We start from the raw sequence: 49206 nt of genomic DNA on the forward strand, positions 1-49206 counted from the left end.
CGCCTGGCGAGGGCCGGGGCTGGGGGCCGGGGCAATAGCGTCCGGGGCTTGGGCGGCTCGGGGGGGGCGGGCCGGGGGGTGGGTGCCGGCACGCAGCCCACGGCCCGGACCCACGGTTTCGACGGCGGGTGCCGCCGCGGGTGCTGCGTTACATGCCCGGGATGTCGAGCGCTTCGTAGACGGTGATCGAGGCTTCGGGTGCCATGAGGAAATGGGGGTGGCCTTCGAGGAGCTTCAGGGCTCCGTCCATGTCCTCGGCCTGCAGGACGCTGTAACCGCCCACTCCGGTCTCTGCATCGGATACTCCGGAGTTCCCGACCACCTTGCCGCCGCCGAGTGGCGTGCCAAGATCGGCAATCCCGTCGCCGGCTTTCGCGGCCCAGTCCATCCACAGCTTCATGCCTTCGGCTGCTGCTTCGGGGGTGCTGTCAGCCATGGCCGATTCTGCCGATTGCGGTGCATTGTAGAGAACGACGAACTTCTTCATTGCGTGTCCTTTTTCTCATGCTCGCCAGGGGGTGTTCCGCCCGGTCACACCTGATCCTAGGGCTACGAGTCGGAAACAGCGAGGGCTTTTCAACGTAAGCGGTGAAGGCTATGGACAGCGGTTTCGCCGTCGGCAAACATGGAGCAGGAGGGATGATTCGTCAAAGTTGAGCATAGTAGACTCAACTTTGAGAAACAGTCGTCTTCCCGAGAGGAGCTCTTCCATGGACGTCAAATTCACCACCAAGAGCCAAGAGGCTCTTTCCGCAGCGGCCATGAACGCTTCGACCGCCGGAAATCCGCAGCTGGAGCCGGCTCACCTGCTCAAAGCGCTCATGGACCAGCGCGAGGGCGTCGCCGTTGCGCTGTTGCGCGCCACTGGAGCGGACCCGGATGCCGTGAGCGTCCAGGCGAGTTCGGCCATCAAGGCCCTGCCGTCGTCGTCGGGCAGTTCCGTGCAGCAAGCGCAGCTTTCCCGTCCTTCCATGCAGGCCATCCAGGCCGCCCAGAACGAGGCTGAGAAGCTCGGCGACTCCTTCGTGTCCACTGAGCACCTCCTCTTGGGGCTCTCTGCCGGTAGCGACGCCGTAGGGAAGCTACTGCGCGACGCCGGCGCCTCCCACCAAGCGCTCCTCGCCGCCCTGCCGGGTGTCCGTGGCGACCGGAAAGTCACCTCACAAGACCCGGAAAACACCTTCCAGGCCCTCGAGAAATACGGTATGGACCTCACAGCCGTCGCGCGCTCCGGCAAGCTGGATCCCGTGATCGGGCGGGACAGCGAAATCCGACGGGTCGTCCAGGTCCTGAGCCGCCGCACCAAGAACAACCCCGTGCTGATCGGTGAACCCGGCGTCGGCAAGACCGCCGTCGTCGAAGGGCTCGCCCAACGCATGGTGGCCGGCGACGTCCCGGAAAGCCTGCGGGGCAAGACCTTGATCGCGTTGGACCTCGCGTCCATGGTGGCCGGAGCGAAGTACCGCGGCGAATTCGAGGAACGGCTCAAGGCGGTGCTGGAGGAGATCAAGAACTCCAACGGGCAGATCGTCACGTTCATCGACGAAATCCATACGGTGGTGGGCGCCGGTGCTACCGGCGAAAGCGCCATGGACGCAGGCAACATGCTCAAGCCAATGCTGGCCCGCGGCGAGCTGCGGCTCATCGGTGCCACCACCCTGGATGAGTACCGCGAGAATGTCGAGAAGGACCCTGCCCTGGAACGCCGCTTCCAGCAGGTCTACGTGGGTGAGCCGAGCGTGGAGGACACCATCGGGATTCTCCGCGGCCTCAAGGAACGGTACGAGGCCCACCACAAGGTGGCCATCGCCGACTCCGCCTTGGTAGCCGCCGCCACGCTCTCCAACCGCTACATCTCGGGCCGGCAGTTGCCTGACAAGGCCATCGACCTCGTGGACGAGGCCGCGTCCCGGCTGCGCATGGAAATCGACTCGGCTCCCGAGGAGATCGACCAGCTTCGCCGTGCCGTGGACCGTCTCACCATGGAGGAATTGGCCCTCGCCCGCGAGACTGACGCGGCCTCCATCGAACGACTCGCTGCGCTGCGCGCGGACAAGGCGGACAAGAAGGAAGCCCTGGCGGAATTGAACGCCCGTTGGGAATCCGAGAAGGCCGGGCTCAACCGTGTCGGTGACCTCAAGGCAAGAATCGATGAATTGCGTTCGGCCGCCGAAAAGTACCAGCGCGAGGGCGACCTAGAAGCTGCCTCGCGCATTCTCTATGGCGAACTGCCCGCGTTGGAGCGCGAGCTCAGCGCAGCAGCCGAGGAAGAGTCAGCCCGGGAAGCGCGCGGTGAAGCGAAGCCCGCCCTGATGGTCGCGGACGAAGTCACGGCGGACGATATCGCCGAGGTCATTTCGGCCTGGACGGGCATCCCCGCCGGCCGCATGCTGCAGGGAGAATCCCAGAAGCTGCTGCACATGGAAGAGGAGATCGGAAAGCGGCTGATCGGCCAGTCCAAGGCTGTGGCTGCTGTCTCCGACGCCGTCCGACGCGCCCGTGCGGGCATCAGCGACCCCAACCGCCCGACGGGTTCGTTCCTGTTCCTGGGCCCCACCGGCGTCGGCAAAACCGAGCTCGCCAAGGCACTCGCGGACTTCCTGTTCGACGACGAACGCGCCATGGTGCGGATCGACATGTCCGAGTACGGGGAGAAGCACTCCGTGGCCCGGCTGGTCGGCGCCCCTCCCGGATACGTGGGCTACGAGGAAGGCGGGCAATTGACTGAGGCGGTCCGCCGCCGCCCATACTCCGTGATCCTGCTCGACGAGGTGGAGAAGGCCCACCCGGAGGTGTTCGACATCCTCCTGCAAGTGCTCGACGACGGTCGCCTCACCGACGGGCAGGGCCGCACCGTGGACTTCCGGAACACCATCCTGGTGTTGACCTCCAACTCGGGCAGCCAATTCCTTGTGGATCCAACGCTGGACGCCACGGCGAAGCGGAATGCGGTCATGGCCGTGGTCAACGCGTCCTTCAAGCCGGAGTTCCTCAACCGGCTCGACGAGATTGTCCTGTTCGATCCGCTCAGCGTGGACGAGCTCGCCAGGATCGTCGAGCTGCACGTGGACGAGCTGACCAAGCGGCTGCACGACCGCCGGCTCACCCTTGAGGTCAGTGACGGCGCCCGTGCCTGGCTCGCGATGTCCGGTTACGATCCCGCGTACGGCGCCCGTCCGTTGCGACGGCTGGTCCAACGCGAGATCGGCGACCGCTTGGCCAAGGAGATCCTCGCCGGAGAGATCGCGGACGGCGACACGGTACTGGTGGACACCGCGGCCGACGTCGACGAACTCACCATCGAGGGGCTCGAAGCTTTGACAGGTCCCGACGGCGGGGCCCCGGCGGGTAGCGGCCTGACGGTGAGGCGGAAGGACTAACTGCGGCCGACTGGCCTGGCCGCCGGGACGGCCGGCTGGACTACTTTTGCAGCACGGATTCCTTGAGTGTGTTCCCCGAGTTCACCACGATGAAGCAGTCCACGCGGCGGTCGCCGTTGTCCCAGCTGGTGGCGCTCGGGTACACGTTCTGCTGCAGGAGTGCGTACTTCGTGGAGGCCTCGTTGAGCATCACATCACGGCAGATTTCGCGGCCTTTGTCACGCAAGGCAGTGGCGCCGGGGAAGGTGTCGTCAGCCTTGTACCGGAAGATGGCGCCCAGCTGGGCCGAGTGATCGGTGGTGCAGTCCACCACTTTGGACTTGGTGGCGTTGGAGTCGAAATCGGCGAAGCAATCGCCCAGCTGGTAGTCCTTTGCCTCGACGTCCGCGGGGAGGGGGCCGCGGCTGGTGGACGTGGCCGGTACGGGGGTGGGCGCGGCCACCGGATGGTTGGCCAGGGCTCCAACGAGGACCCAGATCACTACCCCGATGAGGATCAATACAGCCAGCACAATGCCGCCAATGATGAGCCGATACCGCGTTATGGCGTCCAGGGCAGTCCGCAGGGACGAGCCTTTTTCGGAGGGAAAGCCGTCCTCGGGCTCGGTTTCGCCAGGCATGCCATTTTCCGGGTACATGCCCGAAGTCCCCGGATACCCGGTCCCTGAACCAGGGTCTACCGGCGACTCGTTGTCGCCTGTACCGTTGTTGCCCGGGATCGTGTTGTCCTGGCCCATGTCTGAGTTTGCTGCCTTTCATGCGTGCGGCCCGATATTAGGGCGACTCTACCCAAGTTTTTCATGCCAATGAATGGAGATACTGCCAAGTGGAACTGTGACGCCGCTTTCGCGAAGGTCGTGGCACGCAGTTGCTCCGGAAAGCATGTAATCTAGACATACGACAAATTGACCAAACATTCCGGGGCCTCACCGATCGCCAAGGTGACCACCTCCGGTCCAAGTACAAAAGGGGGTCACGCCATGGGGCGCGGCCGTCAAAAGGCAAAAGCTACCAAGCAGGCTCGGGACATCAAGTACTACTCCCCGAACACTGACTATTCGGCCCTTCAGCGGGAGCTGACTGGGCCATCAAGTCGTGCGACGAGCCGATTCGCGGACGATCCGCCGGAGCCGGACTACTCGGCTTACGAGGACAAGTACGCACAGGACTTGGAAGACGATGACGACGAGGTAGACACCCGCCGTATCGGATAGCTGTAGCAACAATCAGGTGCCTTTCGGCATCGAGTTGCGTACCGCCGTCGTACACGAAGTCATTAAGCATCCCCAGATGCCTCCCGAAACACAGAGCCCGTAGGGCGCGCCATGATTGACGCGCGCTACGGGCCTTTTTCGTCCCCTTTTGCCGGACCAAGGCGTTTTCTAGGACAAAACGGTGTAAATCCCGGGCGGGTGATGTCCGTCCCGGGATCGTCTTCGCTCGGATGGCGGATTCTGCTCAATCATTCGAATGGATAAATTCCGGGCCCGCGGAATCAAGGGACCGGCAACTTCGGCGAAGAGAATGATCCAGCAGAATCCGACGGTGTCCATAGATCCTCGAACTAGCTTCGCTTAGCGGAAGCCATTGCCAGGCGGCAACGGCGATCAGGCAGCAACACGAACCGACGCAGATCCCTATAACCCCAAGGCGTTTTTGTCGGCAGTTCTGTAGGTGTTGATAGTGCGCTCTCGAAAGTTGTTGACAGAATGCGTTAGTGGCGGCTAACGTATTAATCATGCTCGACCCACTGGAAGTTGCCGCGGAGCCGAATAGGCGGCGTCTGTTGCACCTGCTTGCGGCGGGAGAGCGCACCGTGACGGAGCTGGCACTCGAATTCACGGTGAGCAGATCCGCCATCTCGCAGCACTTGTTGCTGCTGGAGCAGGTAGGCCTCGTTGCTGCCCGCAAAGAAGGACGCAACCGCTTCTACCGCTTGGACAACGCCGGCATGAGAGAACTCCGGAGGCTTTTCGAGCAGTTCTGGACCGCGGAGCTGGACATGCTCGTCGCTGATGCACAAAACTTCACCACCGACCGCCTTCAAACAACAGAGGAATCATCATGATTTACGACAAGACCGTTCTTCTTCCCCTCAACGTCGACCAGGCGTTCGAACTCATCACGCAGCCTGCACGCCTCCGCCGCTGGCAGACCGTTGCCGCACGAGTCGACCTGAAGGTCGGCGGCGAGTACCGCTGGACCGTCACTCCGGGCCATCACGCAGCCGGAACCTTCATCGAAATCGAACCGGGCAAGCGCGTGGTCTTCACGTGGGCCTGGGAGCAGCCTGAGGCCCCGGCCGACAACGTCTCCACCGTAGCCATCACCCTTGAGCCGGCCGACGGCGGGACCACCGTGCGCTTCGTGCACGAAGGCCTTCCGACGCCGGAAGCCGTCGCAGCCCACTCCGAGGGCTGGAACCACTACCTCGACCGTCTCCTCGCCGAGGCCTCCACGGGCGACGCAGGTGCCGACGAATGGGCCGCGGCCCCTGCCGATCTCAACGAGCTCACTTCTGCGGACGCCACGCTTGCCATCCTGCAGCGCGTGCTGGCGCACGTCACCGAAGCCGACGCGCAGACCCAGACTCCGTGCGCCGATTTCAACGTGTCGCAGTTGCTTGACCACCTTGCCGGCTCGATTGCTAGCATCGCCAAGGCCCTGGGTGCCGAAGTAGCCGACGACGCCGGAAAGTCGCCTGAAGTGCGCATCGCCGACCTTGCCCAGCCCACGCTGGAAGCTTTCTACCGCCGCGGCCTCGAAGGCACTATCGACATGGGCTTCGCCGAATTGCCGGCCACGATAGTCGCCTCCATCCTCAACCTCGAGTTCCTCGTCCACGCTTGGGACTTCTCCAAGGCCCTGGGCCTCGAGGTGCCGGTTGCGGATGAGCTCAGCGATTACGTCGAGGTCCTCGCGCAGAACACCATCAGCGAGCAGGTCCGCGCGAGCGGCAGCTTCGCCCCGGCCCAGGAAGTCGCAGAGACGGTATCCAGCCTGGAGCGCTTGGTCGCTTTCACGGGCCGGGCAGTTCACGCATAAGGCCTTCGACGCCGCTGGCTGTTGTCAGTGTCGGACCCCAGTACTACGTTGAACGTGGTATCCGCTGGCGTAAGCCGGCTACTCAACGAAGGGATAGCAATGCCGCAGGTTGATAGCTACAAGCAGGGAACTCCGTGTTGGGTGGACCTGTCGTCGTCGGACGTCGAGGCTTCCAAGGCCTTCTATGGTGATCTGTTCGGCTGGGAATTGGACGCGATGGATGCCGGTAACGGCATGACCTACTACATGGCCAAGCTGCAGGACCGCTACGTTGCGGGCATGATGCAGCAGATGCCGGACATGGCTGCGGCTGGTGCACCGTCCTACTGGGCCAACTACCTCGCCGTCGATTCGGTCGACGAGGCTGCTGAGCGCGCGGCGGTGGCGGGTGGCAACATCCTCTTTCCGCCGGACAGCGTCCCCAACGGGAGTGGCCAGATGTTCTTCGCCGCCGATCCGACGGGTGCGCAGATTGGTTTCTGGGAGGCCGGAAGCCACCACGGCGCCGGGTTGGTCAATGAACCGGGCACGGTGGTCTGGAGCGAGCTGCAGACAAACGACGTCCCCAAGGCCGTGGCCTTTTACGAATCCGTGACGGGATGCTCCAGCGAGACGGCCGCGGCCGGCGATCTGCAGGAATACACCCAGTTCGTGGTGGACGGGAAGTCCGTGGCCGGCGCCATGAAGCAGCCTATGGAGGGCGTGCCGCCGTTCTGGATGACCTACTTCAATGTTGCGGACGTGAACGAATCCGTGGCTAAGGCCGTGGAACTCGGGGCCCAGGTCTTCGCGCCTGCCTTCGATGTCCCCGGTGTCGGCCGCATGGCAGTCCTCGGCGATCCCGCCGGAGCAGCCTTTAGCGTGATGGCCGGCGAAAGCGCTTAAATAAATCGAGTGCCCACCCAACTGCCGGATCGGCAATTGGGTGGGCACTCTTTTGCGTTAAGAACGCTTAAGCGTAGGCGTTCACGAGGCGCACGGCGCCGCCGTCGACACCCTTGGCGCCCTGGACGTAGTCCGGGCCGCTCTTGATGATCGAGTCGGAGTCCGCGGCCACGGTACCCATGACCCATGACGGCAGGCCGCGTTCGTTGAGGCGGGCTACAGCGGCGTCGGCGATTTCGGGCGACACGATGGCCACCATGCCGACGCCGAGGTTGAGCGTGCGCTCAAGGTCGGCCAGCGGCACATTCCCGAGCTCGGAAACAAGCTTGAAGATGGCGGGCAGTTCCCACGTGGCGCGGTCAACCGTGGCCACGAGGCCCTGCGGCAGGACGCGGGCCAGGTTGGCCGCGAGGCCGCCGCCGGTGACATGGCTGAAGCCGTGCACGGCTCCGGGCGCAGCACTCAGGCCGCTCACCGGGAAGGCGCGGGCCAGATCCAGGCAGTCGGCGGCGTAGACCCGGGTGGGCTCGAGCAGTTCTTCGCCCAGGGTGCGGCCGAGTTCGGAGACCTGGCGGTCCAGGGCCCAGCCGGCGTGGTTGATCACGCGGCGAACCAGGGAGTAGCCGTTGGAGTGCAGGCCCGAGGAGGCCATGCCGATCACGACGTCGCCGGCGCGGACGCGGTCCGGGCCAAGCAGGGCGTCGGCTTCGACAACGCCGGTAGCTGCACCGGCGACGTCGTACTCGTGCTCACCGAGCAGGCCCGGGTGCTCAGCGGTTTCGCCGCCCACCAGGGCAGTGCCCGCCACGGAACACGCTGCCGCGATGCCGCGGACGATGTCCGCGATGCGCTCGGGGACAACCTTGCCGCACGCGATGTAGTCGGTCATGAAGAGCGGCTCCGCGCCGACTACAACGATGTCGTCCACCACCATCCCGACCAGGTCGAAACCGATGGTGTCGTGGATGTCCATGGCCTGGGCGATGGCGACCTTGGTGCCGACGCCGTCCGTGGACGTGGCCAGCAGGGGCCTCTTGTACGTGAGCAGCTTGGAGACGTCGTACAGGCCGGCGAATCCGCCGACGCCGCCGAGTACCGAGCTGTTGTGGGTCGCCTTGACGGCGTCCTTCATGAGTTCGACGGCGCGGTCGCCCGCTTCGACGTCGACGCCGGCGGACGCATAGGTGATGCCGGTGGTGTTCTCAGCGGCGGAGGATGCGGAGGTCATACAGACTCTTTCTTATCGGCGTCGGTCAGCAGGTTCTCAAACTCGGCGTCGGGTCCGGGATCGCAGCCCGTGGCGCCGGGTTTGTTGGCCGGGTCGTCCGAGTCCGCGGTCACGGCTTCGGCGGAGATGCCCGACGTCGGCAGCCCGCCGAGGTCGGTGCGCTCCAGGAGGTTCTTGCCCAGTTTGTCCGAACCCGGAAGTGCGATGGGGTACTGGCCCGTGAAGCAGGCGGTACAGAGGCGTTCCCGCGGCTGCTGGGTAGCGCCGATCATGCCGTCTTCGGAAATGTAGGCCAGCGAATCCGCTCCAATGGCCTGGGAGATTTCCTCGATCGTGGCACCGTTGGCGATCAGTTCAGCGCGGGACGCGAAGTCGATGCCGTAGAAGCAGGGCCACTGGACGGGTGGGGAGGAGATCTTGATGTGGACGGCTGCGGCGCCGGCCTCGCGGAGCATCCGGACGATGGCGCGCTGGGTGTTTCCGCGGACGATCGAGTCATCGACCACCACCACGCGCTTGCCGCGGATTACGGATTCGAGGGCGTTTAACTTGAGCCGGATGCCGAGCTGGCGCAGGGTCTGCGAGGGCTGGATGAACGTGCGGCCCACGTAGGAATTCTTGACGAAGCCGTGCGCGAACGGGATGCCGGATTCCTCGGCGTAGCCCACCGCGGCCGGAGTTCCGGACTCGGGGACCGGTATGACGATGTCCGCTACCTGGGTGTTTTCGCGGGCCAACTGGCGGCCCATCTCCACGCGGGACTCATACACCGAGCGCCCGGCAATCGAAGCGTCGGGACGCGCAAGGTACACGTACTCGAAGACGCAACCGGCCGGCGTCGCTTCCGCAAAGCGCTGGGAACGGACGCCGTTCTCGTCAATGGCGATGAATTCGCCGGGCTCGATCTCGCGGATGAAGCTCGCGCCGACGGTTGCCAGGGCGGACTGCTCGGAGGCGACAACCCAGCCGCGTTCGAGGCGGCCAAGGCACAGGGGGCGGATGCCGAAGGTATCGCGGGCGGCGTAGAGGGTGCCTTCGTCCATGAACACGAAGCAGAAGCCGCCTCGGATCTTGGGGAGCAGCTCAAGCGCGGTCTGTTCGAGGGTCTTGCCCTCTTCGCCTTCGAGGAGGGCGGTGACCATGGCGGTATCCGAGGTGTTGCCCTGCTTCATTTCACCGGTCAACTGACCGCCGTTGAGCTCGAGGATCATTTCCCGGAGCTCAGCAGTGTTAGTCAGGTTGCCGTTGTGCGCGAGGGCAACGGTGCCGGTGGCCGTTGCGCCCAGGGTGGGCTGTGCGTTTGCCCAGTGGCTTGCTCCGGTGGTGGAGTAGCGGCAGTGGCCGACGGCAAGGTGCCCGGTGAGGGTGTTCAGGGTTGTCTCGTCGAAGACCTGGGACACGAGGCCCATGTCCTTGTAGACATTGATGCGCTTGCCGTCACTGGTAGCAATACCAGCCGATTCTTGTCCGCGGTGCTGCAACGCATACAGCCCGTAATAGGTGAGTTTTGCTACTTCTTCGCCCGGCGCCCAGACCCCGAAGACGCCACAAGCGTCCTGAGGTCCTTTTTCGTCGGGGAGAAGATCATGAGAAAGTTTTCCGTCGCCACGTGCCACTGGTCAATTGTCGCATGATGTTGGCATGGTACTTTCCCTCACGCGACATTGTGACCGGGATCCTATGCCTCGGCATCGTCCTCTGTCGGGCTGGGTACGGACTCGACGACGGCTCGCCGGGAGCGCCGCACGCTGACCTTGTCCAGGACGAGGGCCGCGATGGCACCGAGCAGCACGCCGCCCGCGGCAAAGGTCACAAGGAAGAAGCCGAAGACCGCCCCGGTGTCGAAACTCTCGTCCCCGGGGATCCCGTAGGCCACGAACGCGGCAACGATGATGCCGAGCACCCCGCCCAGGCCCATGAATGGAACGAACTTCGGCGCACGGCGGACCGAGATCCCGCGGCGTTCGGGGGTGCCGCCCTCTGACGTGGCGTCGCGTGCCGTGCTGTTGTGTGACGTGCCGCTTTGTGACGTGCCGTCGACGTTCGAGTCCTCAGAAACCATGCCTTCCAGCCTACCGTTTCGAGGAGGTTGGTTTGTGGTCTGAAGTCAGACCATTGACAGAACGGTGTGAAGTGGGTCACTATCGATGCGAGCGGTGTCGGCCCGTTCCCCCCTTCCGTTTAGAAAGAGAATAATCATGAGTGATCGTTCTACGGCAGCGAAGGTGCAGGCTGTGCAAGACGCAGATGCTGCGGCCCTCGCCGAGCTTGGCTACAAGCAAGAGCTACATCGCGGCATGTCCGGCTTCTCCAACTTCGCAGTCTCGTTTTCCATCATTTCGATCTTGGCTGGCTGCATTACCTCCTTCAGCATTGCGCTCAAGTCCGGTGGCCCGGCTGCCATCAACCTGGGTTGGCCAATCGTTGGCCTCTTGGTCCTGTGCGTGGCCCTCTCCATGGCCGAGGTTTGTTCGCGGTACCCCACAGCCGGTGGCCTCTATTTCTGGGCCGGCAGGCTCGCCAAACGCAACAAGAGGGCCTGGGCCTGGTACGTCGGCTGGTTCAATTTCCTCGGTGAAGTGGCCGTCACGGCCGCAATCGACTTTGGCTGTGCCACAACAATGATGGCTTTTGCGGCGCTGACTTTCGGCGTCGAGCCCACCGCCGGCGCGACGTTTGCCCTGTTCGTCGTCCTGATGATCATCCACGCCCTGCTCAACAGCTTCGGCGTCAAGATTGTCAGTTTCCTGTCCAATGTCTCCGCCTGGTGGCACATCGTGGGCGTCGCGATTATCGTGGCGGCGCTGTGGATCATGCCCACGAGCCACCAGTCCTTCGACTGGACAATGACGGCGTGGCACAACGAAACCGGCTTCACCTTCGGACCGTACGTCTTCCTCATGGGCCTGCTCATGTCGCAGTACACCTACACCGGCTACGATGCTTCGGCCCACGTTGCCGAAGAGACCAAGAACGCAGCCATCGCGGCTCCCAAGGGGATTGTCATGAGCGTGGTCATCTCCATCATTGGTGGCTGGATTCTGCTCTACTCACTCGTCGCTGCCATCCCGAACGGTTCAGAGGACGGTCTGACCACCCTTGGTGCCACGCCAACCGGCTTGCCGCCGGCACAGATTTTCCTGGATGCACTGGGTAACCCAGGGGTAGCGAAGTTCCTGCTCGCCATCGTGGTGGGCGCACAGTTCTTCTGCGGCATGGCGTCAGTGACTGCCAACTCACGCATGACCTACGCCTTCTCCCGCGACAATGCCCTGCCGGGTTCCCGCATCTGGGCCAAAGTCAACACCCGGAGCGGCACCCCCACAAATTCCATCTGGCTCTGCGTTGGCTGCGCGATTGTGCTCGCTTCACCCGCCCTGTTCAACACAACCGCGTATTTTGCGGTGACGAGCGTTGCCGTCATCGGCCTCTACATCGCGTACATCACCCCGGTGTTGCTCCGCAGGCTCAACAAGAATTTCACCCCTGGCCCGTGGCACCTGGGCAAGTGGAGTCCCATCATCAACTGGGTAGCGATTGTGTGGGTCGCCATCATCGTGATTCTCTTCGTCCTCCCGCCCGTCGCAGACATCACCATCGACACCTTCAACTACGCGCCGATCGCCGTCGTGGTCGTCTTCCTTCTCGCCACAGTGCTTTGGTACACCACGGGGCGTCGGACGTTCATGACGAGTGCCGAACAGGAGCATCTGACGATCGACGCGGATAAGCTGCTCAACTAGCACAACCATGGGCCGCCGGCGGTTCTTCGCCGGCGGCCTCCCAGCCAGGAAGGTCGCCATGTTCCTCGTTGAACCGATTGAATCCCCCCTACTGGAGACGGTCTTGCTCCCCGTGCGTGGACACATGGCCTTCGAGTCATGCGTCGAGCACTTGGGATCGGCAATTCAGCTGGGGATCTTCAAAACCGGCGAACGCCTCCCACCCGAGCGCGACCTGGCCGAGCGCATGCAGGTCTCCCGGGCCACGCTGCGCGAAGCGATCAGCGCGTTGCGCGCAGCCGGCTTCGTCACGACCGTCCGGGGGAGGGGCGGCGGAACCATCGTCGAACCGGTCGGCAACGCGCGTCCGCCGGAGCGTCTAGGCAACAAGGACCGGCAGGAGGAAATCAGCGACATCCTCATCTTCCGTTCGGTGATTGAACCCGGGGCCTGCCAGCGGGCGGCCTCGATGCGGCTCAGCGAGGATCAGCGTCGGCTTCTGATTGACTCGTTGGCCGAGGTCGAAAACGCGGGTTCACCGGTGGAATACAGGCAAGCGGACGCCCGCCTTCACTTGGCTTTCTCCGCTGTTGCGGGATCATCTGAACTCAACAAAGCCAGCACTACCATCCAGACAAAGATCCACGAATTCCTGGCAGAGATCCCCTTTCTGCAGCGGAATATCGAACATTCAAACCAAGAACATCGATTGATAGTGCAGGCCATCCTCGACGGCGAGCCTGCAGCGGCCCGAAGCGTCATGGAATTGCACTGCGAGTCCACTGCCGCACTACTCAAGGGACTACTGAAATGAGCAGCACCATGAACGACATTTCGAACACCGTTCACCCTCGCAATGACCGTATGCTCACCGTTGAGCAACTCAAGGCGCAGATTGGCGAGGGCGCCATAGACACCGTGATTCTCGGCTTCACCGACATGCAGGGCAGGCTTCAGGGCAAGCTCCTTCACGCGCAATTCTTCCTGGATTCCGTCCTGGAGCATGGCACTGAAGGCTGCAATTACCTCCTCGCCGTTGACACCGAAATGAATACTGTAGATGGCTATGACATTTCCTCGTGGGAAAAGGGCTATGGAGACATGCTCTTCGACATGGATTTGGACACCATCCGCGTCCTTCCCTACCGCGAGGGGAGTGCGCTGATCCAATGCGATTTGTCCATGACCGACGGCACTCCGGTCTCCGTTTCACCCCGCGCCATGCTCAAGCGCCAGACGGCCAAGGCGGCCGAGCACGGTTGGAAGGCGCTTGCCGGAACCGAGCTCGAGTTTGTGGTCTACAACGACTCCTACGAGCAGGCATGGGACCTGGACTACAAGCACCTCACTCCTGCCAATCAATACAACGTGGACTACTCGCTCCTGGGATCCGGTCGTGTGGAACCCCTGCTTCGCAGGATCCGGAACGAGATGTACGCAGCCGGGATGACCGTGGAATCCGCCAAAGGTGAATGCAACTTCGGCCAACACGAGATCGCGTTCAAGTACGACGAAGTGGTCACCACGGCGGACAACCATTCCGTCTACAAGACCGCGGCCAAGGACATCGCCCATGACATGGGCCAGTCCATTACCTTCATGGCCAAGCCCAACGAGCGCGAGGGCAATTCCTGCCACATCCACCTATCCCTTCGCGGACTGGACGATGAGCTGGTCTTCTGGGACAAGGCAAGCGGCGCCCGCACTAAAACCTACGATCACTTCATTGCCGGAGTCCTCGCCACGATGCGGGAATTCACGCTCTTTTACGCTCCCAACATCAACTCCTACAAGCGGTTCGTCAAAGGCTCGTTCGCTCCGACGGCGGTGGCCTGGGGCCTCGACAACCGCACCTGCTCGGTGCGCCTCGTGGGGCATGGCCAGAGCGCCCGGCTGGAAAACCGGCTGCCGGGTGGCGACGTCAACCCGTACTTGGCGCTGTCGGCCATGCTTGCCGGCGGGCTTTACGGAATCGAAAATGAGCTCGAACTCGAACCGGTAACCATTGGCAGCGCCTACACCTCGGGCGCTCCCACCGTGCCGACGACAATGCGGGAAGCGCGGGATCTGTTCGCCAACTCCGTGATCGCCAAGGAAGTCTTCGGTGAGGAAGTGGTTAGGCATTACGTGAACTATGCCGACGTCGAACTGGCAGCTTTTGAGTCCGCCATCACGGACTGGGAGCTCCGCCGCGGGTTCGAAAGGCTGTAGGGGCCATGACTCGGACCCAGACGCCGGCTCCAGATCCAGTCCGACGGCCGCGGATCGCCCTGACCACCTACCTGCAGGACGCGAAATGGGGGGATTGGGACGCGCAGGCAGCGGTGCTGCCGGCAACATATTTGGAGGCCGTGGTGGCGGCGGGCGGCACACCCCTTCTTCTGCCGCCTATCGGCACGGATACCTCCGTACTTGACCTCGTGGATGGCCTGATTGTGGTGGGAGGCAGCGACGTCGACCCCGGAAATTACGACGCCGAGCCTCATCCGAGAACCCGCAGCCAGCCCGCGCGGGACGAGCATGACCTCGCCTTGACGCTGGCCGCGTTGGAGAAGGGGGTTCCGCTTTTCGCCATCTGCCGCGGGGCGCAAATCCTGAACGTGGCCCTGGGCGGAAACCTTATCCAGCACGTGCCGGACGTGCTGCCCGAGGCCAACTACCAACCCGCTTCGGGGGTTTTTGGCGAAGTGGAGTTCTGTACCAGGCCGGGGAGCATCATCGCGGATCAACTAGGCGTGAGGGCATCGGCGCCCGTTTATCACCATCAGATTCTGGACCGGGTTGCCGAGGGTCTTTGCGTCACGGCGTACGCGGCGGACGGCACGATCGAGGCCGTCGAGACGACCCAAGCAGGCTGGGTGTTGGGCGTTCAGTTCCACCCGGAACAAAATGGTTCCGACTTGCGCCTCTTCGAAGGATTCGTCGAGGCCGCCGGAAGGTACCGGGACGGCGAACTTTACGCTGAGCGCTTCGACCCATCGACGGAATTCAAACCGACAGAAAAGAGCTGGGCGTGAGTGCCACAACTTTTGACATCATCAATCCGGCTACCGAGGAATTCCTTCAAACTGTTGAACTGGCGTCCCTGGCCGAGACCGACGCCCTGATTGCACGCGCGGCTGGCGCGTTTGAAACCTGGCGGAAGGTGTCGCCGTCGGACCGGGCACTGCTCTTGCGCCGGTTCGCGGCCGCCGTCGACGCCGATCTGGAGAACCTCGCACAACTGGAAGTCCGCAATGCGGGACACACGGTCGGCAACGCCCGCTGGGAAGCGGGCAATGCGCGCGACGTCATTAGTTACTACTCGGCGGCTCCCGAGCGGCACTTCGGTCGGCAGATCCCGGTTGCCGGAGGCCTCGATGTGACGTTCCACGAGCCATTGGGCGTTGTCGGCATTATTGTGCCGTGGAACTTTCCGATGCCGATCGCGGCGTGGGGCTTCGCTCCTGCGCTCGCGGCTGGCAACACGGTTGTGCTCAAGCCTGCGGAACTTACGCCGCTCACCGCGATGAGGCTGGGTGAGCTGGCGCGCGAGGCCGGCTTGCCCGACGGCGTGCTGACCATCATCCCGGGGAAGGGATCCGTGGTGGGGGCGCGCTTCGTGACCCACCCCGCTGTGCGAAAGGTCGTCTTTACCGGGTCTACCGGGGTCGGCAAGCAGATCATGGCCGGTTGTGCTGATCAAGTGAAGCGAGTGACGCTCGAATTGGGTGGCAAGAGCGCGAACATTGTGTTCGCCGACGCCGACCTTCAGGCCGCTGCCGCCGCAGCTCCCGGTGGTGCGTTCGATAACGCCGGCCAGGACTGCTGTGCCAGGTCCCGGATTCTGGTGGAAAAATCGGCCTACGACGCCTTCCTTGAGCTCTTGGAACCCGCCGTTCGGGCTGTCAAAGTTGGCGACCCGGCGGACGAAAGTACCGTCATGGGGCCCTTGATTTCCGCCCGGCAAAGGGAAACCGTCGCGGGCTTCGTGCCCTCAGGAGCGCCCATAGCCTTCCAAGGCGAGGTGCCCGAAGGGCCGGGATTCTGGTTCCCGCCCACTGTCCTGGCTCCCGACTCCTTTGACGACCCGGCGGTGCGTGAGGAGATCTTTGGACCGGTCGTCGTCGTCGTTCCCTTCAACGACGAGGCGGACGCTGTGCGGATTGCCAATGACACCGAATACGGCCTCTCCGGATCCATCTGGACCCAAGACATTGGCCGGGCCTTGCGCGTAGCCCGCGGAGTGGATGCCGGAAACCTCTCGGTGAACTCGCACTCTTCAGTCCGGTATTCGACGCCGTTCGGCGGCTTTAAGCAATCGGGCCTGGGCCGCGAACTGGGTCCTGACGCGCTCGATTCCTTCAGCGAAGTAAAGAACGTCTTCATCGCGCACTGAACCCACCAACTTTGGAAGCCCCATCATTCAAGGAGAGATCACCATGACCGAATTCATTTCAAACCGACTCAAGGACCGCACAGCCGTCATCACCGGCGGCGGCAGCGGGATCGGCTTGGCCACGGCAAAGCGTTTCGCGTCGGAGGGTGCCAATGTGGTCATCGCCGACATCGATCCGGCAGCTGGAGAAGCGGCCGCGGCCGCCGTCGATGGCATCTTCGTGAAGGTCAACGTCACAGACGAGCAGGAAGTCATCGACCTCTTCGCGGCCGCCAAGAGCCACTATGGCAGCGTGGATATAGCGTTCAACAACGCGGGTATTTCGCCGCCGGATGATGCCTCGATCCTCGACACCGGAATTGAAGCCTGGCGCCGGGTCCAGGAGGTAAACCTGACGAGCGTCTATTACTGCTGCAAATACGCGCTGCCGTACATGTTGGAGCAGGGCAAGGGATCGATCATCAACACTGCGTCCTTCGTGGCCGTGATGGGTGCGGCAACTTCGCAGATCTCCTACAGCGCCTCCAAGGGCGGTGTGCTGGCAATGACGCGCGAACTCGGCGTCGAATTCGCGCGTAAGGGCGTGCGAATCAACGCGCTGTGCCCCGGACCGGTCAACACCCCGTTGCTGAAGGAACTCTTCGCCTCCGATCCGGAGCGGGCAGCGCGCCGCTTGGTCCACGTGCCCTTGGGACGCTTCGCCGAGCCCGAAGAACTGGCCGCTGCGGTCGCCTTCCTGGCGAGCGACGACGCTTCCTTCATTACCGCTTCGACCTTCATGGTTGACGGCGGAATCTCCGGAGCCTACGTCACCCCGATCGACTAGCTGCCTTTTCAGGTCCATCGATTGCCCCACCGGGCTCCTGGCCGGCGGGGCAATCGGCGGGTTAGCTTCCTCGGTACGTGGAGAACGCGAAGGGGCTGAGCAGGAGCGGCACGTGGTAGTGCTCGCCGGCGTCGGACACCGTGAAGCTCAAGTCCACCTCCGGAAAAAAGGTGTCCACGCCTTGTGCCTTGTAATACGGGCCGGTCGCGAAGTTGAGGCGGTAACTGCCGCTGTCGACCCTTTCAGGGCCCAGATCCTTGATTCGGCCGTCCGCATCGGTGGTGCCGCTCGCCACGTGCTTCCAGTTGTCGCCGTCGCGCACGGAGAGAACGACGGCGACGCCGGCCGCCGGGCGTCCGGAGCCGGTGTCCAGGATGTGGGTGGTTATGTGGGAAACGCTCATTTGTTGGACACTCCTTCATTGCTCGCGCTGGTTTCGCTGATGACGCCGGCAAGGCGCAGCAGTGCGATTTCGCGCAACTGGCCCGCCACGATGACGTCTTCTTCTTCCGCGGTGTGGCTCAGGCGCTCTTGGAGGGAGGCCAGGATTTCCTTAGCTGTCCGGCCCGCGGCGCGGATGAGGAACACGCGGTCGAACTTGGCCTCGTACTCGCGGTTGCCTTCGGCCAAAGCGGTGACGACGCCGTTATCGCCGGGGTCGACGCCGGCCTGTTCGGAGCGGGACATCGCGGCTTCGGTGGTCTGGGCCTTGGGCCGTTCGCCGATCCGAGGGTGATGGGCCATCGCGGCCGCCACTTCGTCCGAGGTGAAGGGCTCGGCGGTTTTCCGGGCGAAGTCGAGCAAGGAGTCCAAGCCGCTGAAGGGGCGCGCATCTGCGATGTGCTCCACCCAACGCTGGATGTCGAGGCATGGGCGGAGGACGTCGATGGCGTCCGCACGGTCCACGCTGTTGAATACTTCAAGCTGCATGCTTGTTCATTCCTCGTGCGAGTGCTGGCATCCATGGTGTTGGCTATGCGGAACTCCGGCGATTCCTGCCGGATGGACCTGCGCGCCTCCGCACCTCAGGCCTTCCACATCATGGAACTGTTATTTCAGCATACGTAATAGTGAATCCAATGACTGCCGTGGTGTCAAGAGAATACCGCACCCCGGTCCTCCCGCACCGCACTGGGACGCTCGCTCACCTTTGCCGTCTGATACCGAAACGCTCGTCACCTTTGGTGGCTTCTACCGAAACGCTCGCTCACCTTTGCCGTCTGATACCGAGACGCTCGCTCACCTTTGCCGTCTGGTGGACAATGTCAGCAACGAGGCAAAGGAGTTCCGCCATGCCAGAGGTCCTGACCTCCCGGTATCTCTTCGGACCGGGTCCCAGTAATTGCTATCCGGAAGTGACCGCCGCGTTGGCGTACCCGGTGATCGGGCATCTGGATCCGGTGTTCATAGGGCGCTGGACCGGACATGCGCCGGGCTCCGGACGGTGTGGGGGACCCGGAATGCCCGCACCCTGCCGTTGAGTGCCACTGGTTCTGGCGGCATGGAGGCTGCCTTCGTTAATACAGTGTCCGACGGCGAGGTGGCGGTAATTGCCGTCAACGGGCTTTTCGGGGAGCGCATGTGCGAGGTCGCCCGGCGCTGCGGCGCCACGGTGGTCCGCGTCGATCATGAATGGGGCCAGCCCGTGGACGCGGAGCGGGTCCTCGCCGCGCACCCGCATCCCAAGGTGATTGCCGCCGTCCATGCCGAAACCTCCACAGGTGTCCTGTCCGACGTCGCGCCCCTTGGTGCTGGCAAAGGCGATGCTCTCCTGATCGTGGACGCCGTGACCTCCATCGGCGGGCTGGAACTCCGGGCTGACGACTGGGGGATCGACGTCGGCTACGCCTGCACGCAGAAGTGCCTGGGAGCGCCCCCTGGCTTGTCCCCCTTCACGGTGTCCGAGCGCGCGTTCGAGCGGCGCATCAAGGAGCCGCGTTCGTGGTACCTCGATATCGGCCTTCTGGGTGGGTATGTTGGCGCGGCGAGCGGCAGCCGGACGTATCACCATACGGCGCCGGTGACCATGATCGCCGGGCTAGAGGCCGGACTGGACCGCATCTTGGCCGAGGGGCTCGCCGCTGTTCAAGCGCGACACCATGCAGCCGGGGCCGAGTTGCGGGATGGCCTTGAAGCGATGGGGCTTGAGCTGTTTGCCGCGGAGGGCTCGCGATTGCCGAGCCTCACCACGGTCAAAGTGCCCGACGGCGTGGACTCGGCTGCCGTCCGTGCTTACCTTCTGGAGAACTTCAGTATGGAAATCGGCTCCGGGGCGGGTGCGTTTACGTCGACCGTCTGGCGGATCGGCATGATGGGTCCGAATGCCAACAGGGCATCGGTGAAGCTCGTCCTTGGCGCGCTCGAAGAAGCGATCGCCAAAGCCTGACGCCCGTTCACATATGACCGCCAAATCCCGAGCGGGCGTCGCGCCGGACGGCCTTGTTTGTGAGCGGGCGTCGCGCCGGACGGCCTTGTTTGTGAGCGGGCGTCGCGCCGGACGGCCTTGTTTGTGAGCGGGCGTCGGCGGGGAAGCCGGAGGCTAGTGGCCGTTGGATTGGGCCTTGGTCGCGAGCATCTTGTCGAGGGGCTTGGCGTACCGTTCCTGGACGATTTTCAGGTGCAGCCAACACTCGACGCTTGCCACCGAGTCCATCGCGCGTATCTTGTCCAGGACCTCGTACATTTCGTCCAAGGAGCTGACACCCACGGTGGCCACGAGATCGTGCCTGCCGAGGCAACTGGCGATGAACTCCACGCCGGGCGTCGCCGAGAAGAAGTCGATTGCTTCCTCGGTTCCGGCTGCTGTCGAGATTCCGAAGCCAAAGGCCATGGACCGCGAAGAACCGGAGCGGCTCCGGATGGGGCCGATCTGCATGACGCGGGCTTCCAGCAGGCGAAGGACCCTGATCCTGGCAGCGCTGGCCGAAAGCCCGATCCGCTCGCCGAGGGCTTCGAAACCAAGGCGACCGTCCACCTGCAGCTCGCTCATGAGGAGCAGGTCCGCCTGATCAAGTTCGAGGCGGGGGTCCGGTGGTTCTTTGCCGAGGAAGAGGCTGCGGACCACCTCTTTGTACATGAGCACATCGACGGCCGCCACGCCCTCGCAAAGGCGGATGGCCTCGACGTCCTCGTAGAGCCTTTCCACCGTGGGCAGGCGGAGTTCGGCGATGATGCCGTACCTGCCCGTCGTAAGGGAGGCGAACACGGCGCCGTCCAGTTGGCCCAGCTTCTCCAATGCGGCGCGTGCGGAACCGTTCAGCTGGATGGAGATGTGCGCGACGGCGGTCAGTCCCAGGAGGCGCGGATGGACTGCCGCGACAATCCGCAGTTCCCCGGAGGACGTGAGCTCATTGACCTTGGCTGTCACCGCGGAGCGCGTCACGCCCAGTTGCTTGGATAGCTCACTGAACGAGGCGCGGCCATCGGCCTGCAGCAGGCGGATCAGCCTGTCGTCCAGATCATGCATGGTCTTCACAATAACCGCCTTGTCTTGGGGGTCGCGGCAGTGGGTGCTTGGCGAAGGTGCCGCGCCCCGGCGAGCCGAGCGCCGCCGTCGTAATCAATACTTTCACGAGTCGAGCGATAGGCAAGTGATTTGGATCAAGAAGTCGTGATGATCGTACAAAAACTGTGTCACATCAGTATTAAACAACTGATTCGCTTGATTTGCGCCGTTTTTTCGCTAGCATCGTGATCAACGCCACATCGGCGCACTCCGACCCGCGTTTCCACGCGACCCCAACAGTCATTGGAGATCTGCACATGCTCAAGTTCACGAAGCCCGCCCTGGCGGCCGCTGCGTTGGCCCTGCTGTTGAGCGGCTGCTCCGCCGCAGCTTCGCCCAGTTCCACGGGGCAAGCATCGGCTACCGCGCCGAAGGGACTCACCACGAGCGGCAAGCTCACCCTCTGTATCGACCCCGAATACGCGCCGCTGGAGTACTACGCCAACGGTTCCAGCGGTGACATTGCAGGGTTCGACGCCGATGCCGCCCGGGCGCTCGCCAAACACTGGGGAGTCGATGCCAAGTTCGAAGTGACCACATTCGACGGCCTCATGCCGGGGCTCCAAACCCGCCGCTGCGATGCCATCTTCGGTGGTCTTTATATGAGCAAGGCCCGCCTGGACGTCGCCGACGCTTCAGCCGTGATGAACGCCGGTCCCGCGATCCTCGCCGCCCCGAGCAGTGCCGGGAATTACAAGACGTCTCTGGACCTGTGCGGCCACTCCGTCGCAGCGCAGAGTGCCTCAGCCAACGCCGCGCGCATCACTGCACTCAAAGATGAGTGCAAGAAAGCCGGCAAGGACGAGCCCAAGCTCACCGAATACCCCAAGACCGCTGAAACGGTGCTTGCAGTCCTCAACGGCAAGTCCGAGGCCCTGATCGAGACCAATGTGGCGGCCGCCTACATGGCCAGCCAGAACGAAGGCAAGCTCACTGTGGCCCCGGGAGTCTTCCCGGCCGACACCACATTCGGCGTGTTCACCCGCAAGAACGATCCGCTGTCTCCCGCCATCGCGCAAGCGCTGAAGGAACTCCACCAGGACGGCACCCTGGCCAAGATCGCCAAGGATAACAAGCTCGATTCCACGATCGTCGACGTCCCCTAGCCATCCCCCCGCGGAGGCCGCAACAGCGCTGCGGCCTCCGCCACCTATCGCGAAAGGAGTTGGTGATGGAATTCGATGTCAACATCTTCGTCCAACAACTCGTGAATCCGAGCTACGTGTCCGGGGCTTTCCTGTCGGTCGCCGTCGCGGTGCTTTCACTCATCCTGGCCACGGCCATCGGCTTTGCCGTTGCCCTGGGACGCACCTCCCGTAGCCGGATCGCCCAGGGCGTCGCCGGAATCTACACCTGGTTCTTCCGGGCCATCCCGGCGCTGCTGGTGCTGCTCATCATCTGGAACGCGTTGCCGCAGCTCTTCCCGGTCCTGCGCCAGGATTGGTTCTCCCCGTTCATCGCCGCGTTCATCGGCTTGGGCATCGTGGAAGCGGCCTTCATGGCGGAAATCATCCGTTCGGCGTTGCTCAGTATCGACGAGGGCCAGGCTCTTGCCGGCCGGGCGCTTGGAATGTCGCCGGTCAAGGTCATGCTCAAGGTTGTCCTGCCGCAGGCCATCCGTACGGCGCTGCCTCCCACCGGCAATGAGTTCATCGGCCTCGTGAAGTTCTCCTCGCTGGCCTCCGTGATTTCCCTGCAGGAGCTGCTGACCACGGCCCAGGTGGGCGTGAACATCACGTTCCGCTATGCCGAGTATTACGCGGCGGCAATCGTCTACTACCTCATCATCGTCAGCCTTCTGACGCTTCTCCAAAGCTATGTGGAAAAGAAGTTCGTCTGGACGTCACGGTCCAAAACCAAGAAGCCATCCATCCTGGAACCAGTCGGCCAAGGAGTGCAGTCATGACCCACAGCGGCCCGGAACTCATGCCGGAAACCTGGTCCACCAACGATCCCGTGCTCAGCGTGCGGAATCTCCACAAGAGCTACCAGGACCAGCACGTCCTGCGCGGGGTCGAATTCGATATCCGTCAGGGACAAGTCAAGGCAGTGCTCGGTCCCTCCGGTTCCGGCAAGTCCACGATGTTGCGCCTGATGGCGCTCCTCGAGCCAGCCGACGACGGCGAGATCCGGCTCCGCGGGAGGCGCATCGGTGTCCGTGAGAAGGCAAGAGGAGCCGTGGCCCTTCCCGAACGCGAACTCGCCAAGGAGCGCCGCAACATTGGCATGGTCTTCCAGAAGTTCAACCTGTTCCCGCACCTGACGGCGTGCCGCAACGTGATGCTCGGGCTGACTTCCGTGAAGGGCATCCATCATAAGCAAGCCGAAGAACAGGCCATGGCCATGCTCCAGCGCGTGGGTCTTTCGCACCGTGCCGGGCATTTCCCCTCGGAGCTCTCCGGCGGCCAGCAGCAACGCGTGGCCATCGCCCGCGCCTTGGTGATGAACCCCGACGTCCTACTCTTCGACGAACCGACCTCCGCCCTCGACCCCGAGTTGGTGGGCGAAGTCCTGGACGTCATGGAAAGCCTGGCCAACGACGGCATGACGATGATCGTGGTCACCCACGAGGTCCGTTTCGCCCGCCGGGTGGCTGATGAAGTGACCCTGTTCGACAGCGGTGTGATCGTGGAACAAGCCACACCTGATGAGTTCTTCGACAACCCCCAGCACCAGCGCACGAGGAAGTTCCTGAGCCATGTCCACTGAGCTCCGCCCCGTCGCCGTCTACACGGACATGGAAGACCTCGATTACTCCGCCGGCGTCGCCCTGCTCGAGGACAACGGTTACGACGTCCGGTACCTCGGCACCCAGGATCCCGCGGTCATCGCGGAGCAGGCGAAAGACGCGGAGGCATTGCTGGTGGGCTACGCCTCCGTGACTGCCGAGGTCATGGACGCCATCCCGGGCTTGAAGATCATCGCCCTGGTCTCCATGGGCTTCGACAACGTTGACCTGGATGCCGCCAAGGAGCGCGGCATTTGGGTCAGCAACCTTCCCGGCGTCGCCACGGAGGAAGTCGCTTCGCACGCGCTGGCTCTTGCCCTCGCCGTCACGCGCGAAATTCCGTTTTTCCAGGGACGGGTGGCCGCGGGGGACTGGAACGGCCGCCCGGACAGCAGGGTGTTCCGGCTCAGCCAGGAGCGGCTTGGGTTGATCGGACTCGGTCGGATCGGCAGCCGTCTCGGGGAGCTTGCCTCCGGTGTCTTCGGCGGGGTGGTGGGCTACGATCCCTACCTCCCGGACACTCCGGCTACCAGGGAGATGCTGGCGAAGGCAGGCATCCGCCGGACTGGCCTAGAAGAAGTCCTGGCGGAATCCGCCGTCGTGTCCTTGCACATGCCGCTCACGGAGGAAACACGGCACATCATCAACGCCGAAAGCCTCGCCGTGATGCGGCCGGGCAGCTACCTGGTGAACGTCAGCCGCGGGCAGCTGATCGACGACGAAGCCCTGCGTGCCGCCGTCGACTCCGGCCACATCCGTGGAGCGGCGCTGGACGTGCTCGACGTCGAACCGGCACCTGCCGACCACCCGCTCATGGGCCATCCGCGGATCCTCGTGACGCCCCACGTCGGCTTCCTCTCGGACTACACGCTGGCCGAATACGTCAGGATCCAGGCGCAGAACGTCATATCCCAAGCCCGCACCGGAGCCCCGGACACCCCGTTGTTCGAGCTGGCGCCCGCCCGCTGAGTTCCGGCCCTACCGCAAACTTCAACACGCAAAGGTCATTCCCATGTCATTCCTGGCATCCCATGAAACTTCCCCCATAGCCCCCGCGGCAACGTTGTTCTTCGGCGGCCGCGTCCGGACCGTCGACTCACTGAACTCCGTCGCGGAGGCGATGCTGGTCATCGGCAACCGTGTTGCCGCCGTCGGGACGGCACAGGAGTGCCGCGAGGCGGCGCTTAAGCTCACGACGGCGGTGCCCGACGTCGTCGACCTACGGGGCCGCACGCTGGTGCCCGGCTTCATCGACCCGCACGCGCATCCCCTGATGTACGGACAGCTGCTGTCCTGGGTGGATTGCGGTCCGGAAGCGGCACCGGACATCCCCACCATGCTTGAACTGCTGGCGAAGGCGGCGGCCGACAACCCGGGGGACACTCCGATCCGGGGCTATGGCTACGAGCACCGCAACCTTGCCGAACAGCGCCACCCCACACGGCAGGAGTTCGACAAAGTCTCCGCCACGCGGGAGGTGTACGTCATGAACGCGAGCGGACACGGCGGAGTGGTGAACTCCTACGTGCTCGCGAAGGCGGGAGTGGACCGCGAGACTCCCAATCCGCCGGGCGGTACGTTCTTCCGGGACGCCGACGGCGAGCTAACCGGTGAGCTCTCCGACGCCGCCTGCGACATCCTCACGGGAGATGAAGGCGTCAAACTCGGGCACCACGGACCGAACTTCCACCTAGGGGACAGCAAAGAACACCACCGCGCCCAGCTGCTGCACGCCCAGCGCGAGTTCCTCAGCCACGGCGTGACCACCATCGGCGACGCGCAGGTGACCAAGCGCGAATTTGGCGCCTACCTGGACCTCGTGGAACGGGGCGAGCTCGTGACGCGCATCAACGCCTACTTCCTGTCGAGCCTCCTGGACGAGGTCCTGGAACTGGGTCTCGTGGACAAATTCGGAGATTCCCTCCTTTCCTTCGCCGGGATCAAGCTCTATGCGGATGGGACTCTGGGCGGCTGGACGGCGTACTTCCCGGAGGGCTACCGCGACGATCCCTGCCGCACCGGCTCGCTCTACCATGAGCCGTCCGAGTACCGTGCCCTCGTCGCCAAGGCGCACAACGCCGGGCTGCAGACGGCGACCCACGCCCAATCGCCCACTGCCATCCAGCTGGTGCTCGACGCCGTCAGCGAAGCTCTTTCTGTATCGCCACGGGCGGATCACCGGCATAGGATCGAGCACTGCGGACTGCCAACGCTGGAGCAGATCGAGCAAATGGCCGAACTCGGGATCATGCCCGTCAACCAGCCGCAGCACTACTACAACTGGGGTCCAGGCGTCACGGATGCCATCGGCTCCCCGGGCGAGCGCTTCAACCCCCTCGGCGAATTCGTGGCCGCGGCCGTGCCGGTGACGATGAGCTCGGATGCTCCCGTTGCCGATCCCCGTCCGCTGGAAGCCATCCAGACATCCGTGACCCGCAAGACCCGCTCCGGCGTCCAACTGGGTTCGGATGATCTCAAGATCGACGTCGTCGAGGCCCTCCGCGCCCACACCATCAACGGGGCACGGGCCATGGGGCGTGAGAAGGATCTTGGTTCCCTGGAGCCGGAGAAGCTGGCCGACTTCGTGCTCCTCGCCGCGGACCCTCTGGAGGCACCGGAAGGCGATATCAGCGGTATCGAGGTTCTCGAGACCTGGGTCAACGGCGTGCGGGTGTACGCGGGCTGACGAGGCCTGCGCCAGTTCGCCGGAAAGCTGCCGGTTCGCCGGAGCCTTCCGGCGATCCCGCAGCCTTCCGGCGTGTCGGGACGGTTTGCTTAGACCCGGCGAATGGCCTCAGCCAGGCGTTTGACGCCCTCCGTGAGCTGCTCCTCCGGGGCGTAGGAGAAGGCGATGCGGAGCTGGTTGCTGCCACCGCCGTCGGCGTAGAAAGCGCTGCCCGGCACGAACACGACTCCCGCCTCGATGGCCGCGGCGAGCACGTGCTCGGTGTCGATCCCTTCGGGCAGGGTTACCCAGGTGAAGAATCCACCTGTGGGCGTGGTCCACTGGGTACCTTCGGGCATGTAGGCAGCCAATGCGTCCAGGGTTGCCTTGCAGCGCGAGGCGTAGACGGCTCTGTACGCGGCAATCTGGTCCCGCCAATCGAAGCTGCTGATGTACTGCTCCACTACCAGTTGGCTCAAGACCGAGGGGCAGATGGTGGTGGCCTCGGAGGCGATCTGGAGGCGGCCGCGCACATCCTGCGGCGCCACAACCCAGCCGACGCGCAGGCCGGGGGCGAAGATCTTGGAGAACGAGCCGAGGTAGAACACGTTGTCCGGGTCGAGTGAGTGCATGGCGGGTTTGAGTGTGCCGTCGAAGCTCAGCAGGCCGTAGGGGTTGTCCTCGACGATCAGCACGCCTTCGGCACGGCAAATGTCCACCACGCGCTGCCGCCGCGCAAGGGAAAGGCTGATGCCGCAGGGGTTGTTGAAGTTGGGGATCGTGTAGAAGAACTTGATGGTCTTGCCAGCCGCTTTGAGCCCGGAAATGACGTCCTGGAGGCGGTCAGGATCGACGCCGTCGTCGTCCATCGCCACGTGGGCCACTTCTGCCTGGAAGCCTTCGAACACGCCGAGCGCCCCCACATATGTTGGTCCTTCCGCGATCACCACGTCCCCGGGGTCGCAGAAGAGCTTGGTCACGAGTTCCAGTGCCATTTGCGAGCCGGCAGTGATCTGCACGTTTTCCGGCGACGTCATGATCCCCTCGAGTTCCATGACTTGGCAGATCAGGGCCTGCAGTTCCTCTGTTCCCGCGCCGGAGCCGTACTGAAGGGCCTCCAGCCCGCGGCGAGCGACGACGTCAGACGCCATGGCGGCGATGCGCTCCATCGGCAGGACGGGCAGGTAGGGGTTGCCGCCGGCGAGGGAGATCATGCCCGGCTGCATGGAAACATCGAAGACGGCGCGGACGGGGGAGGGCTGGAAGCCGGCCGCACGCTTGGCCATCCGGTCGATATGGGACAGCTCTGTTGTGGTGGTCATGGTGGTCCTTCGTTTGATCGTTTGTTGGCGGGGCGCTTCGATGCGCCCGGCGCGTGTCCTAGTGTGCGTCCACGAGTTTGGAGCGCTTTTTGTGGATGAATTCGTCGGCGTCGATCCCGAATTCCCGGGCGGCAAAGCGGTGCAGGGTCTCGATCATCTCCGCAGGTGAGAAGCTGTGGACCCCGTTCAAGGATTGGATAGCGAGTCCATCGATCGTGGCCAGAAGCAAGGTAGCCACTTCGTCAATATCGAGGGCCGGTTGGAGCAGCCTCTCGTCCACTGCCTCCTCGAGCGCCCGGACGAACAGGCCCCGCCATGAAGTCCAGACCGCTGCGACGCTTTCCCTGATCTCGGAGTTCTTGTGGGCAGCGGCGTAGATCTGCAGCCAGAAGCCCCACGCTTCCTCGAACGGGGTGTCGCTCTGGATGGAGAAGGTCAGCAGGTCATGCAGGCGTTCCACGGCGTTGCTGCCGTGATCGTAGATGCGCCGCCATTCGGCGAGGGATTCGTCGATCCGGTACTCCACTGCGGCGCCGATGAGCCGCTCCCGATGCCGGAAATAGTGCTGGATCATGCCGATGCTGAAACCTGAGGCTTCGGACAGTTCGGCGAAGGAGCAACCCTCCACGCCCTCGCGGGAGATTACCTGCGAGGCATGGTGCAGGATGCTCTGCCGGCGTTCTGCCATCGCTTCCGCTGTGACGCTTCGCGTGCGGCGGCCCGGGTTTGTCTCGCTCATGCCGTTGCTCCTTCGTTTGTCTGGTCGCGCTGGTCCAGGTGGGGGCGCCTTGTGGGTCCCCGTAGTCATCTCTCCACGATGTTGCCATGGTCCCTTGACACGCGTTGTTACTCATCTCACAATAAGTTGAACATATTGTTATTTCAACCCGAATCGAACCGGAGATCCACAAATGATGCGAAAAGGCATGAAAAGCCCGCTCGTGGCAGCGGCAGCCATCAGTTTCCTCGCGTTGACGACAGCTTGCTCCAACACTGAAGGTGTGGCCGCCACTGCATCCGGCAACCCATCGGCCAGCGGTCAGAGCAGCCAAAGCGGCCAGGAACTCGCTCAGGCCGTGCAAGCCGATTCCAAGGTTCAGGCGCTCCTTCCGGCGGCCATCAAGAGCAAGGGCTCGTTGACCCTCGTCACTGACCCCACCTACGCCCCGATCGACTTCACCGACGACCAGGGCAAGATCGTCGGACTCGAACCGGACATGGCGTTGGCTGTCGCGAAGAAGATGGGCGTCACCATCAACATCGAGAAAGCCGACTTCAACGGCATCCTGGCCGGTATCGAAGCCCGGCGCTACGACGCCTCCTGGGCAGCTTTCTCCATCACGGACGAGCGCAAGGACAAGGTCAACATGGTCAGTTACATGCGTGGAGGAACGTCCGTCATGGTCAAAAAGGGCAATCCGCTGGGCATCAACTCGGAACTGGACCTCTGCGGCAAGACCGTTGCCGCCCAGACCGGGACAACCCAGGCGCTGAGCGTGCTCCCGTCCTTTGACAAGAAGTGTTCCGACGCCGGCAAGGACAAGCCTGCTTCCCTTCTGCTGCCCCAGCAAGACAACGTCAACCAAGCCGTGGCATCGGGCCGCGCCCAGGCACTCGTGGCGGACAACGCGCTGACCGGGTACTACGCACAGCTCCAGCCGGACGCGTTCACCTCCGTGGACTCCATCCTCGTAGAGCCGTCCCTGTCCGGCGTGGTGAGCCCGAAGGACGACGGCGGCCTGTCCAAGGCATTCCAGGCGGCGGTCCAGTCGCTCATGGACGACGGCACCTACGCCAAGATCATGGAAGCCTGGAACCTCAAGTCCGGCGTCATCACCAAGTCCGAGGTCAACCCGACGGTGGGGTCATGACCGTGTCCGAGCTGCCAATGACCGCCGAGGCACGGCATGACTTCGCGGATTTGGCGTCGCGGCCCGTGCTCAAGCGCAAACGGCCCGGACAACTGATCGCCATGGTGGTGGTGGGTCTGTTCGCGCTGATGGGCGCCTACGTCATCGTCACCAACCCCGGCTTCGGCTGGCCCACCGTGGCCAAGTACCTGTTCGATATCCGCATCCTCAACGGCCTCCTGACCACGATCGAACTCACGGCCATTGCCATGGTCCTGGGACTCGTGATCGGCCTGGTGATCGCGGTCATGAGGATGTCTGACAACGCGCTCCTACGCGGCGTGGCCGGCGCCTACATCTGGTTCTTCCGGGGCACGCCGCTCATGGTGCAGATGCTTTTCTGGGGTTTCGCCGCGGTGCTGTTTCCGACCATCGGCATCCGGATCCCGGGCGGTCCCATGTTGCTGGAATGGAACACCAACGACGTCCTGCCGCTGTTCGTGGCCGGCATCCTGGGCCTGGGCTTGAACGAAGGCGCCTACATGGCTGAAGTCGTGCGTGCCGGCCTGATGGGTGTTCCCGCTGGACAGTCCGAGGCCTCCCACGCCATGGGATTCAGCCGGATGGAAACCCTGCGCCACGTGGTCATCCCGCAGGCCATGAAGATCATCCTTCCGCCGGTCGGCAACGAAACCATCTCGATGCTCAAGACCACCTCGCTGGTGATCGTGATCGGCGTCGGGGACTTGCTGTACAACGCCCAACAGATCTACGCGCGCAACCTCCAGCAGATCCCCCTGCTGATCGTGGCGAGCCTCTGGTACATCCTGCTCACCACCATCCTCTCGCTCGTCCAGGCCCGCATTGAGAAGCGGTACTCCCGCGGCAACACCATCCAGGCACGAAAGGCGTAGCGGCAATGTCTGAAGTCCAGTTTCTCAACGTGCACAAGGATTTCTCCGGCATGGAGGTCCTCAAAGGCATCAACTTCACGGTCGAATCCGGACAAGTGGCGTGCTTGATCGGCCCCTCCGGATCGGGCAAGTCCACGCTGCTCCGCTGCGTCAACCACCTCGAAACCACCAGCTCCGGAACCATCCTGGTGGGTGGCCGCATGATCGGCTATGAGGTCCACGGCGACAGGCTCATCGAGGCACACCAGAAGGACATCAACAAGCGCCGCTCCAGGATCGGCATGGTGTTCCAGTCCTTCAACCTCTTCGGCCACATGACAGCCCTCGAAAACGTCATGATGGGCCCGGTCAAACTCCTCAAAGTTCCCAAGGCCCAAGCCGAGGCCGAAGCCCGCGAGCTCCTGGCCAAGGTGGGCCTCGCCGACCGCACGGGCCACTATCCGGCCCAGCTCTCCGGGGGCCAGCAGCAGCGCGTCGCCATTGCCCGGGCGTTGTCCATGAAGCCCGACCTCATGCTCCTCGACGAGCCAACCTCCGCACTCGATCCCGAACTCGTAGGCGAAGTCCTTGACGTCATGAAAGCCCTGGCGCGCGACGGCATGACCATGATCGTCGTGACCCACGAGATGGGCTTTGCCCGCGAAGTGGCGGACGTTGTGGCGTTCATGGACGGCGGCGTCATTGTCGAAGCTGGCGATCCCACCGAAATCATCTCCCGCCCCCAGCACGAGCGAACAAAGGCGTTCCTCTCCAAAGTTCTCTAGGCCACGATTTAAGGACTCAACCTTGACCAGTTCCATCCCCACCAACAACGTCGGCCTCGCCGTCATGACCACGCTGCGGAACTACGGGATCGACGCGATCTTCGGGATCCCCGGTACCCACAACCTCGAGTTCTACCGGCACCTTGAGCCGCTCGGCATTCGCCCAGTCACCACCCGTCACGAACAAGGAGCCGGGTACGGTTCCGACGGTTGGAGCCAGCTCAAGGGGCTTCCCGGCGTCGTGATCACCACCTCCGGACCCGGGCTGCTCAACGCGATGTCCGCCGCGGCCACCTCCTATTGCGAGTCCCGGCCCATGATCATCCTGTCCCCGGGCGCGCCGCGCGGCAGCGAGTTTTCGGACATCGGGCTGCTGCACGAAACCAAGGACCCCACCGGCGCGGTCCGGGCTCTGATCGGTCGCAGCACCCGGGTAGCCAGCGGCAGCGAGGCCGTGGAGCTGATTCACGAGGCCTTCGCCTTCTTTGCGCATGGACGGCCGCGTCCGGTCCACCTCGAGATCCCGCTGGACGTGCTTGAGGGCGCGTCCGACGTCGACCCTTCCGCTCTGGAGGCCCGCCCCTTGGGTGCGCCGAAAGCAGCAGCCGACGACGCCGTCGCCACCGCCGCCGACATCCTCCGCCGCGCTTCCAACCCGGTGATCCTGGCCGGGGGCGGATCGCTCGGAACCGGCGGCGCGCTGCTCGAACTTGCAGAGCTCTTGCAAGCCCCCGTGGTGACCACCATCAATGGCAAGGGCGCTATCCCGGAAGCCCATGCGTTATCGCTTGGTTCGGAAATCCGGCTCGCAGCGGCCCAGGACCTGTGCAACGCTTCGGACGCGCTGCTGGTGATCGGCTCCAAGGTGGGCGAATCGGAGCTGTGGGGCGGCAAGATCGTGCCGCAGGGGAGTTGCATCCGCATTGACATCGATCCGTCCCAACTTCAGTGCAACCTCGCGCCGGATGTTGAGCTCCTGGGCAACGCGTCCGCCGTGGTGCCCCAACTGCTCGCGGCGCTCGCGGGACACTCTCCTGTTGTGGTGGCGGAACTGGCTCCGCTGCGTGCCGAACTGCAGGCGGAAGCCCGCTCCATGGCGCCCATGCTGGCCCAAATCAACGAGATCCTTGCAGCCGCGCTGCCGGCCGACACCGTTATTGCGGGCGATTCCTCGCAGATCACCTATTTCGGAACCACGTCCTTCTTCCCGATGCAGAAGCCGCATCAGCTCTTGTACACGCCCGCGTACGCCACGTTGGGTTATGGACTGCCGGCCGCGATTGGCGCGAAGGTGGCCGACCCCGATCGTCCGGTGGTGGGGCTGATCGGCGACGGCGCGCTCATGTTTGCTGTCCAGGAATTCATTACCGCCGTGGAACAGGGCGTGGACCTGCCCATTATCTGCATCAATAACGGGGGCTACGGCGAAATCCGGCAAAACATGGAAGACCGCGACCTGGCCCCCGTCGGCGTGAACTTGACGCAGCCGGACTGGGTGCGGCTGGCCGAAGGCTTCGGTCTGACGGCGTTCAACGTGGAATCCCTCGACGAGCTCGCCGGGGTTGTGACCAAGGCGCTCGCCGTCAAGGGTCCGAGCCTCATCCACGTGAGCATCGAGTAGCCGCACCCGACGCCTCCCCCTCCCCGCGGACGCTCGCTCACTTATGGCGGCCTTTCGGCGCACGCTCGCTCGCTTTCTTTAAGCAAGTGAGCGAGGGTCCGGTGGAAAGCCCCTATAAGTGAGCGAGGGTCACTGGGGCGAGCGCGGGGCGGCGGAACAGTTTTTGGATCTGCGTGACTTTAGGAAGGAGCACGATGAGCGGGACGGTCAAGAACGCCGAGTTGAAGGCCACGGCATGGGAGTGGGTGGAGAAGCAGAAAGAGCAGCTTTCCGCCTGGCACACGAATATTTGGGAGCTGGCCGAGCCGGCATGGCGGGAGTACGAGTCCTGCGCCTGGTACGTGAAGACGTTGCGCGAACATGGCTTCACCGTGGAGGAAGGCAGCGGGGGCATGCCCACCGCGTTCGCCGCCGAATGGACAAGTCCCGCCGGTCCCGGCGCGCGGATCCTGGGCTATGCCGAATACGATGCCATCCCCGGCAATTGCCAGGCAGCGTCCACTAAGCGGGAGCCCCGAACCGGCATGTCGCGCTTTGCCCCGGGCCATACGGATCCGCACTCGGCTCTGGGTATCTCGACGCTCGCGGGGTTCCTCGCTGCAAAAGACACGATGCAGCGGCACAACATCCCGGGCACCTTGGTCTACACGGGCGAGCCGGCCGAGAAGGTCCAGGGATCCAAGGTGGTCCATGGCCTGCGCGGCTATTACGACAACCTGGATGCCATCATCTCGTACCACCCGTTCTATATGATGCCGCTGTGTAACACCGTCCGTTGGGACACCCACTGCGGGTCCTACTACAGCAAGATCTACACCTTCACGTGCGACAGTCCGGAGGGCTGGAACAACACCTACGGCGACAGTCCCATCCCGTCGTCGCACTCCGCAGCCCGGGCTCCTGGAGCGGACGCCGCACTGTTCACGATGTTCTCGCTGACCAAAACCACTCAGGATTCGATGCTTCCGCAGGCAGGCGGTTGGTCGCTGTCGGAGGCGATCCTCACCGCTGGGCAGGCGACGGCGGACAACCAACCTGCGGGGTTGGCCCAGATCCAGTATTCCTGGCGCTGCCCGAGCCTCGCCGAGGCCGACTCCGTGCTGGCGGTGCTGGACCGCAACGCGGAACTCGCCGCGGCTGCGTCGCATTGCAACGTTAGTTCCCGCTGGGTGGCTCGCAACCGGCCGGGCATCGCCAACCATACGGTTGCCCAAGTGGCGTGGGAGAACATCGCGGCCGTGGGCGCGCCGGTTTTGGATGAGCGGGCCAGGGAGATCGGACGCGAAATCCAGGCCTCGTGCGGGGTGGAGCCCATGGAGAATCCCTTCCACCCGGCGACGGCGGAGCTCATCGCCCCGCGGGAAGCCGAAGCAGAGCTGCGCCGGCACATCCCGGCAACCCAGCAGAACTGGACCAGCGATGATTACGTGGAAATGACCTGGTACGCGCCCACCATCCGCTTCTACACGGCGAGGCCCACGTTGGCGCCGGATGAGAAGGGCACTGCATACCCGGGCTGGGCCATGACCGCAATGGGTGGCATCCAGGAGACGATCGGCCCCACCATCACGGCGACAGGCAAGATGATTGCCGGCATGGTGCTCGATCTGCTGACTTCTCCGGAGGTGCTGGCGGAGGCAAAAGCAGAGTTCGACGCCGAGAAGCGCCGCCGCGGTGCCGTGGCACCGCTGCTTCCTGCCGATTTCAGCGCGCCGACGGATTTCCGTTGGCCGGAATACATCGGGCAAGGCAAAGCGCGCGCGTGGTGGATCCCCGTCTCCGAAGAGTCATGGAACACCGCCGGCGGCAACTAACCCGGATGCTCGCTCACATATGACGGCCAAATCCCAAACGCTCGCTCACTTATGACGCGAAAAGAGGGAATCCTCCAGCAGATCATCTGCTGGAGGATTCCGCTATTTGCCCTTGTTTGTGAGCGGGCGTTACGCCGGTCGGCCTTGTTTGTGAGCGGGCGTCAGGCCGGTCGGCCTTGTTTGTGAGCGGGCGTCAGGCCGGTCGGCCTTGTTTGTGAGCGGGCGTTACAGACCGAGCTCGGCCCTCAGCGCCGCTACGTGGCCCTGGGCCTTGACCTGGTACTGGGTCAGCTTGACCTTGCCTTCGCCGTCGAGCACAACGGTGGAGCGAACCAGCCCGTCTACCACTTCGCCGTTCACGAGCTTCTCGCCCCAGGCGCCGTAGGCGAGGGCCACGGCGTGGTCTTCGTCGGAGAGGAGCGGGAAGGTCAGCGAGAAGTCGCCGGCGAAGCGTGCGATCTTTTCCGGGGCGTCGGGGGAGATGCCCAGGACTTCGTAGCCCGAGGACTGCAGGCTCGAGAGGCTGTCGCGGAAGTCGCAGGCCTCGGTGGTGCAGCCGGGGGTGGCGGCTTCCGGGTAGAAGTACACGATGACGTTGCGTCCGCGGTAATCGGACAGGGAGACCTTCTGGCCTTCGGAGTTAAGCAGCGCGAAATCGGGGGCCTGGGTTCCGGCGAGGAGTTTTTGGGTCATGTTGCGATCCTTGACTTGTCGGGCAACCGCCGTGGCCGGCGATCAATCTATAGGTGTAACGGGCTGCCTAGATGCAGTATTCCGCTGGTCCGCGGACTGTGGAGCCTGGTCCGGGCACGAACTGGTAGCCGCCTCCACGCACTGTGGCGATGACATGGCGGGCTGAGCCCAGCTTGCGCCGGACGCGTCCAACATACACGTCGATCGACCGAAACGCCGCGCCGGGACAGTCAAGTGACTCCAGAAAACGTTGCAATTCTTCACGTGGGATGGGGCGGGACAGGTTTTCCACGAGGTAGCGGAGGAGGCTGTGTTCCATCGCCGTGAAGCTGACGGGGACACCATCGAGGAGGACGGTGTTCGCGGCGAGGTCCACTGCCACGGTGCTGCGTCGGCCGGCCAGGGAGACCGGCGGGTTGGCAGCGCCGTCGGACGCTTCCGAACCGGAAGAAGATGCCTCGGACGTTGCAGCTCCGGCGGCGGGCCACAGGAGGACTTCCGCCCCCGGAGCAAGTTTGCGGGCCCGGGCCAGGACCGCTTCCGCGGCCCGGGCCCAAACCTCGGGATCGATCTCGTGGCCTTCGCCGGGCTGTACCCACACGGCGAGTCCGCGCGGGTGCATCCCGGGCCGAACCATCCCGGGCCGAAGCTCGGAAGGCCGGGCGGCGGGCTGGTGCCGCGAGGCGTTGAGCCGTGCGGGCAGTTGCCCGTATGGGGCATGGACGTTGACGGCCATGGCTGCGGCCTTACACGCCGCCGCGGCGAATCAGCTTGCCGCTGGGCGTCCGGCCGTCGATCTCGCTCCCGCGCAGGTACGTTTTGCGTACGACGCCGGAGAGCGCCTTGCCGTCGTATGGCGTGATCGGGTTCTTGTGCTTGAGCTTCTTGACATCGACGACGAACGCGTCGTCCGGCGCGAAGATGGAGAAATCGGCGTCGTAGCCGAGAGCGAGCTGGCCCTTGTTGTGCAGGCGGGCCAACGCAGCGGGCTTCTCGGACATCCAGGACACCACTTGCTCCAGGGAGATACCGCGGTGCCGCGCCTCGGTCCAGATCAGCGAGAGCCCCAGCTGCAACGAGGAGACGCCGCCCCAGGCTACTGCGAAGTCGCCGTTTTCCAGGTCCTTGAGGTCAAGCGTCGAGGGGGAGTGGTCCGAGACGATGCAGTCGATGGTGCCGTCCTGCAGGCCCTGCCAGAGCAGTTCGCGGTTGGAGGCTTCGCGGATGGGCGGGCAGCACTTGTACGCGGTAGCGCCGTCGGGGATTTCCTCGGCCATGAGCGTCAGGTAGTGCGGGCAGGTCTCCACGGTGAGGTGGACGCCGTCGCGCTTTGCCGAAGCGATCATGGGCAGCGCGTCTGACGACGAGAGGTGCAGGATGTGGGCGCGGGCGCCGGTCCAGCGGGCGCGTTCGATCACCTCGGCGATGGCTTTGTTCTCGGCGCCGCGCGGGCGGGAGGCAAGGAAAGTGGAGTAGTGGGCGCCGCCGGGGTGGGGTGCGTGGTCGATCGCGTGGGAGTCCTCGGCGTGGACGATCATGAGGGAGTCGAAGGACTTGAGCTCGGCCATGTCCTCTTCCATCTCGTCCGCGTCCAGGTGCGGGAACTCGTCCACACCGGAGTGGAGGAGGAAGCACTTGAAACCGAAGACGCCCTCGTCGTGCAGCGGGCGGAGGTCCTTCTTGTTGCCCGGGATGGCGCCGCCCCAGAATCCGACGTCCACGAAGGCCTGGTCCTCGGCCACTTCGCGCTTGAGCTTGAGGCCTTCCACGTTGGTGGTGGGCGGGATGGAGTTCAGCGGCATGTCGATGATGGTGGTGACGCCGCCGGCTGCTGCTGCGCGGGTGGCGGACGCGAAGCCTTCCCATTCGGTGCGGCCGGGCTCGTTGACGTGCACGTGGGTGTCCACGAGGCCGGGGATGAGGGTTTCATCGTCGCCGAGCTCGATGACTTCGGCGCCGCTGAGGCCGTTCCCCAAGGGTTCAATCGCGACGATCACGCCGTTGCGGACGCCGACTTCGCGGGCGGTGATGCCGGCGGTGGTGAGGATGCGCTGGCCGCGGATGACCAGGTCAAACGGGCCGTGTGCTGTGGTGGTTTCTTCAGACATGGAGTTGCTCCTTGGTCTCGGTTCGCGCTGCGTCATGGGTGGGTGCCGCTTTTTCAGAGAGGCGCACGCCGATGTGCTTACCCAATTCTTCAAGCAGCGGCCCTGCTTCAGCTATACATTTCTCTACATTGGCTTCGAGCTCGGTCAATGCGTGGACCGACTCGAAACCGGACTCCGAATTTTGTTTCGGGCTCAGCGTACTGCGGCCGCACACGGCAATCACAGGGATCCCGGAGCGTGCTGCCGCCCGCGCCACGCCCATAGGCGTTTTGCCGAGCAGGCTTTGTTCGTCGAGGCTGCCTTCGCCGGTGATCACGAGGTCCGCGCCCGCCAGCCGCTGCTCGAGTTCAGTGAATTCGAGCACGACGTCGATGCCCGGCCTGCGTGCCGCGCCCAGGGCTGCGATGGCAATGTAGCCGACGCCCCCTGCCGCACCTGCGCCCGGAGCCTGTGCGGCGTCCTGGGCTTCGCGGCCGATCTCGCTGGCGAGGACCTGGACGAAGTGGGCCAAGGCGTCGTCGAGCGTGGCGACGTCGTCCGGCGTCGCGCCCTTCTGCGGTCCAAAGATCGCGGCGGCGCCGGTGCGGCCCAAAAGGGGATTGTCGACGTCGGACGCCAGGACGAACTCGGTGACCTCCAAACGGACGTCGAGGTTCGAGAAGTCGATCCGGTCAAGGCGGGCCAGTGCTGCGCCGCCGCCGGGGAGTTCGTTGCCGTCGGCGTCGAGGAGGACCGCGCCGAGGCCTTGCAGGACGCCTGCGCCGCCGTCGGTGTTGGCACTGCCGCCGACGCCGAGGATGATGTGCCGGCAGCCGAGGTCCAGGGCCGCGCGGATGAGTTCGCCGGTGCCGAGGCTTGTGGAGCTTTTGGCCGTGTCGGTGTTCGGGGCGCTGCCGTCGCCGAAGCCTGGCAGCACCGCAAGTCCGGAGGCCGCAGCCATTTCAATGACGGCTTCCTCGCCGCGGACGGCGAATTCGGCCTTGATCGGCTGGCCCGTTGGGCCGGTGACCGTGGTGCTGCGGCGGGTGAAGCCGGAGCCGACGGCGGCGTCGAGAGTCCCTTCGCCGCCGTCGGCCACTGGAATGAGCGTGGTTTCAAAGCCCTCGCCCGGGCGGCTGGCGGTAAAACCTGCCCTCAGTCCCGTGCTCAAGCGGCTGGAGACCTCGGGGGCTGACAGCGATCCCTTGAACTTGTCCGGGGCTATGACCACACGCATTCCGTACCTCCTTCAGTACTTACTAGTCCAGCAGGGCGATGATCGCAGTGGGTGCGTCTTCGCCGCGCTCGGCGAGTTCTTCGAACTCGTTCACGCCGTTGATTTCAACGCCCATGGAGATGTTGGTGACCTTCTCCAGGATCACTTCAACTACTACGGGAACCTTGAACTCGCCCATGAGTGCCTTGGCCTTGTCGAAGGCGGCCGGCAGGTCGGAGGGGTTCTCCACGCGGATGGCCTTGCAGCCCAGGCCTTCGGCAACCTTGATGTGGTCCACGCCGTAGCCGTTTGTTTCCGGGCTGTTGATGTTCTCGAAGGCCAGCGACACGTTCTGCTCCATGTTGAAGCCACGCTGCGACTGGCGGATCAGGCCCAGGTACGAGTTGTTCACCACCACGTGGATGTACGGCAGGTTGAACTGTGCGCCCACGGCCAGCTCTTCGATCATGAACTGGAAGTCGTAGTCACCGGACAGTGCAACAACGGTCTCGTCCGGCTTGCCGCGGACAACGCCCAGAGCGGCAGGACATGTCCAGCCCAGGGGGCCGGCCTGGCCGGCGTTGATCCACTTGCGCGGGCCGAAAACGTGCAGCAGTTGCGCGCCGGCGATCTGCGAGAGGCCGATGGTGGACACATACGTGGTGTCCTTGCCGAAGGCCTTGTTCATCTCTTCGTACACGCGCTGCGGCTTGATCGGCACGTTCTCGAAGTGGGTCTTGCGCTGCAGGGAACCCTTGCGTGCGGTGCACTCGGCGACCCAAGAAGAATAGTCCGGCAGGGACTTGGCTGCCTGGCGCTCGCGGGCCAGCTCGATCAGCCCGTCCAGCGCCGCACCGGCGTCGGACGCGATGCCGAAGTCCGGCGAGAACACGCGGCCGATCTGTGTGGGCTCGATGTCGATGTGCACGAACTTGCGGCCAGCCGTGTAGGTGTCCAGGCCGCCGGTGTGGCGGTTGGCCCAGCGGTTGCCGATGCCGATCACGAAATCCGAGGCCAGCATGGTCTCGTTGCCGTAGCGGTGCGAGGTCTGCAGGCCCACCATGCCGGCCATCAGAACGTGGTCGTCCGGGATGGTTCCCCAGCCCATCAGGGTGGGGATGACCGGAACGTTCAGCAGTTCGGCCAGCTCAACCAGCTGCGCGGAGGCGCCGGCGTTGATGATGCCGCCACCGGCAACGATCAGCGGGCGCTCGGCCGCGGTGAGCATGTCCAGTGCCTTTTCCAGCTGCTTGCGGCTGGCCTTCGGCTTCTCGACGGCGATGGGCTCGTAAGCGTCGATGTCGAACTCGATCTCGGCCATCTGCACGTCGAACGGCAGGTCCAGCAGCACCGGGCCGGGACGGCCGGAGCGCATCAGCTGGAATGCCTTCTGGAAGGCGCCCGGAACCTGGCCCGGTTCCATGATGGTCATGGCCATCTTGGTGACCGGCTTGGCGATGGACTCGATATCCACGGCCTGGAAGTCTTCCTTGTGCAGTTTGGCAACGGGTGCCTGGCCGGTGATGCAGAGCATGGGGATGGAATCTGCCCAGGCTGCGTACAGGCCGGTGATCATGTCCGTTCCTGCCGGGCCCGAGGTGCCGATGCAGATACCGATGTTTCCGTCCGCTGCACGGGAGTAGCCGTCAGCCATATGGCTGGCGCCTTCAACGTGCCGGGCCAGGGTGTGGCGGATACCGCCGTGTGCCCGCATGGCGGAATAGAAGGGGTTGATTGCCGCGCCTGGCAGGCCGAACGCCTCGATGGCGCCTTCCTTTGCCAGGATGGCGACGGCTGCGTCTACAGTGCGCATCTTCGTCATGGTGTGCTCCTTGAAAAGTCTGTTTTTGGGTGTAGTGGGGGAGCCGCCGTCGTGAAGTACGACGGCGGTTGCCCGGTTTTGCTTGTTTCCGGCCTGTCGCCGGGATGCTTTACTTGCGGCCGCTGAGCTGGAGGACCTGCTTGAAGAGGCCGGAGTGGTCCAGTCCGCCGTTGCCTTGGTTGACAGTGGCGGCGACGAGCTGTGCGACGACGGCGCCGAGCGGGATTGCGACGTTGGCTTCGCGGGCTGCGGAGGTGACGATGCCGAGGTCCTTGTGGTGGAGGGCCAGGCGGAAGCCGGGGTCGAAGTTGCGGTCGAGCATCTTCTGGCCCTTCTGGTCGAGGACCTTGGAGCCGGCCAGGCCGCCGCCGAGGACCTTGAGGGCTGCGTCCGTGTCCACGCCGTAGGCCTCAAGGAAGGCGATGGCCTCGCCGAGGACCTCGATGTTGACGGCCACGATCAGCTGGTTGGCTGCCTTGACGGTCTGGCCGGAGCCGGAGGGGCCGACGTGGACGATGGTCTTGCCGACGGCGTTGAGGACATCCTGTGCTGCTTCGAAGTCGGCTGCGTCGCCGCCAACCATGATGGACAGGACGGCGTCGACGGCGCCCTGTTCGCCGCCGGAGACCGGGGCGTCGAGGGGGCGGATGCCGGCTGCGACGGCGTCTGCCGAGAGGCGGGCGGCGACGTCCGGACGGATGCTGCTCGCGTCGATCCAGAGGGCGCCCTTCTTCGCGTTGGCGAAGACACCGTCCGGGCCGCTGACGACACCTTCGACGTCGGGGGAGTCCGGCACCATGGTGATGACGACGTCGGCGTCCTTGACGGCGTCGGCGATGCTCGTGGCGCCCTTGCCGCCTTCGGAGACGAGCTTGTCGATCTTGTCCTGGCTGCGGTTGAACCCGGTGACGGTGTGGCCGGCCTTGACCAGGTTGATGGCCATGGGGAGGCCCATGATTCCGAGTCCGATAACTGCAACGTTGCTCATGATTTTCCTTACTGAAGTCTTTGTTTTAGCTCAGGTGTGCTGGACCCAACTAGCTCGCAGTTGATGTCGTTTTGAGGGCTCTAAACGACATCAACTGCTACTCAGTTGGGCGGTTGGGGTTTGCTAGTGGGAGCTGGCGCGCTGGCGTATGGCCCAGCTGAAGGCCGTTTCCTGCGGTTCCTTGTATTCGAGGCCGATGAAGCCTTCGTAGCCGAGTTCGCGGCTGCGGGCGATCCATTCGCCGAGGGGAAGCTCGCCGGTTCCGGGAGCCCCGCGGCCGGGGTTGTCGGCGATCTGGATGTGGCCGAAGTCTTTGGCGTGGTTCTCGATGACCGCTGCGACGTCGTCCCCGTTGACTGCAAGGTGGTAGAAGTCGGCGAGGAGCTTGACGTTCGTGGCGCCGGATTCTTCCTTGACGCTGGCGATCACCTTGAGGACATCAGCAGCTTTGAGGAGCGGGTACTTGGGGGCGCCGCTGACGGGTTCGAGGAGGACGGTGCCGCCGATGCGTGCGACGCCTTCTGCGGCGCTGGCCAGGTTTTCGGCGCCGATGGCGTCCTGCTTTTCGGCCGATTCGCCTTCCACGCGGTTGCCGTAGAGGGCGTTGAAGGCCTTGCAGCCCAGACGCTCGCCGATGCCTGCGACAACGTCGATGTTGTCCAGGAACTCGGACGAGCGGGCGGGCCAGGAAACCAGGCCGCGGTCGCCGCCGGGCATGTTGCCGGCGTTGAAGTTCAGGCCCGTGAGCTGAACGCCAGCGTCCTTGATGGCGTTCTCGAACTCGGTTACCTGGGCGTCCGACGGGACGGAGGTTTCAAAGGGCCACCAGAATTCGACGGCGTCAAAGCCGGCAGCCTTCGCGGCCGCGGGGCGCTCGAGCAGGGGCAGCTCCGTCAGGAGGATGGAGCAGTTCACTGTGTACGTCATCGTAGGTGTCCTTCCGGGGGAGGGCTTGGGATCTATCTTCCGCTCGGCTTGGTCTCTTGGGCTAGTTCGCGGTGTTGAGTTTCCGCTTTGTGGAATTTAGATTCTGCTTTATGAAAAGTTTAGGGAAGGAGGGGGTAGGAGTCAAGGGGGTGTTCCGTGGGGATGGGGTTTGGGATACCACGTGGCGACGTTGGGTGCGCTGGGAGGGCGGGCTGGCTACGACCCTTGGATTCACGGCGCTGGATTACAAGGGAGAGGCTGTGCGGACGAGGGTGCGGAGGACGTGAGGGCGAATTTACGTTGGCCTGAGCATAAGGAAAAGTCGGGTTTCCATCTACGTGTTGCCATGCTGTCGTCTACGTGTTGCCACGTTTGACCACTTAGATTCGTCGACGGCACCACTTAATTCTTCGTTTTCAACACTGAGTCGCCATTTTCGCCCTTAGCCTTCCTCTACGGGTTCCGTTTTCAAACCGGAACCACAGATGGATTGGGGGATTCATGGAAAATCGCGTCTTGATTGCTCGGGAAGTCCCAGTGGCAACGGCAGCCCGTGCTACTGCGATCATCGCGCACCTGCTCCGGTCAGGGTTGCGGCGTTCCGCTGCGCGGGCGGTTATTGCCGGTGAAGGCGGCCTTCGGAATGGATCGAAATGCTCTGTTACCAAGACGAACTCCTGACAGCAATGAACGCAACTCCGGGTCGACGCTGGTTCAACATAGCTAGTGCGGTGCTCATCGTCGTGATATTCGGTGCACTCGCCAGAGCCGGCGTGTCGAGCTGGGTTATCGTCCCGGCGGTTTGCATCGAATTCGTATGCCACGGAACGCTTGTTGCCTCCTGGGCCCGAAAAGACGCTTTCGAAGCGTACAGACAAAGCGAACGCTCATGTGAACCCTAGTTATCCCTGTCTCCCAAGCGGCCGTAGCTAACTCCTTTGCGACGCCCGCTCGGCCCCCAGACCCGAGAAAGGTTCCGAAAATGATCTTTTCATCAGCTATCCGTAGGACGGCCACTGCTTTCGTGCTCGCGTGTGTCGCTGGCAGCACTATTGTCGGGCTCCTTCACCAACCGAAGACACCACCGCTTGCCTGGACCTCCTTGGCTCTTGGCGCGGTTGCCCTGGTCCTAGTGCTCACAACAAAGCGAAGTCCGAAGCGCGATGCTGGTCTGTTCGCGGGCAGCGGGATGGGCAGTGGCGTTTTCATGGGAGCGTCGACCGTTGGCTTCCCTGGGTCGCTTCCGATATGGCTTTGGACAATCGGCGCGATCTGTCTTGGAACCATGACTCTCCTCGTCGATCCGGAGGCGACCCAAAACAAATCCGTAAGTCATCTCTAGGCATCGGCGATGGGAAGGCTGTTCGTTCTCGCGCTGGAGCTGGTCCGCTTCGCGGAGTGCCTGATCCGGGGCCGAGAGCGGGCTCCTCCGTATTTGTAGTAAAGGACTCGCGAGCCGCGCTCCCGGACTAATTCCGTGCGGTCGGCTCAGGGTGGAGAACATGTTCGATATTCATGTCTGACCAGAAATGCGGTTGGAATTCCAAGGCGACCGGTAATTGAGAATGGGGAATCGAATGAAAATGGTTAGGAATGTAAGGAAGGCAGTCGCGGCAGGAGCGCTGACGACACTCATGGCAATTGGGGCGGCGTCGGGAGCGCAGGCCACTAGCGCGTCGGGCACCGCGTATTTCGATGACGGGCAACCGATCACGGCAAATATGTGGATCCAGCCGGTTTCAAATGGCGGCTGTGGGAGTTTTTCCTCGTCGGCGGTGATGAACGTATCACCTAACTGGATCCGCAACACGACCTCGTTCTACCAGTACGGAGTCGGGTCCATCAGCATCAAGGGTGTCAATGTATCGGGATCGGGAACCAGCAATCCGGCGACACTTCAGTGGACCAACAGTAACGGCGCTCGTGGATCCTATCTGAGTGGCACTGTCTGCATGGGTTGGGGGGCGTTCTACCTGGGTGCGGATGTGGCGGCCACCGCTTATTACTACGGCAATTTGCGTACTGCTTCCGCGCGCGTATGACGAAGAGATCGGCACTGCAGTAATGAAAAGAAGCCTAGGTATATACCGTCAAAGGTTGCAGCACATACGAAGCGCCAAACTGTTGTCGGTGCTAATCGTGGCTATGCTTTGCCTGCCTGCCTGCAGTGCCGGTCTCTCCGCGCCGGCTAACGATATGTCTGCCATACAAGAGGACTTGAAGAAGCTCGAGGGAATCAACGGTCTCATAAGGATGCCCGAAGGGGAGGGCCAAGAGCGTGGAGATCTGTACACCACGGCGGTGTACTCCGAGGACCTTAGTACCTACCTGCTGGCCGCGGACAGCGCCAATAAGAGTGTCCGTGAAGCGCTCAGCGAGCAGTCCACAGCCGACCTGCCGACGCTCTGGTCGGCGCTCAAGCTGATTAGGACTGCCGGCGCGGCTGTGCCTGCCGAATTGGAGAAGAAATTGGCCAATGCCGCGATGACTCCGAGGCAACAGGATGTAGGCGCGGAAATCGCCGCCCTGTGGTTTTGGATCGATATCGGTAGGATGCAAGGCTGGTCCGCGATTGCTGCAAAATCCTTTGTGGAAGAAGCGCTCGTACGGCTTGGCGCAATTGACGTCAACTCGATCGTGGACAAGCCCTATCTTCTGTGGCGTCTCTTCGATTCCTATTCGGCTCTGCAAAAGGAGAAACCAAGTCAATTGGAACGAGCGTTGAAGAACGTGGATTCCAGGAAGCTCCCTGGCGACTATGAGTCAACCCTTGACTTTCAAGCCGCTCTTGAAGTGAGAGCAACTCTTAGAAAGGATCTGGTCGTTCCAAATGACGCTAGAGAACATATCGTTAGGCTTCTGGATTCAAACCAGGTGCATGATGACGCGCTGATCGCCTCAATGCTGCGTTCCCTGGAATTGCTGAACGCTCAGACCGAGGCGCAACGACTTGTCAAAGACCGTATTGCACCCAGGGTCGACCAGAAGACCGGACTTATCCGTTCATCAACTCTCGCCAAAGGGTCAATCCATGGGACGTATCTTGCCGCGAGACTCCTCGACACGAGGTTTCCAGAGCTCGCAAGCGAGCGAACCCGAGACGAACTCGAACGAGTGCTGAAGGGCCCCGAAACCGATCTAGTCACTCAGCTCAAGGCGCTTGTGGCGCTTAAGCGCTCCGGCTCCTCATCCTGGGTGAGCTACGGTGCGGTCATCGAGCGGGGGAGGGCAGCGCTTCCGGCCGCCGTGACATTCGCAAATCTCAGCGGGTACATCGAGTTGGTAGACATTCTGGTGCAGCTTGAGCCCAATGCCTGGTTGCCTCGACTGGAGGCATTCGATGCAGATCCCGGAGTTGAAGACCTACTCTCCGGCGCTCTGATGGCGCTCTCCAACTCCATGTACTTCTCAAACAGCGAAGAAGTGAGATCAATGTTTCCGGCCGTCCAGTCCGCTCTCCCGCAGATTATCCGTTCCCCCAAAGGAAAAAGCCTGAACTATTTTCGGGCGTTGACCGCCATGACGAACGCAAGTCAGTCCGGACTCGGATCAAACGACTTCGACAAGGCGGCCGAGGAACTGCGGACTCTGAAAGGCTGTAAAGAATTCCCGTCTCTGTATCGGATGGAACCAGACAAAGCGTCACCGTGTAGCCTCTCGATTTCAGCTGCCATGATCGCGGTCCCGGGCGCCTATGACTTCGGGGAGAACTAATGAGCTCGGTTCTGCGTCTTGAAAACATCGCCAAGTCTTTTGCAGATGGGCGCGGGACGCGACAGTTGGTCCTTTCTGAAGTCAGCCTGAACGTCCAGGCAGGTGAAATCGTCTGGTTGCGAGGTGAGTCAGGGTCGGGGAAGTCCACGATCCTCAATATCGCAGGACTCCTCTCAACCCCCGATGCCGGCAAGGTATGGATCAACGGTAACGACAGAACCGATGCATCGTCCCGGACGGCTAGTCTTGTCCGCTCAAGCGAAATTGGAATGGTGTTTCAGGGCAGCAACCTCCTGCCCGAACTCACGGCGTTGGAAAATGTTCTTCTTGCCAGCAGCCACCCCATGACACGCGCAACGATTACGGAGCAGCTGGATCGCCTCGGTCTTGCGGCGGTCGCTGACCGGCAAGCGAAGAGGCTTTCCGGTGGGCAGCAACAAAGAGTCGCGTTTTGCCGCGCACTGATCAACGAACCTTCGCTGCTACTAGCGGACGAACCAAGTTCGGGTCTTGACGCGACAAACACTGAAGCCATCCTGGACGCCATGCGAACGGGAGCCGACGGCGGGTGCGGTGTCCTTGTCGCTTCGCATGACGAAGTCTTCCAGCATGTGGCCCACCGTCAGCTTCCTATGAAGGAGTTGCTCTTTGAACAGAAATAGAGTCTTTGCTGCGAGGTCAGTGCGGCTTTCTCTGTCGAAATTAAGGCCACTCGCGGTCCTGATGAGTCTTGGCATTGCTGTATTCATTTTCGCCGACAGCATCGTTGGGGCCGGCATAAGTTCATACTCAAACAAGATCACCACCAACTCCGCCCTGAATTATGTTGAGGTAACTTCAGTAGGTCCAGATTCAGCTCGAGAGATCACCGATGACTCGTTATCCCGTTTTGACCAAATCGATCATGTGGTGGGGTCCTCCGGCTGGGCACAAATTGACCTCGCCATAGAGGATCCTGCGAACTGGCCATCTCCGAACAACCCCGGTGCGTTCATGGGGACGCCATTTATCGGCGGCATCGCCCCAAAAGTACTGCTCGGAGACGTGCCTGGAGACGGCCCTGGGGAAGGCCAGATCCTGCTTCCCGACAAGGGTCAAGGCCAGAATTATGCTCAGCTGCTCGGCAAGGAAATGAACTTCGTGTACACGAAGGAAGTCGGGCCCGGCAACGGGGAACCCGTTTCCATTTCTCTCCGCGTCTCAGGTATCTATGACAACTCGTCGCCGGGTACGGATGGCGCGCAGGCCGCATACGTATCCAGCAAGGTACTCAAGTCAACACTCGCCAATGCCCGGCCGGATACCAAAGCGCTAACCTATCCCCGCGGATATGTTCGCGTTGATTCAGCAGACGAAGTGGTAAGTGTACAAAACCAGGTCCGGGCGCTCGGATACTCAGTGAACAGCGTCGCGGGCCAAATCCGGTCCCTGTCAGGACTGTTTGCTCTTCTTGCCCTTGTCAGCTGGGTGATCGGTGGGTTCCTGATCATCTTCTGCCTCGGCGTTGGAGTTTCTGTTGGTGGCAGTTGGATCAAGCAGAGAGCCCGCGAAGTGGGTCTCCTCAAAGCCATCGGCTGGTCGGGGGCCTCGATAGCAGGGGTTTACATGGTCGAGTTGGCGGCAGTGGGTCTCATCATTGGCGTTGCGGGTGCACTCCTGGGAACCTTTTGCTCCATCGTAGGAACGGCGGTCTTCAGCGGCCTACAGCTCGACCTCTTGCCGGTGGCTGCGTGGGCAATGCCCAACTGGCTGCTCGTGCTCGGAGCGCTCCTCTGCGTGCCTTTGTTCTTGTGCCTCGGAGCCGTTGGCCACGTCGCAAGACTCGCCCGGCTCGACGCAGATTCCTCGCTGAGGGACCTGTAGATCCGGAGCCTTGTCGCTACAGCAGCCCCTCCTGCACCCAGGGTTTTGTGGTCTTCGAGGCGTGATATTCTGGGTTCATCACGATCAGCCCGCTCGCCTCACGGCTCGGGCTGATTTTCTTTATCGGGGGAATCGTGGGTGAGTACGCAAAACAGTGGCTGTCGGTCGAAGACCAGATCAAGAAGCTTGCTTCACGCGGCGTGCGAATACCGGATGTCGGAAAAGCCTCGCAAGTTCTATGCGCAGTTGGATACTACCGACTGACCGGCTATCTCTACCCTTTTCGTGAGTCGAAGACGTACCTGGACTATGAAGGTCGGCAACGCGTGCAGATCCTCAACGAATATCGGTATGGGACTTCCATCGAGGACGCCGCAGCCCTCATCGACTTTGACCGACGGCTTCGCATGCTCATCCTTGACGGAATAGAGAGAATTGAAGTTTCCCTGCGAATGCAGATCGGCTATGTGCTGGGTCGCCGTTCTGCCTTTGCCCATCTCGATCCTGCAACATTCGTAAAGGCATTCACTGATCCGCAATTTGTTCTAGGTAACGAACCGAGCCTAAGCAAGCACGAGCAATGGATTGCGCGAATGCAGGCGCGGCAGAACGCGTCCGACGAGGCATTCGTTGCCCATTTCCGTGATAAGTACGACGGTCGGATGCCGATCTGGGCCGCCACCGAAATTATGGAAATGGGACAATTGAGTCGCTTGTACGGCGGCTTGGTTAATTCGATCGGAACGGAAATCGCCAAGGCGTACGGCGTGCCTTCCAAGAGGGTGATGAGTAGTTGGATCGCGAGTCTGAACTACGTGAGAAATGTGGCCGCTCACCACGCACGGATCTTCAACAGGAAGCTTGTGACCACCCCGAAGCGGCCAGGCAAGGGGCAAATTCATCTCCTCGATCACCTGAAGGACGAGGTTTCCTCGAAGCAGGTGTTTGGCCTGTATAACGCCCTAGCAGTGATGGCCTATTTGCTTCGTGCTATCGATTCGGGCAGTGACTGGGCTGGGCGCTTGGTCAAGCTAATCGAAGCGTTTCCCGGATCGCAGCACCTAACCAAGGCATCGATTGGGGTGCCGGACGATTGGACTGATCTGGAGCTTTGGCGATCTTAGCCCGGGGTTTTCATGGCAGGTCTGCCGGAGTGGTGTGTTAAACCGGTGAAAGGGTGCTCCGACAAGGGAAAATAGTGGTATTCGACGCCATATTTTCCTGATCGTGAGGAGCACCCTTTCGATGCA

The 49206-nt window shown here is 63.0% G+C and carries 43 protein-coding genes and 1 pseudogene; 27 read left to right on the forward strand and 17 right to left on the reverse strand.

What is annotated here, in order from left to right; genetic code table 11:
* Window positions 1-148 precede the first annotated feature (148 nt).
* Window positions 149-487, reverse strand: coding sequence for a hypothetical protein (locus ABH924_RS18745; protein ID WP_234754760.1), 339 nt, complete (start codon window positions 485-487; stop codon window positions 149-151).
* Window positions 488-710: 223 nt separating this feature from the next.
* Here ABH924_RS18745 and clpB point away from each other — a divergent pair, with 223 nt between their 5' ends.
* Window positions 711-3380, forward strand: coding sequence for an ATP-dependent chaperone ClpB (clpB, locus tag ABH924_RS18750; protein WP_404501249.1), 2670 nt, complete (start codon window positions 711-713; stop codon window positions 3378-3380).
* A 40-nt stretch (window positions 3381-3420) separates the two neighbouring features.
* Here the strand turns inward: clpB and ABH924_RS18755 are convergent, their stop codons facing one another.
* Window positions 3421-4116: a septum formation family protein gene (locus ABH924_RS18755; protein ID WP_404501251.1), complete on the reverse strand. Its 696-nt coding sequence runs from the start codon at window positions 4114-4116 to the stop codon at window positions 3421-3423.
* 243 nt (window positions 4117-4359) lie between these two features.
* Here ABH924_RS18755 and ABH924_RS18760 point away from each other — a divergent pair, with 243 nt between their 5' ends.
* The 4 genes from ABH924_RS18760 to ABH924_RS18775 all read left to right on the forward strand — a co-directional run bounded on the left by ABH924_RS18760 (window position 4360) and on the right by ABH924_RS18775 (window position 7309).
* Window positions 4360-4593 (forward strand): DUF3073 domain-containing protein, encoded by a 234-nt coding sequence (locus ABH924_RS18760; RefSeq protein WP_028265518.1) that lies wholly within the window; start codon window positions 4360-4362, stop codon window positions 4591-4593.
* Window positions 4594-5117: 524 nt separating this feature from the next.
* Window positions 5118-5447 (forward strand): ArsR/SmtB family transcription factor, encoded by a 330-nt coding sequence (locus tag ABH924_RS18765; RefSeq protein ID WP_404501253.1) that lies wholly within the window; start codon window positions 5118-5120, stop codon window positions 5445-5447.
* The gene (locus tag ABH924_RS18770; RefSeq protein ID WP_404501255.1) at window positions 5444-6424 is read left to right on the forward strand and encodes a TIGR03086 family metal-binding protein; all 981 of its coding nucleotides are present in this window, start codon (window positions 5444-5446) and stop codon (window positions 6422-6424) included. The genes ABH924_RS18765 and ABH924_RS18770 overlap by 4 nt, the downstream gene beginning before the upstream one ends.
* Window positions 6425-6523: 99 nt before the next feature.
* Complete coding sequence (locus ABH924_RS18775; RefSeq protein ID WP_404501257.1) at window positions 6524-7309, forward strand: VOC family protein; 786 nt, start codon at window positions 6524-6526, stop codon at window positions 7307-7309.
* 67 nt (window positions 7310-7376) lie between these two features.
* Here the strand turns inward: ABH924_RS18775 and purM are convergent, their stop codons facing one another.
* The 3 genes from purM to ABH924_RS18790 form a co-directional block, all read right to left on the reverse strand.
* Entirely contained in the window at window positions 7377-8537 is a 1161-nt protein-coding gene (gene purM, locus ABH924_RS18780; RefSeq protein ID WP_404501259.1) for a phosphoribosylformylglycinamidine cyclo-ligase, read from the reverse strand.
* On the reverse strand, window positions 8534-10153 hold the full coding sequence (purF, locus tag ABH924_RS18785) for an amidophosphoribosyltransferase (RefSeq protein WP_404501261.1): 1620 nt from the start codon (window positions 10151-10153) through the stop codon (window positions 8534-8536). The genes purM and purF overlap by 4 nt, the downstream gene beginning before the upstream one ends.
* Window positions 10154-10215: 62 nt before the next feature.
* Window positions 10216-10599, reverse strand: a complete 384-nt coding sequence (locus ABH924_RS18790) for a hypothetical protein (protein WP_404501263.1) — start codon at window positions 10597-10599, stop codon at window positions 10216-10218.
* Between the two features lie 136 nt (window positions 10600-10735).
* Between ABH924_RS18790 and ABH924_RS18795 the strand changes: the two genes are divergently transcribed.
* From ABH924_RS18795 to ABH924_RS18820, 6 genes are read left to right on the forward strand one after another with little or no spacing between them, the layout of a single operon-like run.
* Window positions 10736-12280 carry an amino acid permease gene (locus tag ABH924_RS18795; protein WP_234754379.1) on the forward strand — a complete coding sequence of 515 codons (1545 nt, stop codon included), beginning with the start codon at window positions 10736-10738 and terminating at the stop codon, window positions 12278-12280.
* A 58-nt stretch (window positions 12281-12338) separates the two neighbouring features.
* Entirely contained in the window at window positions 12339-13073 is a 735-nt protein-coding gene (locus ABH924_RS18800) for a FadR/GntR family transcriptional regulator (RefSeq protein ID WP_404501266.1), read from the forward strand.
* The gene (locus ABH924_RS18805; RefSeq protein ID WP_404501268.1) at window positions 13070-14470 is read left to right on the forward strand and encodes a glutamine synthetase family protein; all 1401 of its coding nucleotides are present in this window, start codon (window positions 13070-13072) and stop codon (window positions 14468-14470) included. Before ABH924_RS18800 ends, ABH924_RS18805 begins: the two co-directional genes overlap by 4 nt.
* Before the next feature lie 5 nt (window positions 14471-14475).
* Entirely contained in the window at window positions 14476-15276 is an 801-nt protein-coding gene (locus tag ABH924_RS18810) for a gamma-glutamyl-gamma-aminobutyrate hydrolase family protein (protein ID WP_404501270.1), read from the forward strand.
* Window positions 15273-16637 (forward strand): aldehyde dehydrogenase, encoded by a 1365-nt coding sequence (locus tag ABH924_RS18815; protein WP_234754371.1) that lies wholly within the window; start codon window positions 15273-15275, stop codon window positions 16635-16637. Before ABH924_RS18810 ends, ABH924_RS18815 begins: the two co-directional genes overlap by 4 nt.
* Before the next feature lie 43 nt (window positions 16638-16680).
* On the forward strand, window positions 16681-17463 hold the full coding sequence (locus ABH924_RS18820; protein WP_234754369.1) for a 3-oxoacyl-ACP reductase: 783 nt from the start codon (window positions 16681-16683) through the stop codon (window positions 17461-17463).
* 61 nt (window positions 17464-17524) lie between these two features.
* Here the strand turns inward: ABH924_RS18820 and uraH are convergent, their stop codons facing one another.
* Window positions 17525-17866 (reverse strand): hydroxyisourate hydrolase, encoded by a 342-nt coding sequence (gene uraH, locus ABH924_RS18825; protein WP_404501273.1) that lies wholly within the window; start codon window positions 17864-17866, stop codon window positions 17525-17527.
* Window positions 17863-18393, reverse strand: a complete 531-nt coding sequence (uraD, locus tag ABH924_RS18830) for a 2-oxo-4-hydroxy-4-carboxy-5-ureidoimidazoline decarboxylase (RefSeq protein WP_404501275.1) — start codon at window positions 18391-18393, stop codon at window positions 17863-17865. Before uraD ends, uraH begins: the two co-directional genes overlap by 4 nt.
* 362 nt (window positions 18394-18755) lie before the next feature.
* On the opposite strand from uraD, the pseudogene ABH924_RS18835 reads away from it, so the two are divergent.
* A pseudogene (locus tag ABH924_RS18835) lies at window positions 18756-19849 on the forward strand (pyridoxal-phosphate-dependent aminotransferase family protein).
* Window positions 19850-20002: 153 nt separating this feature from the next.
* On the opposite strand, the gene ABH924_RS18840 reads toward ABH924_RS18835, so the two are convergent.
* Window positions 20003-20929 (reverse strand): Lrp/AsnC family transcriptional regulator, encoded by a 927-nt coding sequence (locus ABH924_RS18840; protein ID WP_404501321.1) that lies wholly within the window; start codon window positions 20927-20929, stop codon window positions 20003-20005.
* Window positions 20930-21153: 224 nt separating this feature from the next.
* Here ABH924_RS18840 and ABH924_RS18845 point away from each other — a divergent pair, with 224 nt between their 5' ends.
* The 5 genes from ABH924_RS18845 (at window position 21154) to ABH924_RS18865 (ending at window position 26382) form a co-directional block, all read left to right on the forward strand.
* Entirely contained in the window at window positions 21154-22074 is a 921-nt protein-coding gene (locus ABH924_RS18845) for a transporter substrate-binding domain-containing protein (protein WP_404501277.1), read from the forward strand.
* A 65-nt stretch (window positions 22075-22139) separates the two neighbouring features.
* A complete protein-coding gene (locus ABH924_RS18850) occupies window positions 22140-22874 on the forward strand; it encodes an amino acid ABC transporter permease (RefSeq protein WP_234754358.1) in 735 nt (244 codons plus the stop codon).
* Window positions 22871-23677 (forward strand): amino acid ABC transporter ATP-binding protein, encoded by an 807-nt coding sequence (locus tag ABH924_RS18855; protein WP_404501279.1) that lies wholly within the window; start codon window positions 22871-22873, stop codon window positions 23675-23677. The genes ABH924_RS18850 and ABH924_RS18855 overlap by 4 nt, the downstream gene beginning before the upstream one ends.
* Window positions 23667-24665, forward strand: a complete 999-nt coding sequence (locus ABH924_RS18860) for a C-terminal binding protein (RefSeq protein ID WP_404501281.1) — start codon at window positions 23667-23669, stop codon at window positions 24663-24665. Before ABH924_RS18855 ends, ABH924_RS18860 begins: the two co-directional genes overlap by 11 nt.
* A gap of 43 nt (window positions 24666-24708) precedes the next feature.
* Window positions 24709-26382, forward strand: a complete 1674-nt coding sequence (locus tag ABH924_RS18865; RefSeq protein ID WP_404501283.1) for an amidohydrolase — start codon at window positions 24709-24711, stop codon at window positions 26380-26382.
* 89 nt (window positions 26383-26471) lie between these two features.
* Here ABH924_RS18865 and ABH924_RS18870 read toward each other — a convergent pair whose 3' ends face one another.
* Both ABH924_RS18870 and ABH924_RS18875 read right to left on the reverse strand, forming a co-directional pair.
* The gene (locus tag ABH924_RS18870) at window positions 26472-27683 is read right to left on the reverse strand and encodes a PLP-dependent aminotransferase family protein (protein WP_404501285.1); all 1212 of its coding nucleotides are present in this window, start codon (window positions 27681-27683) and stop codon (window positions 26472-26474) included.
* A gap of 58 nt (window positions 27684-27741) precedes the next feature.
* The gene (locus ABH924_RS18875; protein WP_404501286.1) at window positions 27742-28422 is read right to left on the reverse strand and encodes a TetR/AcrR family transcriptional regulator; all 681 of its coding nucleotides are present in this window, start codon (window positions 28420-28422) and stop codon (window positions 27742-27744) included.
* Between the two features lie 187 nt (window positions 28423-28609).
* Here ABH924_RS18875 and ABH924_RS18880 point away from each other — a divergent pair, with 187 nt between their 5' ends.
* The 5 genes from ABH924_RS18880 (at window position 28610) to ABH924_RS18900 (ending at window position 34646) form a co-directional block, all read left to right on the forward strand.
* Complete coding sequence (locus ABH924_RS18880; RefSeq protein WP_404501288.1) at window positions 28610-29554, forward strand: ABC transporter substrate-binding protein; 945 nt, start codon at window positions 28610-28612, stop codon at window positions 29552-29554.
* Window positions 29551-30447: an amino acid ABC transporter permease gene (locus ABH924_RS18885; RefSeq protein WP_404501290.1), complete on the forward strand. Its 897-nt coding sequence runs from the start codon at window positions 29551-29553 to the stop codon at window positions 30445-30447. Before ABH924_RS18880 ends, ABH924_RS18885 begins: the two co-directional genes overlap by 4 nt.
* 5 nt (window positions 30448-30452) lie before the next feature.
* The gene (locus tag ABH924_RS18890) at window positions 30453-31211 is read left to right on the forward strand and encodes an amino acid ABC transporter ATP-binding protein (protein WP_404501292.1); all 759 of its coding nucleotides are present in this window, start codon (window positions 30453-30455) and stop codon (window positions 31209-31211) included.
* Between the two features lie 22 nt (window positions 31212-31233).
* Window positions 31234-32832, forward strand: coding sequence for a thiamine pyrophosphate-binding protein (locus tag ABH924_RS18895; RefSeq protein WP_404501294.1), 1599 nt, complete (start codon window positions 31234-31236; stop codon window positions 32830-32832).
* A 194-nt stretch (window positions 32833-33026) separates the two neighbouring features.
* Entirely contained in the window at window positions 33027-34646 is a 1620-nt protein-coding gene (locus tag ABH924_RS18900; protein WP_404501296.1) for an amidohydrolase, read from the forward strand.
* 225 nt (window positions 34647-34871) lie between these two features.
* Here the strand turns inward: ABH924_RS18900 and bcp are convergent, their stop codons facing one another.
* The 7 genes from bcp to ABH924_RS18935 all read right to left on the reverse strand — a co-directional run bounded on the left by bcp (window position 34872) and on the right by ABH924_RS18935 (window position 42379).
* Window positions 34872-35339, reverse strand: a complete 468-nt coding sequence (gene bcp, locus ABH924_RS18905; RefSeq protein ID WP_404501298.1) for a thioredoxin-dependent thiol peroxidase — start codon at window positions 35337-35339, stop codon at window positions 34872-34874.
* Between the two features lie 67 nt (window positions 35340-35406).
* A complete protein-coding gene (locus ABH924_RS18910) occupies window positions 35407-36075 on the reverse strand; it encodes a winged helix-turn-helix domain-containing protein (protein WP_404501300.1) in 669 nt (222 codons plus the stop codon).
* A gap of 10 nt (window positions 36076-36085) precedes the next feature.
* Window positions 36086-37447, reverse strand: a complete 1362-nt coding sequence (allB, locus tag ABH924_RS18915) for an allantoinase AllB (RefSeq protein WP_404501302.1) — start codon at window positions 37445-37447, stop codon at window positions 36086-36088.
* Entirely contained in the window at window positions 37440-38663 is a 1224-nt protein-coding gene (locus tag ABH924_RS18920) for a glycerate kinase (RefSeq protein WP_404501304.1), read from the reverse strand. Before ABH924_RS18920 ends, allB begins: the two co-directional genes overlap by 8 nt.
* A gap of 22 nt (window positions 38664-38685) precedes the next feature.
* Window positions 38686-40464, reverse strand: a complete 1779-nt coding sequence (gene gcl, locus ABH924_RS18925; protein ID WP_404501306.1) for a glyoxylate carboligase — start codon at window positions 40462-40464, stop codon at window positions 38686-38688.
* 109 nt (window positions 40465-40573) lie between these two features.
* Complete coding sequence (locus ABH924_RS18930) at window positions 40574-41452, reverse strand: 2-hydroxy-3-oxopropionate reductase (protein ID WP_404501308.1); 879 nt, start codon at window positions 41450-41452, stop codon at window positions 40574-40576.
* Between the two features lie 123 nt (window positions 41453-41575).
* On the reverse strand, window positions 41576-42379 hold the full coding sequence (locus ABH924_RS18935) for a hydroxypyruvate isomerase family protein (protein ID WP_404501309.1): 804 nt from the start codon (window positions 42377-42379) through the stop codon (window positions 41576-41578).
* A 1634-nt stretch (window positions 42380-44013) separates the two neighbouring features.
* Between ABH924_RS18935 and ABH924_RS18940 the strand changes: the two genes are divergently transcribed.
* The 5 genes from ABH924_RS18940 (at window position 44014) to ABH924_RS18960 (ending at window position 49080) form a co-directional block, all read left to right on the forward strand.
* On the forward strand, window positions 44014-44421 hold the full coding sequence (locus ABH924_RS18940; protein ID WP_404501311.1) for a hypothetical protein: 408 nt from the start codon (window positions 44014-44016) through the stop codon (window positions 44419-44421).
* Window positions 44422-44596: 175 nt separating this feature from the next.
* Complete coding sequence (locus ABH924_RS18945; protein WP_404501313.1) at window positions 44597-46093, forward strand: hypothetical protein; 1497 nt, start codon at window positions 44597-44599, stop codon at window positions 46091-46093.
* Entirely contained in the window at window positions 46093-46755 is a 663-nt protein-coding gene (locus ABH924_RS18950) for an ABC transporter ATP-binding protein (protein WP_404501315.1), read from the forward strand. The genes ABH924_RS18945 and ABH924_RS18950 overlap by 1 nt, the downstream gene beginning before the upstream one ends.
* Window positions 46756-47086: 331 nt before the next feature.
* A complete protein-coding gene (locus ABH924_RS18955) occupies window positions 47087-47956 on the forward strand; it encodes an ABC transporter permease (protein ID WP_404501317.1) in 870 nt (289 codons plus the stop codon).
* A 134-nt stretch (window positions 47957-48090) separates the two neighbouring features.
* Entirely contained in the window at window positions 48091-49080 is a 990-nt protein-coding gene (locus ABH924_RS18960; protein ID WP_404501319.1) for an Abi family protein, read from the forward strand.
* Window positions 49081-49206: the final 126 nt, after the last annotated feature.

Source organism: Arthrobacter sp. GAS37 (assembly GCF_044908325.1).
Lineage (GTDB): Bacteria > Actinomycetota > Actinomycetes > Actinomycetales > Micrococcaceae > Arthrobacter > Arthrobacter ramosus.

Coding starts and splice junctions, on each gene's coding strand:
- ABH924_RS18790 (WP_404501263.1), bottom strand. CDS start 10,599: ATGGTTTCTGAGGACTCGAACGTCGACGGCACGTCACAAAGCGGCACG.
- ABH924_RS18890 (WP_404501292.1), top strand. CDS start 30,453: ATGTCTGAAGTCCAGTTTCTCAACGTGCACAAGGATTTCTCCGGCATG.
- ABH924_RS18955 (WP_404501317.1), top strand. CDS start 47,087: ATGGGGACGCCATTTATCGGCGGCATCGCCCCAAAAGTACTGCTCGGA.
- ABH924_RS18900 (WP_404501296.1), top strand. CDS start 33,027: ATGAGCGGGACGGTCAAGAACGCCGAGTTGAAGGCCACGGCATGGGAG.
- ABH924_RS18745 (WP_234754760.1), bottom strand. CDS start 487: ATGAAGAAGTTCGTCGTTCTCTACAATGCACCGCAATCGGCAGAATCG.
- ABH924_RS18870 (WP_404501285.1), bottom strand. CDS start 27,683: ATGACCACCACAACAGAGCTGTCCCATATCGACCGGATGGCCAAGCGT.
- ABH924_RS18775 (WP_404501257.1), top strand. CDS start 6,524: ATGCCGCAGGTTGATAGCTACAAGCAGGGAACTCCGTGTTGGGTGGAC.
- ABH924_RS18760 (WP_028265518.1), top strand. CDS start 4,360: ATGGGGCGCGGCCGTCAAAAGGCAAAAGCTACCAAGCAGGCTCGGGAC.
- uraH (WP_404501273.1), bottom strand. CDS start 17,866: ATGAGCGTTTCCCACATAACCACCCACATCCTGGACACCGGCTCCGGA.
- ABH924_RS18920 (WP_404501304.1), bottom strand. CDS start 38,663: ATGCGTGTGGTCATAGCCCCGGACAAGTTCAAGGGATCGCTGTCAGCC.
- ABH924_RS18865 (WP_404501283.1), top strand. CDS start 24,709: ATGTCATTCCTGGCATCCCATGAAACTTCCCCCATAGCCCCCGCGGCA.
- ABH924_RS18840 (WP_404501321.1), bottom strand. CDS start 20,929: ATGCATGATCTGGACGACAGGCTGATCCGCCTGCTGCAGGCCGATGGC.
- ABH924_RS18855 (WP_404501279.1), top strand. CDS start 22,871: ATGACCCACAGCGGCCCGGAACTCATGCCGGAAACCTGGTCCACCAAC.
- purM (WP_404501259.1), bottom strand. CDS start 8,537: ATGACCTCCGCATCCTCCGCCGCTGAGAACACCACCGGCATCACCTAT.
- ABH924_RS18910 (WP_404501300.1), bottom strand. CDS start 36,075: ATGGCCGTCAACGTCCATGCCCCATACGGGCAACTGCCCGCACGGCTC.
- allB (WP_404501302.1), bottom strand. CDS start 37,447: ATGTCTGAAGAAACCACCACAGCACACGGCCCGTTTGACCTGGTCATC.
- ABH924_RS18930 (WP_404501308.1), bottom strand. CDS start 41,452: ATGAGCAACGTTGCAGTTATCGGACTCGGAATCATGGGCCTCCCCATG.
- bcp (WP_404501298.1), bottom strand. CDS start 35,339: ATGACCCAAAAACTCCTCGCCGGAACCCAGGCCCCCGATTTCGCGCTG.
- ABH924_RS18820 (WP_234754369.1), top strand. CDS start 16,681: ATGACCGAATTCATTTCAAACCGACTCAAGGACCGCACAGCCGTCATC.
- ABH924_RS18885 (WP_404501290.1), top strand. CDS start 29,551: ATGACCGTGTCCGAGCTGCCAATGACCGCCGAGGCACGGCATGACTTC.
- ABH924_RS18755 (WP_404501251.1), bottom strand. CDS start 4,116: ATGGGCCAGGACAACACGATCCCGGGCAACAACGGTACAGGCGACAAC.
- ABH924_RS18795 (WP_234754379.1), top strand. CDS start 10,736: ATGAGTGATCGTTCTACGGCAGCGAAGGTGCAGGCTGTGCAAGACGCA.
- ABH924_RS18950 (WP_404501315.1), top strand. CDS start 46,093: ATGAGCTCGGTTCTGCGTCTTGAAAACATCGCCAAGTCTTTTGCAGAT.
- ABH924_RS18770 (WP_404501255.1), top strand. CDS start 5,444: ATGATTTACGACAAGACCGTTCTTCTTCCCCTCAACGTCGACCAGGCG.
- ABH924_RS18875 (WP_404501286.1), bottom strand. CDS start 28,422: ATGAGCGAGACAAACCCGGGCCGCCGCACGCGAAGCGTCACAGCGGAA.
- gcl (WP_404501306.1), bottom strand. CDS start 40,464: ATGACGAAGATGCGCACTGTAGACGCAGCCGTCGCCATCCTGGCAAAG.
- clpB (WP_404501249.1), top strand. CDS start 711: ATGGACGTCAAATTCACCACCAAGAGCCAAGAGGCTCTTTCCGCAGCG.
- ABH924_RS18850 (WP_234754358.1), top strand. CDS start 22,140: ATGGAATTCGATGTCAACATCTTCGTCCAACAACTCGTGAATCCGAGC.
- ABH924_RS18800 (WP_404501266.1), top strand. CDS start 12,339: ATGTTCCTCGTTGAACCGATTGAATCCCCCCTACTGGAGACGGTCTTG.
- ABH924_RS18935 (WP_404501309.1), bottom strand. CDS start 42,379: ATGACGTACACAGTGAACTGCTCCATCCTCCTGACGGAGCTGCCCCTG.
- ABH924_RS18940 (WP_404501311.1), top strand. CDS start 44,014: ATGGCAATTGGGGCGGCGTCGGGAGCGCAGGCCACTAGCGCGTCGGGC.
- ABH924_RS18860 (WP_404501281.1), top strand. CDS start 23,667: ATGTCCACTGAGCTCCGCCCCGTCGCCGTCTACACGGACATGGAAGAC.
- uraD (WP_404501275.1), bottom strand. CDS start 18,393: ATGCAGCTTGAAGTATTCAACAGCGTGGACCGTGCGGACGCCATCGAC.
- ABH924_RS18805 (WP_404501268.1), top strand. CDS start 13,070: ATGAGCAGCACCATGAACGACATTTCGAACACCGTTCACCCTCGCAAT.
- ABH924_RS18880 (WP_404501288.1), top strand. CDS start 28,610: ATGAAAAGCCCGCTCGTGGCAGCGGCAGCCATCAGTTTCCTCGCGTTG.
- ABH924_RS18810 (WP_404501270.1), top strand. CDS start 14,476: ATGACTCGGACCCAGACGCCGGCTCCAGATCCAGTCCGACGGCCGCGG.
- ABH924_RS18765 (WP_404501253.1), top strand. CDS start 5,118: ATGCTCGACCCACTGGAAGTTGCCGCGGAGCCGAATAGGCGGCGTCTG.